Genomic DNA, 57,671 nt, shown 5'->3' with positions numbered 1-57,671 from the left:
AGGACATCCTCTGGGGTATATTGCTTCTGATATTTTTTCCCGTTACAAGCGTACTAAGGGATTTAATGTGTTACATCCGATGGGCTATGATTCATTTGGTTTGCCGGCTGAACAATACGCTATACAGACTGGCCAGCACCCTGCTATCACAACTGAAGCAAATATTAATCGGTATCGCGAACAGATGGATAATATTGGGTTTTCGTTTGACTGGTCGCGTGAGATACGTACTTCAGAGCCTGATTATTATAAGTGGACACAATGGATTTTTATGCAAGCCTTTAATGCTTGGTATGATAAGAATGAGGATCGCGCTCTGCCTATAGAACAACTGATTGCTCATTTTGAAACCAAAGGATCTCAAGGCGTTCATGCTGAGTCTGATGAAGATATACTTACCTTTACTGCCGAAGAATGGCTGTCGTTTACCGAGCAAGATCAGCAAAAAGAATTGCTAAAATATAGATTAGCCTTTTTAAGGGAGAGTACTGTTAATTGGTGTGCAGCTTTAGGCACCGTTTTGGCCAATGACGAAGTCATTAACGGACTCTCTGAAAGAGGAGGCTTTCCCGTGGAACAGAAAAAAATGATGCAATGGTCTATGCGGATTACCGCATATGCCGATCGCTTGCTTAGAGGCTTAGATACCATCGATTGGCCAGAACCTTTGATCGAGATGCAGCGCAACTGGATTGGGAAGTCGGTCGGAGCCTTAGTTAAGTTTCCAGTACCACAGCTTGATGAAAACATTGAGGTGTTTACAACACGAGTCGATACTATTTTTGGTGTTAGTTTTGTCGTGTTGGCACCAGAGCATGATTTGGTAGGTTCGCTTACCACCGATGCACAACGATCTGAAGTCGAAACTTACATCGAAAAAACTTCTAAAAAGTCCGAGTTAGATCGTATGGCAGATACAAAAACAGTTTCAGGTGCGTTTACTGGATCATATGCTAAGCATCCGATAACAGGTGATGATGTACAAATCTGGATTGCCGACTACGTATTAGCTGGTTATGGTACAGGGGCTGTCATGGCAGTTCCATCGGGCGATCAACGTGATTACGTATTTGCAAAACATTTTAATCTCCCGATAGTCGCTATTTCAGACAGTCAGCATATTGAAGAAGCTGCTGATCCCAACAAAGATGGCTTGTATATTAATTCAGGCTTTATTAATGGGATGAACTATGTAGAAGCTACTGATGCGCTTATTATTAAGCTTTCAGAGTTAGGCTTGGGTAGAGCGAAAGTGAATTTTCGTATGCGCGATGCTATCTTTGGACGGCAGCGTTATTGGGGAGAACCAGTTCCAGTTTTTTTTAAAGATGGTGTACCTTATTTAATTAAAGAAGAGGAACTACCTTTACTGCTTCCTGAGGTGGATAAATACCTGCCTACGGAATCGGGAGAACCGCCGTTAGCACGTGCTGAGGGGTGGAAGTATCAGGATCAATACGAATATGAATTGAGTACTATGCCGGGATGGGCAGGGTCTTCTTGGTATTGGTTTAGGTATATGGATCCTCAGAATAGAGCAGCTTTTGCATCAAAGGATGCGGTTGATTATTGGAAAGCTGTTGATTTGTATATAGGCGGTTCCGAGCATGCCACAGGTCACTTGTTATATTCTCGTTTCTGGAATAAGATTTTGAAGGATCTTGGTTTTCATAACGAGGAAGAACCATTTAAAAAGCTGATCAACCAAGGTATGATTCAGGGACGTTCCAGCTTTGTATACCGTCTATTGGATGAAGAAGGAAGAGGGACGAATACTTACGTCTCACTCGGGTTAAAGGATTCTTATAATACGATTCCATTGCACGTAGATGTAAATATCGTTCATAACGATATTCTGAATACGGATAAGTTTAAAGTTTCCCGTCCAGACTATGCTGAAGCTGAATTTATATTAGAAGACGGTAAATACATCTGCGGTACTGAGGTGGAGAAAATGTCAAAATCTAAGTTTAACGTTGTTAATCCAGATGATATCATAGCTCTTTATGGAGCAGATACTTTGCGCCTCTATGAGATGTTCTTAGGGCCGTTAGAGCAGGCTAAGCCTTGGAATACAAATGGTATAGAAGGAGTATACAAGTTTCTGAAAAAAGTTTGGAGACTCTTCCACGATGCAGAAGGTAATCTGAATGTCTCGGACGAGGAGCCGACTAAGGCAGAATACAAAGCGTTGCATAAAATTATTAAGAAAGCTGAAGATGATATCGAACGTTTTTCTTTTAATACCTCTGTGTCTGCTTTTATGATTTGTGTAAATGAATTGACAGATCTTAAATGTAATAAAAAGAACATCTTACAGGATTTTGTTATTGTGTTGTCTTCTTATGCGCCACATATCACTGAAGAATTATGGTCTTTATTAGGTAATGCAGCTGGATCAATTTCTTACGCCGCTTATCCAAAGTTTAATCCGGAGTATTTGATCGAGTCTGAATTTGCTTATCCAGTCTCCATCAATGGCAAGATGAAGATGAATTTGTCACTATCCCTCGATTTAGATCAAAAAGCGGTAGAGGACACCGTATTGTCCAATGCAGATGTCATGCGCTATTTGGATAGTAAAGCTGTTAAAAAGATGATTTTTGTCAAAGGCAAGATTATTAACATCGTTGTGTAATCGTGCTTATTAATCATATAAAGGGGGCAATAGTAAGTTGTCCCTTTTTTTGTTTCATTGTCATTTAGAAAGATAAGTGGGCAAAATAACAAATTTGGCCTATTTATTGATAGTAATAGATAGAAAACAAAATGAAAGGATAAAATATGATTAAAAAAAGAAAAGAAAAAAACACGAACCTACAGCACAATCCATTTATGTTTTATATGACAAATTGGGGATTTGTAGAAAGACCTGCCGAGAGAGAGGCTAAAAACAAGAAAAAACGTTAACATTAGATTAACTTTATTAAAGACTTTAACGTCACACATGCAATGCTTTCCATACGAAGCATTTTTTTTGTACCCATTGGATCAAAAAAAAGTCTGATGTTTATCAGACCTTTTATTTTTTATTGAATAGGAGCTGGAGCTTCTTCTTCGAATAAAGGAAATTCCTTTATGATATTATACCATGTGATTATTTTCTTTATATCAGAGGTATATACTCGGGATTCATCGTGTCCAGGAGCTACATTTCTGAAAAAATCTCTCAATGTCTCACCGTTAGATTTTGTGTCCGGAACGATTATTCCTTCAGCTTTAATTTTCTCAAGAACATCTAATAGACGAATTTCTTCTTCTTCACCATAGATTGTTATATCTTCTAAAGTAGCCATTTTTGTGGTGTTCAGATTGACTACAGATTTAATTTTTGCGCTATCTAGAGATTCTAGGATAAAACCACCTTTGTTTTGACCGATAAGCTTAAACAAACCTGGTTTACCTGTTACTGATACTAAAGCTCTTAAATTCATCTTTTTGGTTTAAAGGTTATTAATCTTCTATTATTTCAATAGCTAAAATACGGTCTCCTTGGCGGATATCATCTACTATATCTACATTTTCTATCACTTTACCGAAGCAAGTATGATTACGGTCTAGGTGAGCTGTGTTGTTACGGCTGTGACATACGAAAAACTGAGAACCGCCTGTGTTACGACCAGCGTGTGCCATTGATAATACACCACGGTCATGATATTGGTTTTCCCCTGTCAACTCACAGTCTATTTTGTAGCCAGGACCGCCTGTTCCAGGTATGCCTGAAGCTCCTTCTTTCGAGTTAGGACATCCCCCTTGAATAACGAAATCAGGGATCACACGGTGAAAAGCAAGTCCGTCGTAAAAACCAGATTTAGCCAACTTAATGAAATTTTCAACGGTATTAGGAGCGTCTGCTGTATAGAACTCTACAGTCATATCGCCTTTCTCTGTCTTGATAATTGCTTTACTCATTACTAAATAAATTTTGTTTTCGAGGTACAAAGATAGGCTTTTTTAGCTAAAGAATATACGTCTCAGTTTGATCCAGATGAGTTAAAGTTTGTTAAGTTGCTCCGTTTTTGTAATTTTAAGAAAATCAGTTATTTACTTTTAGAAATTATGAGTAAGCTTGTTATTCGTGAATGGGCAGAATCGGATCGCCCAAGAGAGAAATTGTTAGAACAGGGACGACGTGCCCTTACAGATGCGGAGTTATTGGCTATTCTTATTGGTTCTGGTTCGAGGGGGGAGACAGCTGTCGAGTTGTGTAGACGGATTCTAAACGATTCAAAAAATAGCCTTGGAGAATTATCCAAAATGGAAGTTTCGCAATTGTGTGGCTATAAAGGAATAGGCGAAGCCAAAGCTATTGCTATAGTTGCTGCCCTGGAATTAGGACGGCGGCGCAAAGGCGAGAACCAACAAGACGCAGCTATATTGAATAGTAGCAAGAAGGTTTATACTTATTTTAGGCCATATTTACAGGATCTACCACATGAGGAATTTTGGGTTATATACTTGAACACCGCCTGTAAGGTATTGAATGAGCAGTTGATTGGTAGGGGAGGTAATGATTTTACGCCGGTAGATGTACGAATTATACTGCGTTACGCCCTACAAAGTAATTCCAACTCTATTATTTTGATTCATAACCATCCGTCAGGCACATTGTCTCCCAGCCAGGCTGATAAAGTACTGACGCAAAAGATAAGCGAAGCAGCTCGTATAATGGATATTCGTGTCAATGATCATTTGATATTTACAGATAGCAGCTATTACAGCTTTAGGGATGAGGGGTTACTTTAACTAAAAACAGGGAGCTTATATTGAGCTCCCTGTTTTGGTTGTTGTTTTATATATTCTTAAATGAATTTTGCTGTTGCCTCAGCTAAATCAATGATCTTGTTTGAATATCCCCACTCATTATCGTACCATGATACGACTTTGGCAAAGTTATCATTTAATGAGATACCTGCTTTTGCATCAAATATAGAAGTGCGCGCGTCGCCCAAGAAATCTGTAGATACTACGTCATCTTCTGTATAGCCTAGTATACCTTTCAATTCGCCTTCAGAAGCTTCTTTCATTGCTGCTTTGATATCTTCGTAAGACGCTGCTTTATCTAATCGGACAGTTAAATCCACCACAGAAACGTCTGCCGTAGGTACGCGGAAAGACATACCTGTCAATTTACCTTTCAATTCAGGTAATACCAGGCCTACAGCTTTTGCTGCTCCAGTAGATGAAGGGATGATATTTTGGTATGCACCACGTCCACCTCTCCAGTCTTTTACTGAAGGACCATCTACGGTTTTTTGTGTAGCTGTTACTGCGTGTACAGTAGTCATAAGTCCTTCTACGATACCAAACTTGTCATTCAATACTTTGGCGATAGGAGCTAGACAGTTTGTTGTACAAGATGCATTAGAAACGATGTTTTGCTCTGCCTTCAATTCGTTATGATTTACACCCATTACGAAAGTAGGTGTGTCATCTTTCGCAGGAGCAGACATGATTACTTTTTTAGCACCAGCATCGATATGTTTTTGCGCAGTTTCTTGTGTTAAGAATAGGCCTGTAGATTCAATGATGATTTCGGCGCCTACTTCATTCCATTTTAAGTTTGCCGGATCTTTCTCCGCTGTAACACGGATTGTTTTTCCGTTAACAATTAGATTACCATCTTTTACTTCAACAGTGCCGTCAAATCTTCCGTGCGTTGAGTCATATTTTAACATGTAAGCCATGTAATCAGGCTCTACCAAGTCATTGATTCCGACAACTTCGATATCTTTGCGACCCACAGCAGCTCTGAATGCTAAACGACCGATACGGCCAAATCCGTTAATTCCAATTTTCATTTTTTTTCAATTTTTATTTATGTAATACTTTGTTAAATTTTGAATGGGCTCTTTGACGATTTTTTCGATGCCCAAATGATACTCATTTCCCAATTCAATCAACCACTCTTTATAGTTGTAAGCTACAGATCCCGTTAACGATATCGGCGAATCAGGATAGTTGTCTGCTAAGGGGAGAAGATAGGTTTTGATGTATAAATCCAACCCTCTCTTAATAATAGATGTCATATAAGGGTCGTTTTTGTTTTCCTGTATGAAGTCCGCAAAAGAGGTGAGAAATATATTTGGATTTGGGGTGTTGTATATTTTTTCTAAAATTGTCTTTCGATCAATATTGTGTCTTTCCAATAACTTTTCCCGGAATCCATTAGGCATAGCTTCAGTGAGGAAATCTTGCAATATCTGTTTACTTAGCCAGTTGGTAGAACCTTCGTCAGCCAGTATATAGCCTAAGCCATAATTGTTTTCTACAATCTTCTTTCCTGTGAAATAAGCGGCATTTGAGCCAGATCCGATGATTCCCACAATACCTTTCTCATCACCAAATGTAGCGATTGCAGCGGCATCAAGATCGTGTGAAGCCCTTACTCTGGCATTCTTAAAAAAAGAAGAAAATACCTGTACAATTTTTTCCTGACGATCTTTTGATGAGGCACCTGCCCCGAAAAAGAATATTTTACGAACTTTTTCCGCGTTGTAAAGTAGGTCAGTGTTTTTGTTTAAGAGTTGGTTGATGAAATTTTCATCCTGAATGTATGAATTTATTCCTGCAGTTCTAAATCCGTGAAGAACTTTACCTTTGTCGGTTAGGCGCCAATCGGCGTATCTTGATCCAGTGAAAATTATTAAAATCATGACTCTATTATTTGTTCATTATGTTAGCAATAGCTAGCAATTCTTCGTCCAGTTTGAATTCCTTTTTGCTTAAAGCTTCCTCAAGTGGTGTGGTCACAATTGCTGTTCCCCGTAAACCCACTGTAGCTCTGCTATTACCATTAAGAAGTTCTTTTACTGCTTTGAACCCCATTCGTGTTGCTAACACACGGTCAAAACTGCTGGGCGAACCGCCGCGTTGAAGATGCCCTAATATACTAACTTTGATGTCAAGATGATTGAATTTTTCTTTAACAATTTTTGCAACATTATAAGCACCACCGTTTTTATCTCCTTCTGCTATGATGACGATCATGGAACTTTTATTTCTGCTTTCAGCCAGCTCAAGTTCACCAAAAAGTTCGGTAATACCGCTGTCGACTTCTGGCATTAAGATGGCCTCTGCACCACCTCCTACACCAGCATTCAGTGCAATACATCCCGAATCCCGCCCCATTACTTCAACAAAAAATACCCGACTATGCGAAGATGCGGTGTCACGTATTTTGTCTATAGCCTCTATCACCGTATTGTTGGCCGTGTCGTATCCTAAGGTATAATCCGAACCATATAGGTCGTTGTCGATAGTTCCCGGAATACACATTACAGGGATATCAAATTCTTTAGAGAATAGATCCGCTCCAGTAAACGTGCCGTCACCACCGATAGCTACTAGCGCATCTATGCCTTGCGTACGGATGTTGTCGTAAGCCTGTTGACGCCCTTCCTTCGTTTTGAACTCTAGACAGCGAGCCGATTTTAAGACGGTTCCTCCTTTTTGTATAATAGAGCTTACTGAACGACGATTCATGTCGATAAATTCTGCGTCGATCATTCCTTGATATCCTCTGTAGATACCAGTAACCTGTATGTTCTCGTATATTGCGGTTCTTACAACAGCGCGAATAGCTGCATTCATTCCTGGTGCATCGCCACCTGAAGTAAAGACACCGATGTTCGTTATTTTTTTCAAATCAAACTAATTTTAGGCAATACGAATATAGTGTGTATTTCTTACACTATTAAATTTTTAACGCTTTTTTTTTGCTTCTTTTGTAATTTTTAAGCAATATTGCCTAATATTTAGCTGATTTGTTACTTAAAATAAAGAGTTTGTGCTTTCCTTTTTTACTGTAGACTGTCTGATCCTGACTTTTCACGAAGGACAATTAAAAGTTCTTCTTACCGAAAGAAATGAATACCCCTATAAAGATTGGTGGGCCGTTCCTGGTTATTTTGTGGACAAAGAAGAGGAGATGGAGGATGCTGTGAAAAGAATTTCGTACGAAAATACGGGCCTAAAAGATATTTATTTAGAGCAGTTGGCTGCATTTGCTGGAGTAAAGAGACACCCCGAGGGGCGTATACTTACTGTGGCTTTTATGGCGTTGGTACGTTACGAAGACGTAAAGAATAAGGTGAAGCCTGTCACAAACTATATGCGGCAAGCCAAATGGTTTGATGTGAATAATGTGCCTGATCTCGCATTTGACCATAAAGATATACTGCATATAGGATTGCATAAATTGAAAACGAACCTGACTTTCTCACTTACACCATTTGAACTTCTACCAGAAAAGTTTACTCTTACGCAGCTGCAACAGATCTATGAATCTATACTAGGAGAACCTTTAGACAAGCGGAACTTTCGCAAAAAAATGGGGAATTTAGGCTATCTGAAGGAACTTGATGAGTATCAAACCGGCGTATCTTATCGAGCGGCCCGTCTTTATAAAATCGATAAGAAAAAGTTTAATAAGCTTTTTACATAAACAAAATTCCCGAATTACAGCCCTCTTGTTTTGTCAGAGAATTGTTTTTTTTTACGATTCTTAAGAATTCCACTTCCTCTTTCTGTACTTTTGAACAAATTTTAATAAAAGTCAGAAGGTAAAAGTGAAAAATGGATAAGCGCAAAGAGGAAATCATTGATGTTGCTTTAAGAAGATTTTGTCATTATGGATTTAATAAAACCACAATGAACGAAATCGCTGAGGATATGAAAATTACCAAAGCAAATCTTTACTATTACTACCAAGATAAGTCAGCCTTAATTAGAGATGCTATAGGGCTGGTTGCGGATGAACTTTATGAAAAGGAATGGGATCTTATAGATAACTATAATGGAGATCTGATTCAGACCTTGTATAATATTGTGGATCTTCGGGCGACATATCTTAGTAAGTATTACATGCTTCATATCGATGAAAACTTGGAATGGATCAAAGGAGTTGAAATCACATCCGTAATCGATAATTTGTATAAGCGGGATATATCTGCCATTAAGGAGCTTTTTTTGAAAGCTGTTGAAATGGGAGGTGTTCATATCCGAGACATCGAAGAGGCAAGTGTTTCTTTTGTAGAGATCATGAAATCGGTAGGTATTATGCATAATGTACAAGACATCATGTCGGGAATTCCAAATAGAGATAATGTAGGTCATATATTAGAAAGTCAAAAGAGAGCTATCAGATTAATTTTTGAGGAAAGAATCGTTACAAATAACTAACTAAATGAAAAGGATACGAATTATTGCAGTTTTATTAGCAGGTGTATTCGCTGGTGCGTATGCAAATGCGCAGGAGGTTTTGACACTGCAACAAGCTATAAAGTATGCATTAGAAAATAAAGCAGATGCAAAAAAATCTGCCTTGGAACTTGAGAATGCACAATATCAAATTGATGAGGTACGAGCAGGAGGTTTACCACAGGTTAATGGACAGGGTAGTTTGACTTACAATCCCCTGATTCAAGAGAATGCTATTTCCATGACCCCAGAGGGCGGTCAACCGACGCTTATGTTTATGAAGTTTGGACAACCGTGGCAAGCCCAAGCTGTGGTGAGTGTTAACCAACAGATATTTAATCAAGCTTTATTCACAGGATTGAAAGCTGCAAAAACGACCAAGGAGTTCTATCAGATAAATAAGGAATTGACAGATGAACAATTGATCGAAAAAGTTGCAGGTTCTTATTATGATGTTTTTCAAAGTCATCTACAACTTCAAACAATTGATAATAATCTAAACAGCACGACTAAAACTAGAGATGTAATAAAGGGTTTAGTTGACGCTGGTTTGGGAAGAAAAATCGATCTTGACCGAATTAATGTTGCTGTAAATAATCTGAAAGCAAATAGACAGATAGTTATCAATGCATTAGAGTTAAAAGAAAATGCAATGAAATTTGCAATTGGGATGCCTATTCAAGAAAAGGTCAATATGCCCAAGGAGACCTTCGAGGTTAATCAAAATACAGTGATATTGGAAGATTATGATTTGTCCACACGAACTGAAATCAAGCTATTAGAAAAACAAACGCAATTATTGGAGTTAAATCGTGATTCTAAAAAAGCAGATTACTACCCTAATTTATCTTTGACTGGGAATCTAGGTTATATGGGAATTGGTGAGAAGTTGCCTTTTTTTGGTAATGCTGCAAGTAAGTCACCCTTCTCGGCTATCGGTTTAAATCTTTCTATTCCGATTTTTAACGGAGGATTGACTAAGGCAAAAATTAATCAGGCGACTATCCAGTTAAGACAAGCGGAGGTTGAACTAGAAAATACTAAACTAGCTTTAAGTTTGGCTAATGATAACGCTAGAGCTCAAATAAAAAATTCATTGTTAACCATTAATACGAATCGTTCGAATGTTGGGCTAGCCAAAGAAGTATTGTCCGACACAGAGAATAACTACAAAAATGGACTAGCTACATTGACAGAAGTGCTTGATGCTGAGAATGCATATGCTGATGCTCAGAATAATTTGAATACATCTTTGCTCAATTTCAAGATTGCAGAAATTCAGTTGATTAAAGCTAAGGGACAATTAAAATCATTAGTAAACGAAAAATAATCTAAATATATAATATGAAACGTGTTATAATAACCATAATAAGTATTGCAATTCTGTTGGCTGGTATTGTTTATTTGCTAAATAAGAATAAGAAAAATAATGAGGAGATAACTGCTGCCGCGGCTGTTACTAATGAGAAAGTTGCGGTACGTGTAGATACTGCACGTACACAAATGGTGGACTTAGCATACGTAGCAAATGGTAATTTCATGCCTAAGCAAGAGGTTACTGTATCGGCTGAAACTCCAGGCCGTGTGGTGAAAGTTTTAGTAAGTGAAGGGTCAAGAGTTAGTGCAGGTCAGACACTTGCTATCGTAGAAGGGGATAAGTTGAACGTAAATGTTGCAAATGCTCAAGCAAACTACGATAATGCGTTGCAAAATGTACAACGATTTGAAAGTGCTTTTAGTACTGGAGGAGTTACTCAACAGCAATTGGATCAGGCTAAGCTTCAATTCGAAAATGCTAAAAATAACTTGCGTAGTGCAAAATTAACTGCAGGAGATGTGACCATAAAAACTGCTGTTTCAGGTATTGTAAACTCGCGTAAGATCGAGCCAGGTACTTACGTGAACACCGGCGCCGCAGCTTTCGATATCGTAAATGTGAGCACGCTAAAGCTACGTGTAAATGTTGATGAGAAAAATGTAGCGACATTAGCTGTAGGGCAAACTGTCAACGTAGGAGTAAGTGTTTATCCCGATAAGACTTATACCGGTAAAATAATATTTATAGCACCCAAGTCGGACGGTAGTTTGAATTTCCCGGTAGAGATTGAAGTTTCTAACCCAAATAACGAATTGAGAGCAGGTATGTACGGAACCGCGCGGTTTGGTGATGCTGCTACTGCAAATGTCCTTGTGATACCACGTACAGCCTTCCTTGGTTCTGTAAGTGACAATAAAGTGTTTGTCGTTAAAAATGGTAAAGCAGTAGCTACAACAGTTAAATCAGGAAGAAGTTTCGGCGATTATATTGAAGTATTGGGAGGCCTAAATACAGGCGACCAAGTTATTATTTCTGGTCAAATCAATGTGTTTGATCAGGCACCAATCTCTATTATTAAATAAAATCTGAACAGGCGGTAAATAATATGAAGATTTCAGAAATTTCGATAAAAAGACCAAGTTTGATCATTGTGATGTTTATCATCTTGATCCTTGGTGGTATATTTTCCTATACCCGACTGGGGTATGAGCTTATTCCTAAGTTTGATATCAAAGTTATTTTGATTCAGACAGTATATCCAGGAGCGTCTCCAACAGAGGTGGAAAACACCGTTACCAAGAAGATTGAAGATGCTATTTCTTCACTTGAAATGGTTAAAAAAATTGAAGCTACATCCATGGAAAGTGTCTCAGTAGTAGCTGTGACATTAAATGATGAAGCCGATGTTAACTTTTTGCTCACGGATGCACAGCGTAAGATCAATTCCATTTTGAATGATTTGCCTGACGATGTCGATCCTCCGATCTTGAATAAATTCTCGTTGGACGATATGCCAATCATGAGTTTAGCAGTTACTTCTAGTTTATCTGAGAAGGAATTGTATGATTTATTAGACAAAAAAATACAGCCTGTTTTTGCTCGTATCAATGGTGTAGCTAAGGTTGATATGATCGGTGGTGAAGAGCGTGAGATACAGGTGAAGGTGGATCCGGAGAAACTAGAAGGTTACGGCTTGAGTATTTCGCAGATTCAACAGGTTATTGGTGCGTCCAATATGGATTTCCCTACCGGTAGTGTGCAATCCAGTGAAAAGCGTAATACTATTCGTCTAGCTGGTAAGGTTAGTTCGGTTGAAGAATTGCGTAATCTACCTATCACCACCCCTGCAGGAGTGACTATTTTTCTTCGTGATATTGCAGATATTCAAGATGGGGTAGCCGAGATCGAAAAAGTGGCAAGGTTAGATCGGAAAAACACGATCTTGATGCAGGTGTATAAGCAATCAGATGCGAATGCTGTAGCCGTGTCTAAGTTGGTTCAGGCGACAATATCAACAAAAGATAAAGAGGGCAATGTCATTAAGGGGATTGAAAAAGATTATGCGAAAGAAGGTATACAGGTTCTGGTTGCGAATGACTCCAGTGAGTATACTTTGGACTCGGCCAATCACGTAATGAAAGATTTAGTAGTAGCCGTCATATTGGTAGGTTTCATCATGCTATTCTTCTTGCATAGTTTGCGTAATGCGGCTATTACGATGGTAGCGATTCCTTTGTCTCTGGTGGCAACCTTTATTGGGTTTTACTTTATGGGTTACACCTTAAATTTGATGTCTTTATTGGGATTGTCTCTAGTGGTGGGTATTTTGGTCGATGATGCTATCGTTGTAATCGAGAATGTCCACCGCCATATGGAGATGGGTAAAAACAAGGTGCGTGCAGCATATGATGGTGCTGCAGAGATTGGATTTACCGTAACGGCGATTACGTTAGTAATTGTGGTTGTGTTTTTGCCAATAGCGATGTCTACAGGTTTGGTGGCTAATATTTTGGCTCAATTTTGTGTTACAGTTATCATTGCCACAGGACTATCTTTACTAGTTTCATTCACCGTAGTGCCTTGGTTGTATTCTCGCTTTGGTAGATTAGAACATATTAATTCAAGTTCTTTCTTTGGACGGATTATCTTAGGATTTGAAAGAGGTCTTTCCAAATTCACGCATTGGATCTCCGATATCTTAAAATGGTCTTTGCGAACCAGAGGTAATAAAATTATCACTTTGGTGATAGCTGTTACGTTATTCTTTGCCTCATTATCATTACCGATCTTAGGTTATATTGGAGGAGACTTTTTCCCTGCAAATGATAAAGGGGAGTTTATGATACAGCTAGAGTTAGAAAAAGATGCTTCATTAGAGACAACCAACCAGTTAACACAGCGCGCAGAAAATCTAATCGCGTCAAAACCTGAAGTGAAAAGATTGATTACCACAGTAGGACAGTCTAGTGATGGTGGTATGGGAGGTGTATCAGGATCTAGGTACAAATCAGAGATTCACGTGATCTTAAAAGACGAATATGTTGGGGTGTTAAATTCTAAAGTATATTCCGCAGAGTTAAAACGTGAATTAGAGAATGAATTAATTGGTGCAATTGTACGTACAGTCAATATGGGGCTTATGGGAGCTGAGCAGGCTCCGGTACACTTAACCGTGATTGGTACTTCGATGGAGGATGCTTTGGATTTTGCGAATAAAGCGGCTGATATTTTGAAGAAGATACCAGGGTCGTCTCAGGTTAGATTGTCTTCTGAAGCGGGTAACCCAGAAATTAATGTCAAAGTAGATCGTGATAAAATGACTTCCCTAGGGTTGAATGTAGCTACAGTAGGTAGTACGATGCAGGTTGCGTTCTCAGGAAATACCGATAATAAATTCCGCGCAGGCGACAACGAGTATGATATCAATATACAGTTTGATGATAAAGGAAGGGCTAGTATAGACGATGTGCGTAAGTTGAAGTTTATCAACAATCAAGGAGCTTCTGTTACTTTGGAACAGTTTGCGGACATTTCTTACGGTTCGGGCCCTACTTTGTTAGAGCGTCGTGACAAGACCCCGTCAGTGGCTGTCAAAGCACAGGTCATTGGACGTCCAGCAGGTACTGTATCCGAAGAATGGAAAAGAGAGTTTGATAAGTTAGAGAAGAAAACAGGTGTAGATACGATGTGGGGTGGTAATATGGAGAATCAAGAAGAAGGATTCGGTACATTAGGAGTTGCGTTGTTAGCTTCGATTATATTGGTTTATCTTGTAATGGTTGCCTTGTATGATAACTTTGCAACACCATTTGTAGTCTTGTTCTCGATACCGCTATCATTTATTGGAGCTTTATTATTGTTGGCACTGACGAATCAAACGTTAAATATTTTTACGATTCTAGGTATTATCATGTTGATTGGTTTGGTGGCGAAGAATGCAATTTTATTGGTGGATTTCGCAAATCATAAGAAGGCAGCTGGAGCGACTACACATGACGCCTTGGTTGCTGCAAACCATGCTCGTCTTCGTCCAATATTAATGACAACGATTGCCATGGTGTTTGGTATGATTCCTATTGCGATGGCGACAGGGGGTATTGCCGATACCAATAGAGGATTAGCCATTGTAATTATTGGAGGTCTATTGTCTTCAATGTTCTTGACACTGGTTGTAGTGCCAGTAGTCTATTCAATTTTTGATAGCTTACAAAGACGCTTTGGCAAAGGTCAAGATGTTAATTATAAAGAATTAATCGTGGCAGATTACGTGCCAAATGAAGATTATGTCGATGAGATGGATGTAAAGCATTAGTAGTCACTGGTTTCGTAGGTAGGGCGGGAGGATGTGAAGTCCTCCCGCTTTCCTTTTTTTAGCGGCTTAGAAGAAAAATGTGCCCTTTTTGCGAATAACCTAGGAAAAATGTTTGGATAAAGTTTTTAAATCTCTATATTTGCATCACCAAAACGAAATAGGCTATACCTAAAGAAGTGATGGTCGCTGCGCTCCTAGCTCAATTGGATAGAGCATCTGACTACGAATCAGAAGGTTAGGGGTTCGACTCCCTTGGTGCGCACATTAGTTAACTGAAAAGCCTAATTCTCTTAACGAATTAGGCTTTTATTTTTGTCACCAAAAATTACTCAACACTATGCTAAACCTTGTATTATTCGGTCCTCCAGGAGCAGGAAAGGGTACACAATCAGAAAAACTAATTAGTAAATATAATCTTGTGCATATCTCTACAGGAGATCTTTTTCGTGCACATATTAAAAATCAGACTGATTTAGGTAAACAAGTAAGTCAGATGATTGCAGAAGGAAATTTAGTTCCTGATTCTATCACGATTGCGATGTTAGAAGAGGAGATCAAAAAGAATCCAGAAGCAAAAGGATTTATCTTCGACGGTTTTCCACGTACAGTTGCACAAGCAGAAGCATTAGATCAATTTTTAGTAGATAATAATAGCGCTATATCTGGAGTTATAGCATTAGATGTTAATGAAGAAGAGTTAACACAACGTATCGCTAAGCGTCAGGAGATTTCTGGTCGTGCAGATGATGCTGCTGATAAGTTGAAAAAACGTATTGAAGAATATTTCGGAAAGACAATACATGTTCTGCCTTATTATGAGGCTCAGAATAAACTCTCTAAAGTAAATGGTATTGGTGATATCGATACTATTTTCTCGGAGTTATCTCAGGTGATCGATAGTTATATCGCTTAATTTTTTATAGATAATTTTATGGCTCAGGGTTCTAATTTTGTTGACTATGTAAAGGTGTGTTGTAGGTCAGGGCATGGAGGGGCTGGTTCTTCGCATTTGCATCGGGACAAATTCACGGCCAAGGGCGGCCCAGATGGTGGCGATGGTGGACGAGGGGGACATATTATCCTCAAAGGGTCGACGCAGCACTGGACGTTATTACACCTGAAGTTTAGAAAGCATATTATTGCCGAATCTGGTGGACCAGGTGGTTCTGCGCTAAGAACCGGTGCAAACGGAAACGACGAAGTTCTTGAAGTACCTTTGGGTACAGTTGCTAAAGATGCAGAGACAGGTGAAATCCTTTTTGAAATTACGGAGGAAGGAGAGACGAAAATTCTTACGGCAGGAGGAAAAGGTGGTTTGGGAAACTGGCATTTCAAGTCTTCTACACAACAGACACCGCGATTCTCCCAACCCGGACTACCAGGGATTGAACAATGGGTGATTCTCGAGCTTAAAGTTCTAGCAGATGTTGGTTTAGTTGGGTTTCCAAATGCAGGTAAATCTACGCTATTATCTGTTGTTTCGGCAGCGAAGCCTGAAATCGCAAATTATCCTTTTACGACACTAGTGCCTAATTTAGGTATCGTCGGTTATCGCGATAACAAATCTTTTGTTATGGCAGACATTCCTGGTATAATTGAAGGGGCATCAGAAGGGAAGGGTCTAGGAATTAGATTTCTAAGACATATCGAACGCAATTCTGTACTTCTGTTTATGGTTCCAGCAGATACCGATCGTACTATTGAAGAGGAATATAATATTCTTCTAAATGAATTGACTTCTTATAATGATGAACTTTTGGTGAAACCGAGATTATTGGCAATAACCAAGTCAGATATGTTGGATGAAGAATTGGAAGAAGAAATGAAGGCTCAATTGCCAAAAGATATCCCCTATATTTTTATATCTTCTGTAGCGAACAAGAATATTCTTCCTTTGAAGGATATGTTATGGAAAGCAATTAATGAAGGTTAAAAATAAAAGCTTAATAATGAGTTGTTTTTAGATAAGTTGATAAAAAAAGTAGATAAATATTTGCAAAAACAATCAAAATGCCTACTTTTGCAGCACTTCAAACAACGAAGGGTAATTCAAATAAAGAATTAAGATTCCGTAGCTCAGCTGGTAGAGCAATACACTTTTAATGTATGGGTCCTGGGTTCGAATCCCAGCGGGATCACAAAAAAGCAACTTCAAAAGAGTTGCTTTTTTTGTTTTTATCTCCTAGTAATTGAACCCTTGGGTTCGATTCTAGAATCAAGGTTATGTTTGGGACTTTTTTGTATCTAATAAAACTTTTCCCCAGTCATTTAAATTCCATAATACATCTACTAAACTTTGTCCAAGTGGTGTAAGAGAGTACTCCACTCGTGGGGGGAGCTCATTAAAAATTTTCTTGGTCAAAATTCCATCTTGCTCCATCTCTTTTAGATGCTGATTTAAGACTCTTCTATCTACTTTCGCGATTCCTCTTAACATTTCGCTAGGTCTTTTTTCACCTTCGTTTATACGCCATACTATTGGGATTTTCCATTTTCCACTGATGGCATTAACAGCAAATTCTAATGGACATATTTTTTCTTCTATAGCCTGTTGCTTTAATTTCATAAGAGTGACTTTTTTGCCCCATAGGGCTAATTATATGCGGTATTGTAGTTCTCAGAATACTTTCAAACCTTTGCAAAAATAACAAACAAAAATACAAAATATTCTTCCAGCGGAACGGTGCGGTGAGCAATGGATGTAATTTACATATTCCATTTCGATAAATGGCGCGGAGTTAATAACAATTAAAAATGAAATAGAGCCAACAAGCTCATGAAATAAAAAGGTTAATATGAAAAAATTAAAGCAACAAATTGACGAATTAAACGAAGCTCTTGCGAGTCAGCTTCCATCGAATATCGTTGAAGTTTTTGAACAATCGATTGAAGATTTGAAAAAGCAGAATATAGCAGAAACTAGCGCGCAACTTGGGCAGAAGTTTCCAAATTTTAGTTTGACTAATTGGAAAAATAAGACGATAGAATTAGATGGACTATTAAAAAGGGGGAAGGTAATTGTAGCTTTCTTTCGTGGTAGCTGGTGTCCTTATTGTAATCTTGAGTTACAAGCGCTGCAAGCTCGTTTAAAAGAGCTCGATGATAGAAAGGTGAGTCTTGTAGGAGTTTCTCCACAGTTATCTCATTATAATCAAGAATTAATGGGAAATCACAATCTTGAATTTGAATTACTGACAGATAAAGATAATAAGCTAGCCCAAATGCTCGGTATTTCTTTTCAACTCCAAGAATACGCAGTATCAGTATACAATAGCTTAGGTATAAACCTTTCTATGTTCAATGCGAATGAAAATAATGAATTACCTGTTCCTGCTGTGTTTGTAGTTGACACAGATTATAGTATTGTTTACAAATTTGTAGACAGTAATTACATGAATCGGTTAGATATAGAAGAACTTATTGAACAATTGTAATGAGCGAAACCAGAAGGGGGGCCAGGCGTGTAAATGACATTCCAGAGGATGTTCTGAATCGTTTAAATCGTGGTGAAATGGAAACCGCCAACCTGGTGGAATGGTTGGCCGTGGATAAGAAAGAACTACTCAGGCATATGCTTCAAGAAAGTAATCGTACCGAGTATCTAGAGCCTGTTTTACATAAGATAAATCAACTGAAGAAAGAAACTACAAATACAGTAAATGCGACGATAGGCTACGAGCTTTATCTACACGCAACGCAAAATAGCGATAGCCTTTTTCTTTCCCACTTATCCCAGCATCGATCCGATTTAGTTCGGTGTTGGGCCGCATATAGTATCGGGAAAAATAAAAATTTGAATATAGGCGAGATGCTTGTACAGATTCGCCCTTTTGCGGCCGATGGACATTTTGGAGTTCGTGAAATAAGTTGGATGGTCGTACGTGAGTCGATTATTGCCAATTTAAAAGAAAGCATTTCTCTTCTTTCAGAATGGATATTGGATCCTGATGATAATGTTAGGCGGTTTGCTAGCGAAGCGACGAGGCCATGTGGTGTCTGGAGCAAGCATATTGAGGAATTAAAACAGCAACCAGTCTTAGGGTTACCGATCTTGGATGTGTTAAAATCCGATCCATCGCGATATGTACAGGATAGTGTCGGAAATTGGCTCAATGACGCGAGTAAATCGAGTCCTCATTTTGTAAAAGAGGTGTGTGAACGTTGGGGTGCTCAAAGTAAATCAAAAGAGACCCATTACATTTTAAAGAAAGCACTAAGGACTTTAAATAAATAGTTAAAAAAAAAGACATAGACGGCTATCGTGAGTTTAGGTTAAATAAGGATTCTTAGGTATATAAACAAGACGATAGCCATTTTTCTTTAGTGAGTTGATTGTATCGTTGTCTGGTACTATTTTAAATATAATAGACACCAATGTTTGAGCCGGAAGAAATTTTATCTTTACTAAGAAATCCAGTATAGTCTTTTTCAATTTAATATGTAAGAATAGTTTTTTTTTATTTTTCATCGAGACATATTCAGCACCCTTGAACCAAAAGCTCGGGTTTATTGTTTTAAAAGCAACCAATCTTAAACCAAGGCCAGCAGCAAGCTTTTCAAACTCTCTTTCCGATACTTTATAAACAAAATTGCCGACTGGTTCGTAAGAGAACTGATTTTTCCATATTTTTCGTAAACTGTTAGGATATGTAGCCAAAAGATTGCTCAAGAAGAGCAGGAAAGGCATTTTTGAGACGGGATCCTGTGGTTCCATAATAACCACGGCAGATTGAGCAACACGGAGCATTTCATATACAGCCGTGTAAGGTCTTGGAAAGTGATGGTAGGATTCTTTACACAGCACATAATCAAAACTATTGTCTGCAAAGCTTAATTGTTCTGCATTTTCGGCTTTGCATTCCGAAATTATCCCTTCTCGTTGTGCAATATTAAGGAATTTTGTGTTTAAGTCTGTGGCAAGAGCTTGATTTTTAGAGTTTAATATGTACTCGGCGTCAAAACCATAAGCATCTCCTACAGTAAGCCATTCTTTGTCTTTTTTGTGCAATAGAGGAGATAAACATTCAAAAAAAATATCTTGAAGCCAATTTGCTAGGCTGTTTTTTTCTATATTTCTCCTTCTTTGATAGACTTCAATTTTAGAATCTTCCGAAGGGAACTGTTTGTCGTACCATTCATTGTGTCTGTTGTAGCTGTTTCTGTAGGACATATCATAATGCTTTATGATAATTACGCAGATAATTAACTAAACGTTTGGAGGAATTTGGATTTATTTGTAGAAATATATTTTTTTAATTTTACCCAACATCTTATAGAACCGTTACGTAATACTATTATAGTGTTAATTAGAAATTGGTCGCTAAATCGTATGAATGGATCTTTTTTTTAGTAAGGACAGCAAGCTAGTGAAAGGCTGTAAAGCCAATAAGCGCCAAGCCCAGGAAGTTTTATACAAGCTTTATTATGATGATATGCTGCGGTTATGTTTTAGGTATCTGAGGTCAGACGAGTTGGCTCAGGAAGCACTCAATTTAGGATTCCTAAAAGTGTTTCAGCATATTGGTACTTTCGATTCAAAGAAAGGAGAGTTAGGTGCTTGGATAAACACCATTATGGTAAGGTCATGTATAGATTTAGGACGAAAGGAAGCTCGATTTGACCATTTTGAAATTCAAGAAAACAATGAAGATGTCTTTATGGAGCCTACGGTTCTGGATAAGCTCTTTGCCGAGGATGTTTTAAAGCTTATCAGACTATTACCAGTTGCAACTCAAATTGTATTTAATCTTTCTGTCATTGATGGATACTCTCATAAGGAGATTGCCGAGCAATTAGAAATAAGTGAAGGAACATCTCGTTGGCATCTATCGGAAGCAAAGAAACAGTTGCGGATAATGTTGACAAATTCAATAATTGATAACCCTCTGAAAAATAAAAGATCATGAGAAAATCAGTGTGGTATCACAAATTATGGAGCGATAAGTTAAGCAAGATTCCTATCAAACAATCTTCCGGCGAGGCTTGGAAAGGAATGGAGGGAATATTAGACAAAAACTTGCCGACGGCTTCAGGACTTACAGGCCCTACGACATCATTCGTTAGGAGGATATTGAAAATTGTCGGATATCTGTCACCCGTTGTTGTTATCGTTGCGGTAACACTATTTGTTGGTAGCCCGGAAAGGAAGACTAGTCCTGTCATGAACGAAAAGATAGAAAGACGTATTTTAGATTCAATAGATAATCCTATTGACATTGAAGAAAAAGTGATTAAACAAGTGGTGGCTATAGATTCAATACTGTTCCAACCAAAGGGCAATAAGGGGGTGAATTCCATCGATTCTAAATCAATGATGATCAAATCTGATATAATTCTTGACCGAAAAGTCGGAATAGCAAGCAGCTCTATCCCTATTAAAGAACAAAATTTTGAGGTTTATGACAACGTAGAGGAAGGTTGTATTTCAAGAAAGGACAGCTCGCGTATCTTACATGATATAGGGATGCAGGTAAGCCGTCGAAGTGAACAATCAAAAGTAATCGATGAAAAGGTAGAGAAGAGAAGGCCGAAAAATATTCGAAATTGGGGTGACTTTACAATAGTACCGTATAGCTATGGTATTGAAGTAGGGACGAATTTAGGAAGACAGGGGGCTAATTTATCTGTTGGACTTTTTAGTGATTTCGTATTAAATGACAATTGGCTTATTAACCTAGGTATTCAAGTAAATAGTAAACAAAAAATTGAAGGAGAATTTAGTCATCCTAGTTTTTTTAGACCAGATTCTTTACGGTATTCCTTTACAGTTACAGATGAACGAAAGCTTTTTGTACTAGATGCACCGCTTAAGCTTGAGTATAAGGTTTCGGAGCTTGTCAGCTTGAATGCTGGTGTAATTGTTAATTTTCCAATAAGCCAGTCGTCCGCATTAACGCAATTAGGCCCTGTTGCTGACATACGTGATACTCTTTTTCGCAGTAATGAGATAAACTCAGCTTTGGCAAACACGAGCGTAAATCGGATAAATTTCGGTTTTTCAAGTGGAGTTAACGTTCATTTCAAGCGATTTGATCTAAGAGGAAGCTATCAAGTATTAACACCCTATCGCATTTATAACTTGCTTGGTTCATTTAATCATAAAAATAGATATTTTCGGGTAGGGCTAGCGTACAGGTTTAAGTGATTTTGAATCAGATTAATAGCTTTTTTTTGATGATTTAGTTTTAAATAAGAGTAGTAATTATTGGATTTATCTTTGCTAAATCATTGCAATTACAAATATTTTTTCTACCTTTGCATCACTTCAAACGAAGGATAATTCAAATAAAGAATTAGGATTCCGTAGCTCAGCTGGTAGAGCAATACACTTTTAATGTATGGGTCCTGGGTTCGAATCCCAGCGGGATCACAAAAAAAGCCTCAACGAAAGTTGAGGCTTTTTTTGTGCCCTTTAGGGTCGAAGCCAAGGGGTTTATTCAACGGAGGTTCAGGGATGTGTTCGGGGGTTGAGGGGCTGAACCAATCCCAGCGGGTATAAGTAATCCGGCAGTGACGGAAGGATCTCGAATTAGGATGTCCTTTTGCGTCGGCTGTTACATCAAGTGCGGCAACTGATGAATCAAATGAGCTGGATGATGAATCAACTGAGGTAGGAGATTAATCAAGCGGAGCGTTTGATAAAGCAGACGGGGCAGTCGATGAATGTATTTGGGGAAAATGAAAGTTTTCCGTACTTATAATGTGACATCAATATGAACCTGAATCAGAAAGGTATGAGTTGATAATTAAGTAGAATTACCTAAATTTGTGCCGCACGTTGATAAAAGTGTGTTTTGAATTGATATTCAACTCAATTGCTTGTTTTTGGAAGGTTTAGTATATGTCTGAATTAATTATTGATGAAGATTGGTTAACACAGCTTTCAGAAGGGACAAATGAAGCTTACCAAAGACTCTTTGCGACTTACTGGCCCCGTATTTATACTTTAGTACATATGCTGGTCAAATCCGACATCCAGGCGGAAGACCTTACTCAGGAAATTTTTATTAAAATCTGGAACAACAAGGAAGAACTGCCTAAAATACGTAATCTGGATGCTTACATCTATACAGTCGCTCGACATGCCAGTCTCGACTTTTTAAAGAAGCGCGTTCTGGTCACCGAGAATTTAGAAAATCTGATTGTCCATCTGAGGGATGATGCGCCGGGACCTGAACAGCAAATCTTGTTTAAAGATCTGGAAAATTGCTTGCAAAATGGGATAGATACATTGCCAGCTAATATTAGAGAAGTATTTATGCTTAGCCGCTATCACGGTCTCTCACACGAAGAGATAGCCGAACAGTTAGGTATTTCTGTCTACACCTCCAAAACCTATGTGGTTAGAGCCCTCAAAGCCTTGCGTCTATATATCCGTCATCATGCGCATGTACAGTCTATCTTGTTCGCCTTTTTAATTCTGAATCGCCTGTAAAAGACATGCCTGCCCCACAATTTCTTATCTAATACATGTGTTTTTATAAAAATTAATTTACTGATTAATAGTGTTTTGTGTGTTTTTATAAAAAAATCACTATTGTTTGGTATTCCCACCATCCCTTATTTCGTCATTATATTTTAGGGACCTTATACCTGATCATGAAACAAACAGAAAGAATTACCTTAGTGTACAACAAATATGTTCAAGAATCACTGACCGCAGAAGAACTTCTGGAGTGGATAGAGATTGTACAGAACCCTATGAATGCTACTTTTCTGGATCAACTTATGGTGCATACCCTAGTAGAACTAGAACCGGGAGAGCGTGGTCTAAATTGGCAACCAGCTTTTGACCGTTTCTCCAAAACAGTGGGGCTAGAGAGCAATAGTAGAACAACGAAGATTAAATCTTTCCGTTACTGGCCGTACGCAGCTGCCGTAGCTACACTATTTGTTTTATTTAGCGCTTATTTTATTTGGAAACAACCATCCGAACAACAGATTGTTGTGTCTGAATTTCAGAAAGAAGATGTTGCACCAGGTGGTTATGCTGCTATCCTGCGTTCGACCGATGGAACTGCACTAAACCTAAGTGAGCAAGGTGAATTGGTTGTACGACAGAGCGGTCTTGAAGATGGTGCAGGAAACTTACTAAGTACGGGGGATTCGGAAACTGTATGGCGTACTATAGAGGTGCCTAAAAAAGGACATTACAAACTTGTCTTATCAGACGGTACACAGGTATGGTTGAATGCAGCTTCATCACTGCGCTTTCCTCTTCATTTCGATGAAAAGAATCGTATCGTACACTTAGAGGGAGAGGCTTTCTTTGAAGTGACCGAGAATAAGAAAAAGCCGTTTATCGTACAGAGTCAAAATCATTCGGTCAGGGTACTGGGTACTAGTTTTAACGTTTCGGCCTATCCAGATGAACATACACAGACTACTTTATTGACGGGAGCTGTCGAGGTCAACACCGTAAACAGACTGATGAATTTGCAGCCAGGTATGCAGAGTGATGCATTTGGTGATCGATTAATAAGACGTACGGTCGATGTTGAATCTATCACAGCTTGGAAGGATAATCGTTTTGTGTTTGTTAAGGAGCCCTTGACTGATATCATGAAGAAACTTGAGCGCTGGTACGATGTTGAGTTCGTTATTGAAAAGGGATCCGAGGGGTTACTTAAAAAGACATTTTCGGGTTCTTTGACCCGCTACAGCAAGCTGTCCGAAACATTGGATTTATTCAGTTATACGGAATTGTTGAATTATTCCATTAAAGGAAGGATGGTCTATTTGAAAAAGTAGATGTAAGTATGAGCTTTTTAAACATTTAATTATATAACGTGAAAAAACGTTGATTAAAGCTACCTAAACAATTAACTAATAAAATGAAGTACAACCAAAAAAAAGAAAGATGGAATAAGAATCTTTCAAGCGCATTATGGGCGATGAAGACCAAGGTATTTCCAGTAGCGATGGCTTTTACTCTTGTTTCTTTTCAAGGTGACGCCCAAATTGTAAACATCCGAGAGAATCAGATCCGGATGGAAAAGTTAATCAAAGAAATACAAAAACAAACAGGGTACAACTTTCTGTACGACGATCAATTACTGGAACACCAAGGGGTAAAGAGTATTAGCATTGATGGACTTTCTGTCGCCAAGGCACTGGATATGGCTTTGGCTGGTACAGATATTACCTACGTCATCAAAGACAAGAGTATCGTACTGAAGAAGAAAAAAGTAGCAATATCTAGCTCGGCCGCTAACAATATCGTACAGGAGGCTGTGGTGAGCGGAGTGTTACGTAACGATCAGGGGAATACGATTGCGGGATCGACCATCCGTAATACCAGGACAGGAGCAGTGGTTACGACCAATACGGAAGGAAAGTTTTCAATAGCTGCAAAATCAGATGATGTACTGGAGTTTAGCTTTTTAGGTTATCAAAAAGGACAGTATAAAGTGAAAGAGGTGAATAAGCCAATAACGATGACGCTTTCTGTAGCGGTCAACGAATTGACAGATGTCGTGGTGGTAGGCTATGGTTCACAACAGAAAAAGGTAGTTACCGGTGCTATTAATACGATAAAAGGAGAGGAGCTTTCCAAGTCACCAGCGGTTAATATTTCGAATACATTGATGGGGAGAGCCCCAGGGTTAAGCTCGACTATGATCTCCGGAGCACCAGACCGTGATCGAGCAGCAATAAAGATCCGAGGTATGGGTGAGGCTTTGATTGTAATCGATGGAGTAGCACGTGAAGGACAAGGGCTGATCGGTATGGAGATGGATAAGCTGGATCCGAATGCAATAGAAAGTGTGACTGTACTGAAAGATGCATCTGCAGCAGTATATGGTACACGCGGTGCCAATGGAGTAATATTGATTACGACCAAGAAGGGATTTCGTGACCGTCTAGATATTAATTATGCAGGTCAGTTCGGTATACAACAGAGTACCAGATTACCTAAGTTTCTAGATTCGTACAATTATGCTTTGTTGAATAATGAAATGTACGACAATGATATTGCTGATCGAGGAAACTCACCGCGTAGAAAATATACAGCGGAGGAGTTACAGAAATTCTTAAACGGTTCGGATCCGGATCGATATCCAAATACAGACTGGTATGGCGATGTCTTGGATAAAACAGCTCTACTGCACAAACATAATGTGAATGTCGGTGGGGGAGGTAAGAATGCCCGGTACTTTTTGTCGGGATCTTTTACGGATCAGAACGGTTTGATGAAGACCTCTGAAATGAAACGCTATGGTATCGTGAGTAATACAGATTATGATGTGACACCGAATACCAATCTGTCGGTTTCGTTAAACTATATCACCGAGACTTCGGACAATCCAGCTTCTCACCCAGAGGATATTTTTGGACGTCTGGCTTCATTGGGTTCAGTCATGCCTTCCCATTTTTCGAATGGTCTATATGCCTACTCAGGTTATGCCGGTAATCCAATTACAGACGTTATGGCAGAGAGTGGTTACAAAAGAAATACACGTAATGTATTTACAGGAAGTTTTGGATTGACACAAAAGATTCCTTTTGTACCTGGACTATCTGCGGGTGCATTCGTTGCTGTAGATCGCAATAGTTCTTTTCAAAAATCATTCGCTATACCGTTTCCGCAGTATACGTTGGCTGATACGAAGGATGAATACACCTTGCAAAATGGAACTGAAAAAGCACGTATGGAGCAGTCCTACAATCAGAACAATAATGTCAATGTACAGCTGAAGCTGAATTACAAACGTCATTTTGGACAGCATAATATTGATGCAATGGCGCTATATGAACAAAATGAGTTCAAGAGCGATGTATTCTCGGCAGAGCGTAGCAATTTCCCGGTTTCTAGTTTGGATCAATTGTTTTTAGGAGATATCAAGACACAGAAAAACTTAGGTTCAGCGTCTGAGAATGCTAGGCGCAGTGTGGTCGGAAGAGTGCAGTATAACTATGATCAACGTTATGTCGTAGAAGGAAGTTTTCGTTATGATAGCTCTCCGTATTATCCCAAAGGTAAGCGCAATGGATTCTTCCCTGCATTGTCGGCTGCTTGGAACATTTCTGAAGAAGATTTCTTCAAAGAGCGTTTTGCTTTCGTGGACAATCTGAAGTTGAGAAGTTCTTTTGGCCGCTTAGGAAATGACGGAGGAAACCTGTATACCTACTTTTATAATTATGCACTTATTCCTGCAGGTTATGTATTCGGTACATCAGATAATATAAGTCCGCTAGCTCGCATCTCTAATCTGACTGTTCCAAACACAAATATCACTTGGGAGAAGGTGGACGCATTTGATGTTGGTATTGATGCGACACTTTGGAATGGTAAGTTGGGTTTTGAAGTCGATTACTACAATAAGAATAAATTTGATATCCTACGTTCTAGGAATTACGACGTACCATTGACATTCGGTATTAATCCAGCGTTACAAAATTTTGCCAAAGAGCGCTACTATGGTTATGAAGCATCCGTATCGCATCGCAATACGATCGGCAATGTACGGGTCAATGCACGTCTGAATATGACTTATACGAAGAGTACAGCTGTAGATTATGGTGAGAATGATGCGGTATTGCCAGGCTTGCGCCAAGAGGGATCCACAATTGGTATGTCGCGTATTTTGAAAGCGGATGGTATTTTCCGTAACCAAGAGGACGCTGACAAATGGGCAAAATACCTGAATAGCCCTAATGGTTCACCTATTACACCAAAGGCGGGGGATATCCGCTATGTAGATATGAATGGTGACGGAGTCGTGGAGTTATATAGTGGCAGTCCTGATCGTGCTTTTGAAGCGATTTATATCTATCCGCCGACAGTCTATGGTTTGAATCTAGGTGCTTCTTGGAAAGGTCTGTCTCTAGATGCTTTCTTTCAGGCATCCACAGATGTGTATATCAACTATAAGCCAGGTGACGATCTTGCCAACTTTTATGAGCTGCATCTTGATCGTTGGACACCAGAAAACTTAGACGCTTCGTATCCACGCCTATTGTCCAATCACGAGAACAACAAGTTGCCGTCTACATTTTATGTGAAGAATGGTAACTACTTGAAATTGCGTACAGCACAGGTCGCATATGATTTTCCAAAAGATTGGATCAAGCGAGCAGGCATTAAGTCTTTAGGTATTAATTTTCAAGGACAGAACCTGTTTACCATCAGTGCGAGTAAGCGCTTTGACCCAGAATCTACAGGAGCATCGGCCAACCTGTATCCACCACAAAGAATCTATACATTGGGTTTACGCGTAGGTATCTAACATTTTAAAGAATTGAAATCCATGAAAATTAAAAGACATATATTATCCTTGAGTACATTGGCCTTAGCGTTGGCTTTAAGCTCTTGTCAAAAAGACTTTTTAGATAGAAAACCCCTCAACCTATTGTCTGAAGAGGTGGTTTGGAAAGATCCTGAATTAATAAAATTATCGGTCAACGAATTTTACACCTTCCTGAAGACAGGATTCGATACCTATATCCCTGCTGCAAAGACCGATGATATACAGCTAGTCGGTAATGAGGAAAAGAAAATAACGAGCTTTCTTACAGGTGATTTTCTGAGCACTTCATTTCCAGAGCGTAATCTTTGGAAAGATAGCTACGCACAGATTCGAAAGTTAAATGTTTTCATTAACCGGGCTGCGGTGTCTACGGTTCTGAATGACACCGAACGTAATGTTTTGTTAGGGCAGGCCCGATTTATGCGTGCCTACGTCTATTTTAACTTGTTTGCTTCTTTTAAAGACGCTCCATTATTATTAAAGCATCAGTCTATCGAAGAGGCCGAAGACAAGCCAGCGAAAGTCAGCCATGAAGAAGGCTTACAATTTGTGATACAGGAATTAGATCTTGCAGCGAAGGAGTTACCAAGTACCTATGGTAAGGAAGATTGGGGACGTATCACGAAGGAAGCAGCAATAGCCTTTAAAAGTCGTGTATTGTTATGGGGAGCGAGCCCTTTGGTCAATACAGGAGACGTAGCAGCGAAGTGGAAACTAGCTGCGGATGCAGCACAGATTGTTATGGAATCCAAAGCCTTTGAATTAAAAAAGGATTATGCTGCTGTATTCGTCAATAAGAATATCATGGACAAACCTGAAGTGATTCTGGAGTTCCGATACAACGGGATCAAAGGAGAGAAGATGCATGCCTATGATCAAAATAATACACCTGCAGGCTATGGCGGTAAAGGTATCAACTGTCCTACGCAGGATATTGTCGATAGTTATGAAATGGTAAATGGTCTTCGTATAGAGGAAGCTGGGTCGGGTTATGACCCCTCTAATCCATACAAGAACCGTGACCCTCGTTTTGCAAAATCTATTCTTTTTAACGGTGCAGATTTTAAAGATCGGGCTGTAGAAACTTTTACTGGAGGTAAGGATTTGCTAAGAACCAATCCGACCCCTACGGGATACTATATCCGTAAGTTTATGGACGAAAAGTTTGACTTTAACAAGGACAAGAATGTAGGAAGTAGTACTAACTGGGTCATTATGCGTTACGGGGAGGTCCTGTTAAACTTTGCAGAGGCTGCGAATGAAGCAGATGGGCCAAGCATAGCGGTTTATGATGCAGTCAATGCAATTCGTAAGCGTGCAGGTATGCCAGCTATTCCGACAGGATTGAATAAAGAGCAGATGCGTGATCGTATTCGTCACGAGCGTCGTATAGAACTTGCTTTTGAAGACGACATCCGTTATCAAGATATAAAACGATGGAAGCAGGCGACGGATATCCTCAATAAATCCGTGAGAGGTGTCACGATTACGAAAGGCACAAATGGGACTATCTCTTATAAAGAAAAGAATGCTGGTTCACGTGCGTTTGAAGAGCGCAATTATTGGTTTCCTATTCCTTTGGTAGAAGTGGGGATAAATCCTAATCTGAAACCGCAGAATCCAGGTTGGTAGTTTTTTAGAATGGCACATAATTGATAATGAGATATAAAAATAAATTAGGAATCGCATTGGCGATATTAAGCTTACAAGCTACAGTTACCGTAGGGCAATCTGGCAAATGGGGAGGTTTGGTTAATCTTCCAACTAAGGTAGAGTCGGAAAAGAAAGAGCAATCTGACAAGAGTAAAAAAGATAAAATCAAGAAATTTGAAGAGCTAATTACTAGCGACGCAAAGAAATCAGTAGGACTTTTTAATACTTACAAAGTAGATGATAAGTATTATATGGAGATCCCTGATACATTGCTGAATCGGGATATGTTGGTCGTCACGCGTTTTACACAGACACCAGTAGGTTTAAAAGAGTTCCGTTCTCAATATGGCGGAGAGATGTTGAATGAGCAGCTTTGGCAATGGCAGCGTCGCGAGAATACAATATATATACGCGTACCGAGCTATGCCTATATAGCTACCGTAAATAGAGATATGGATGCTGCACTCGCTAATTCAAATGCTCTTCCGATATTAGCTGCTTTTGATATCAAAGCGTTCAATAATGCAGGCAAAAACGTAGTTATCGATGTAACCGATTTCTATAACGGTGAGATACCAGGTATGCCACTGCCTGAAAAATTAAAGAAGACTTATAAGATAGCAGGTATTGACGCGCAGAAGTCTTATATCGATACCATTAAGTCTTTCCCGGAGAATGTAGAGGTGCGGACGGTAAAGACCTTCAAATCACCAGTTCTCCCCGCAGATAATTCAGTGGGTACGATGACTTTTGGTTTGAATACCTCTATGGTCCTGTTGCCTAAGGTACCTATGCAAGCGCGTTATGAAAATGAACGGGTAGGGTATTTCTCTAATCGAAAGTTGGATTTTGGTGCGAATGATCAAAAAGTAACCCGTAATGCTTTTATACAACGTTACCGCCTTGAGCCTTCGGATGCGGAGGCCTATGCACGAGGCGAATTGGTCGAGCCGAAGAAACAGATTGTCTTCTACATCGATCCGGCAACCCCAAAAAAATGGGTGCCTTATCTTATAGCAGGGGTGAATGATTGGAATACAGCATTTGAAGCTGCGGGTTTTAAAAATGCTATCGTAGGTAAGGAAGCACCTACGCATGAAGAGGATCCAACATTTAGTACAGAAGACGCTCGCTATTCCGTGATCCGTTACTTTGCATCGGAGATAGAGAATGCTTACGGTCCGCGTATTTCAGACCCGCGCTCAGGTGAGATTGTAGAAAGTCATGTAGGCTGGTACCACAATGTCATGTCATTATTACGTAATTGGTTTTTTGTACAGACTGCTGCAATAAATGAGGGAGCACGCGGTGCAAAACTGTCTGATGAACAAATGGGACAATTGATCCGTTTTGTGTCTTCACATGAATTAGGACATAGTTTAGGACTATTGCATAACTTTGGTTCCAGCTATGCATTTGATGTAGATTCATTGCGTTCACCTTCGTTTACAGAGAAGTATGGTACAGCACCATCCATTATGGATTATGCACGTTTTAATTATGTGGCACAGCCTGGTGATGGAGTGAAAAACATTTATCCTAAAATTGGGGCGTACGATCGTTTTGCGATAGATTTCGGATATCGTTACCATGGTAACAGAACACCTGAGCAAGATCGCCTTTGGTGGGAAACAAAGATACAGGAGAAGGCTGGAGATCCGTTGTACTATTACGGCAAACAGGGATCTATGGATCCAAGGGCACAAAGTGAAGACCTAGGCAATGATGCCGTCAAAGCCGGTGAGTACGGAATTGCGAATCTAAAGTATATCCTTCCTAATTTGGAAAAATGGACATACGAGCAGAATGGTAGTCTGGAAGATACAAAGGAGCTGTATAAAGACTTGATCGGACAGTACCGTCGTTATATCAACCATGCTATAGCATATGTGGGAGCGATGACGGAGGACTACAAAACCAAGAGCGAAGCTGGGGCAGTATATACTTATGTCGCTAAAGAAAAGCAACGGGGAGCTGTCGCTTTTGTCAACAAACATGTCTTCGAGACACCATATTGGCTGTTGGATACCAATCTGATGAAGCGTATTGACTACGGCACTATGGTCAATAAAGTACAAGAGATGCAAAATCAGGTATTGACATCATTGTTAGAAACCTATGGTTTTGCCCGTATGATCGATAATGAATTTAAGAATGATACTAAAGCTTATACCGTCAAGGAGTTGTTGACAGATGTTTCCAATTCTATTTTTAACGGCGCTAAAGACGATATGTTCAAACGTGGATTACAACGTGCCTACGTCGATCGTCTTGGTGTGATGTTGAAATTGGATAAGCCTGTACAGGAGACCGCTTATGCGGCGGCGGGTCTTACGCCTTACAATCCAAATCTTTCGGATATGCGGATTTTGATCCTGAGTGAGTTAAATGACACCGAAATACGTATTAAGAAAATGGCAAAAGGAAGTAAAGGTTTCGAATCAGATCACTATACAGATTTGTTACGCCGTATTCAAGCTATCAAGAAGCTTAATTCATAACGCTAAAATTTTACCTTCTATAACATTAGAAACTCCTAATATGCTTTGCGCTTTTAGGAGTTTTTTGTAATATATTTATTGATTTGCTGTGCATGAAAATAAAAACGGTCACATATCTTACGATGTGTGACCGTTATGTATACACAGAAAATTTTTTCCTATTTTGAAGTATTCAGTCTACTAGCAGCAACTCGGTCTGTTAAAAACAATAATTTACCATTTGTGGGTGCTAACAACTGTGAAGGATACTCTTGAGGGTTACGCTCGCCTTCCAGTACCTCATACAATGCATCAGTTTTCTTTTCACCAAACGTAATCACAACAATATTCTTGGCTCTATTAATGAGCGGAGCAGTTAATGTGATACGATACATACTTTGAGGTTCTAGGTAATAGGCGTCCACCCACTTCTTGTCTTCAGCAAGCACAGCTGTGTGCGGAAATAAGGAGGCTGTGTGGCCATCGTCGCCCATGCCCAATAAAATCAGATCAAAAGCACCATTCTCACCTAAGACAGCCTTTATTTCCGCTTCGTATTGTGCAGCATGCTCTTCCGGTGATAATGTCTCGGAATACATCTTGTAGATATGATCCTTTGGAATTGGTACATGATTTAATAGTGTCTCAAAAGCCATTTTAGTATTACTACGTTCATCATCAAATGGTACCCAACGCTCGTCACCCCAAAATACAAAAACTTTTTCCCAATCTATCATCGTTTGATATTCTGCAGAGGCAAGTATTTTATGAAGCGCTATCGGAGATGAACCCCCAGTCAGTGCAACTGTGAATTTGCCATTTTCAGCTATAGCCTGTTTTGCAGTAGCAATGAATAACGTAGCAGCGGCTTCGGTAAGTTGTTGTGTATTATCAAATATCCGTATCAATTTTTCCAACTTTTAATGTATTATTAATGAAACTAAGAATTTTTATGGTGCGCATTTACAGCCCATACATGGCCATTTTGAGCAACCAAAGCTTCTGCATTTTCAGGACCCCAAGTACCGGAAGCATAGTTTGGGAAGTCGAGCGTATTTCTACTTTCCCATGCTTCTTGTATCGGTGTGATGACGTCCCAGGCCTCTTCGACCTGATCCGAACGCATGAATAATGTGGCATCACCATTCAGCGCATCAAGCAGTAATGTCTCGTAGGCCTCTGGCGATTGGGTTGAACAGGTATCGTAATCGAAAACCATCTCTGAAGGGTTTAATGCCATGGTCAAACCAGGGCGCTTGGTCATAAAACGTAGACGAATATCCATCTGTGGTTGGATATTAATCGTTAGTTTATTCGGCATTAGATTATCAACCTGACCATTAGAGAAGGTCGAGTGTGGAACAGGTTTAAACTGTATAGTGATAGAGGAGTGTTTCTCTTGCATACGTTTTCCGGTACGTAAGTAAAAAGGTACACCTTGCCAACGCCAATTATCCAAAAAGAACTTGACAGCAACAAAAGTTTCCGTGTTTGATTTTGGATTCACGCCCTCTTCTTCTCGGTACCCGGGTACTTTTTTTCCCTGTAACCAGCCTTCATCGTATTGACCTCTTACCGCATAACGTTGTACCTCTTCCGGTTTTATACGCCGTATTGCTCTTAATACATCAACTTTACGGTTACGTATCTCTTCAGATTTGAAGGAAGCTGGAGCTTCCATAGCCACCATACATAATATTTGCAAGAGGTGGTTTTGAACCATGTCTTTAAGTGCTCCGGCACTTTCGTAAAAACCGCCACGGTTTTCAACACCTACCTGCTCCGCTACTGTAATCTGTACGGAGTCGATAAAGTTTCTATTCCAAAGCGGTTCAAAAAGAGCATTTCCAAATCTGAAAGCAAGTATATTTTGAACAGTCTCTTTGCCCAAGTAATGGTCAATCCTGTAGATCTGTTTTTCTTGAAATGTTTGTCTTAATAATTTATTAAGTGCAACCGCTGTTTCTTTATCGTTTCCAAATGGTTTTTCGATAACAATACGGTCCTTTTCAGGATTACTAGCCAAGCCTGACTCATTGATGTGTAGCGTGGCTGCTTCAATAAAACGAGGAGCTACTGATAGATAAAATAATCTATTTGCACGTTCACCCCACAATTCATCCAAAGCATCCAATTGAGCAGCTAAATCTTTGTAGGAATTGATATCTTCGATATTCGATTGAAAATAGGAAATATTAGGATTGAATGTTTCCCACTTTTGTTGTTCCGGTGCCCCAGTCCGTGAAAATTCGGTCAATCCTTCTTGCAGATGTTGTCTGTAAGAGACATTGTCAAGTTCGGTACGACCTAGTCCGATGATTGCGAATTTTTCAGGCATCCAATCGTCCAAAAACAAATTGTAAAAAGCAGGTATCAATTTACGCTTCGCCAAATCTCCCGTTCCTCCGAAAATAACAATAATGGAAGGTCTGGCTTTTTTACTAGTTTTCATTGTAATATTAAAAATGTAATCAATTTTATCTTAGTCCCATTGTGTATGAAACGAACCCTCACGGTCGATACGTTCGTACGTATGCGCACCAAAGTAATCCCGCTGAGCTTGTATAATATTTGTAGGCATACGCTCCGAACGGTATGAATCGAAGTAAGCCAAAGCATTCATGTAAGCTGCAAATGGAATACCGCAGTCTACTGCATATTTGACAATTGTTCTTGTATTTGCTTGTTTTGAAGATACGTTTTGAGCTATAACGTCGTCCAAAAGGATGTTTCGTAATGAAGGATTGCGATCATACGCCTGTCTGAAGTCCTCCAAAGCAGCAGCACGGATGATACATCCTCCCCGCCATATTTTGGCCACCTGTTCTAAGTTCAGTCCGTAGTTATAGGTTTCTGAAGCGATGGTTAGCTGAGCTAGCCCTTGGGCATAGGTGTTTAACATGGCAAAATAGAAAGCATCTTTCAATTGATCGATTACTACGTCCTCATCTATATCCTTGGTGGTAGACTCCCACGGCAATTTTTGAGAAGCCTGTACCCGCTCAGGTTTGAATTTAGACATATCACGCATGGTGACTGCAGCATCAATAACTGGAATAGGAGCCTGTAAATCCATTGCGTTTTGTGAGGTCCATTTACCAGTACCTTTGGATTTAGCCCAGTCCGAAATCACATTAATCAGACGTTGACCGTCTTCGTCAAACTTGTTCAGTATTTCGCCTGTAATCTCGACTAGGAAAGACTGCAATTCGGTATTGTTCCAATTTGCAAACGTTTGTTGGATTTTAGTATCACTGATGCCAAAACCTCGTTTCATAAGATCATATGTCTCTGCAATCAATTGCATGATGCCATATTCAATCCCATTATGAACCATTTTTACATAATTTCCTGCAGAACCATTACCTAGATAAGCAACACAAGGCTCACCATTTACTTTTGCAGAAACAGCCTCAAATATAGGGCGTAGACGTTCATAAGCATTTTTATCACCTCCCGGCATTAAGCTAGGACCAAAACGAGCGCCTTTCTCGCCTCCCGAGATACCCATTCCGAAGAAGTGTATATTCTTTTGAGATAACTCTAAGAACCTGCGATCCGTGTCCGGAAAATAAGAGTTACCGCCGTCGATGATAATATCACCCTCTTCAAGATGAGGGAGTAGACTTGCTATAGCGCTATCAACAGGTTTACCAGCCGGAACCAAAAGCATGATTGCTCGTGGTCTGCGGATCAACTGCGTGAATTCATTCACCTGAGTCGTTGCTTTTACCCGATGGTTGTCATTAATTTCTTCTTGTAAGGATTGTACTTTAGCGGAGTCCAGGTCTAGTCCTGCTACAGCAAATTTGTTGTCGGCCATGTTTAGAAGGAGATTTCTTCCCATAACACCTAGACCAACTATACCAAAATCATATAATTCCATAAAATTTTTATCTGTTGATGCAGATTTTTATCGTTTCGGATCGTACTAACTTAGTGAGGGAGAATTTGCATCAGATAGCTCCCCCTAATTAATAATCAAAGATATAAATCTTTTCGTTGAAAACACCTGTTTTTTACTCCTTTCGGGCTGTGCAATCGACCATATATCATCGGGTTTATTAGAAGTAGATTATTGTCCCATATCGTCAAAACTATTTTTTAATGGTTTTGTCTCTTGATTTGGACAACATATGCTGTACATCTTTCCTATGTCAAAATTATGTTCCTGTTATAACTAATGGTTATATCCTATGGGTTTTATTCATTTTCTTTCCAGTTGTATGACACCGTACTTTGTAGAAAAATAGTAGATATATGAATAATGACGTGTTTTTTCGAAAGGATTTATTGAATAGGAGTTTGTCTATTCGAGAGCTTATTTTTATTGCTTTAGGTTTACTCTGTTTGGCATCTTTTATATCGCCGCCAACGGCATTACTGATCGGTATTGTCACGGCACAATGGTTGGGTAATCCTTTTCCTGATTTTACGCATAAACTTACCCACGTTTTATTACAGGTATCTGTTGTCGGACTGGGATTTGGGATGGATGTCGAGTCCGCTGCTACAGCGAGTAAGGATGGTTTCGTTCTGACGGTATTATCGTTGTTTGGTATTTTGATCCTTGGTTATTTCATAGGAAGGTTCCTGCGCGTAGATCGCAAAATATCTTTTTTAATTACCGTAGGTACAGCGATATGTGGGGGGAGTGCTATCGCAGCTATTTCTCCAGCGATAAAGGCAGAGGAAAAACAGATCAGTGTTGCATTAGCAACGATCTTTATCTTAAATTCTCTGGCACTCTTTATATTTCCGGTATTAGGGCATCTTTTTCATCTCTCCCAGAATCAGTTTGGATTATGGAGTGCCGTTGCCATTCAAGATACAAGCTCGGTGGTAGGAGCCGCTAGTAGATACGGTGAGAAGGCATTACAGATTGCGACGTCTGTAAAGTTGACTAGGGCATTGTGGATTATTCCTGTTGCATTCGGGAGTGACATAGTGTTTAGAAATAAAGGTGGAAAAATCAAAATACCTTATTTCATAGGTCTTTTCGTTTTAGCCATTCTGGCAAATACTTATATTCCGTTTGTACATACAGTAAGCCAAGACTTGGTCCGAGTATCAAAGAGTGGACTTACGGTCGTGTTATTTTTGATTGGCTCTGGTCTCTCCATAAAAATATTGAAGTCGGTAGGGGTGAGGCCATTTATATTAGGTATTTTCCTCTGGTTAGCTATTGCAATTCCTACATTGATTTTGATTCTGTCTTTTTTTAATTAAAATTTGATCTCAGCAGACAAGCTACGTATATTTAACAGGATAAATAAAAGCAATATAATAACGTTGTATGTCAAAAAGCAACCCTGTCATTTATTTCGAAATTCCGGTAACTGATTTAGGTCGTGCCGAAGATTTTTATAAACAAGTCCTTGGTTTCGTGTTTGAAAGAGAAGTTATCGATAGTTATGAAATGGCTCTTTTTCCTTTTAAAGATCATAAGGCAGGTATATCCGGTGCGCTTGCCAAAGGGGATGCTTATGTGCCAAGTAAACAGGGCGCCATTCTCTATTTTAAGACGGAAGATATAAATGATACGATTCGGAAAGCAGAAGAGCAGGGTGCAAATGTCCTGTATCCAAAGACAGCCAATGATAAATATGGTTTCTTCGTAGCCGAAATTGAAGACTCCGAAGGAAACAGAATTGCTTTACACCAAGATTTTTAACTTCTTATGGACTTTAAATCTGAAATAAATTCATCGACTACTTTTTCTGGGGTAGCCCAAGAAGTTATTAGACGTACCGCGGAATGTTGATCGTCGACTTTTTTCCATTCAAAAAATAGGTATTTCTTAAGTAGTTCGTCAATAATGTGTCGAGGTAAAATTGGAAAAATCTGATTGGTAGTCGAATGGGTCAAAAAAAAGTACCCCTCTTCTGTAGCGGCTTTTACAATTTTCATCGCCATACTATTGGCATGATCCGCCAATTCAAAGTAAAGCCCCTCACGGAATAATTCTAAGAACTGAATTCCTAATATTCTTCCCTTTGCTAATAAAGCACCTTTCTGTTTTAACGCATAATCAAAATCAGGATATAACGCAAGATCATTGAAAATCACAGCTTCACCCAATAAAGCCCCGTTTTTGGTCGCACCGATATAGAATACATCAGTCAATCGACTGATGTCAACCATTGTTAAATCATTATCAGAAGCCATGAGTGCATTACCTATTCTTGCACCATCTAGGAATAAAAGGAGCCCCTGTTGTCGGCAATAGTTTGACAATGCTTCTAATTCATCTTTATAATATATTGTTCCGATCTCTGTGGAATTGGAAATATAAACTAATCTCGGTTTAACAACATGAGGTCTTAAAGTATGACTTTCGATGATGCCTTTGATATCATCTGGTCTCAGCTTGCCATCCGCTGTTGCTACTGTAATAACCCGGTGCCCAGTTGCTTCGATAGCTCCGGCTTCATGGGCAAAAATATGACCCGAAATTGCACTAATGACTGCTTCATGAGACTTCAATAAACAGGATAAAACCAACAGGTTAGTTTGCGTGCCGCCAGATAAAAAATAGACTTCCGCATGAGGATTATTAATCTCTTTTTTGAGAATTTCTTTAGCCTCTAAACTATATGCATCATCTCCGTAGCCGAGTTGTTGTACAAAGTTGGTCGTGACAAGTTTATTTAAAATATTTGGGTGTGCTCCTTCTGAATAGTCGTTCTTAAAGTTATACATGTTAAAATAGTGCTTTGACCAGGTAATCACAAATATAGAAAGATAGCTTAACAGTCGGCTAGTCCAGAATAAAAATATTAACTACGGTAGAGTTAAGAATCTTTTATAATGATCCCAATACGCTTCTGGGAGGGTCGACGTTGTTTTTAACCAAAATTGCTCTCTGATCTTAGTTTTAGCTTCTTGACCTTCATTTTCGATGTTGCCTTTTAGTAATAAGTATAGTTCAAAAAAAAGTCGTAAAAACTGCTCGTCGGTTTTAGCACATTTCAAGTTGACACAATCGCCGTACACATAATATATAACAACTTCTCCCGAAGGGATGTGGTAGCCCAAGCGGTCACCGATAGCATCCCAACCGAAGAATATATAATCTTCATATACTTCTGGTTCTGGATCAAAGGTGATATCAAAAATGTTTAACTGAGAAACATCAAAGTTGTAAATAAGATTTAATATTTCATTCCCATAATCTTTATAGCTAGAATTTAAGTCTGAAATTTTTGCATCACTTAAGACGCCATATAATGATTCCGTGTCAAATCTATCCTGAAGATTTGAAATTTGAGGTTGGTTTGCTCTGATGTTAAGTACAAATTCTTTTGCAGTCATAGGTGTAAATTTATCGCTGTGTCCGATCTCTTTTATTTTTTAAATTTTCCCCAATACAAAAGTGACTATTATTTTAAGTCTAATTTACGGGAACCCGTATTTTGCTCTTTCGAAATTGAAATATTTTAATTTCATGCAGTCGTCTAAGTTAATTTCAAGAATAATTTGTTTTCTGCCTGATCGTACCATTCAGATCGTAGTAGGCTGAAAACGGCACTGTCTCTCCGGGAGCGATCTGCTTTGTACATATTGCTTCGGAGCACCCCCTCAAAGGTGCAGCCTAGACTCAATATGGCTTGTATACTACGTTTGTTTTCATTGTCAGCTTTAAATTGTACACGTTCCATGTGGAGTGTGTCAAAAGCAAATTTTAACAACAGATATTTAGCATGTTTGTTTAAACCCGTTCCCTGAAATTTCTTCCCATACCATGTATAGCCGATGGAACATACCTTTTGATGCAGATCTATTTCGTACAATCGGGTAGAACCCGCGGTTTCCATTTGTTGTTTGTCAAAAACGACAAAGGCATGTTCTTGTCCCTCTTTCTTCTTACGCAACGTATTGGCGATGTAAGCAGCCATTTTTAGCTTGCTTGTAGGTTGCTCTAATGAAAATTTCCAAATTTCAGGTTCGAGATCAGCAAAATGAGCCAGATCATCGAGGTGAATGTCGGAAAGCGTGTGTAATGCAATTCTTTCATTTTCGAGGATATAGCTTTCTTTTAGCGATGGTTTATTGGACTCCGTTTTCATGTCTGCTGCTGCCGTTATATTAGTCTTTTTTTAAGTCCTTGAGTAGACCTCTGCCAAAATAGAAGATGAGGATAGCTCCAAGTGCTAGACATACAGTTAAAATAATCCGGCCGTAGTTTCCCTTTTCTGTAGGAGTGCTTTTGGAGACCACTTCTACTTTGTCAAGCTTGGCAAGAGGTAGCTCAGGTTGTAGATTGAGCTCGATTTTTGATAAATCGTAGCTCGGTACGGTCCAGTTGCTGTCGGTCATTAAGTTGTATTCCTTTTTGGTGTCCATTTCAGCAACTAGTATTATTGGACTTTGATAAAATAAGATACTATCTATCTGCAGTGGAGGGTTGTCTTCGTTGTCTATCTTGATAGAGAAAGTCTCCGGATAAAGCTGATTGAGTACATACATTCCACCTATGTTGGTCTGAAGTTGAAATTGCTCACTTGAAAATTGATTACTTTTTCTATTCCGCTGAGGTAGAGCGTCATTCTTATGGTCTATTGAGGTGTTGGCGATGCGGTAATATTGTTTTGGCGAACCTACATAGATCTGTAGATAATCTATTGGTGTATTTGATTTTTTAGAAACAGTTATAACCGTTTCCTTTTCCGATCTATTATTAACCAACTGATACGAAATGTCCTTTATTTTTTCTAACTGTTGCTTGTTCTGACTTGTTTTTAGCTCTCCAATTGTTAATATACGAATAGGAGCAGAGGTCTTATTATCCAGTACTATCCGGATGTATCGGTAGTCTACTAATGGAAACTGTATCTGTTTATTAGTGTATGTCTGCTCGCTATTACTTAGTTCAGTAAGTATCGCATTATTAACTATACCAAACCAGTTTTGCATATCTTCACTACCTTCTATACTATATTTTTTCTGTGTCGTGGCATTAGCAATTTGAAGGACATAATTGTTGATTTTTTTCTTAGACTCATTGTTGAGTAGAAAAGTCTCCGTACTATCCCCCGTATTTTTGCTGTGCTTGAATTGCAGGGCTGAAAAAAGCGGAATTGGGTTTTCCTGTGATTTTAAAATAAAAGGTATTTCTGTTCCATCTTTGTCTTTCAAACGGAGCATGCCTGAATTGTTGACCATATGTGCGCGAAACTCTTGAGGCACAGAGATCCTATTATAGCCGTTTTCTTTTGCAGAGACCTTTACTTTTAATTGTTGAGCCCAAGTAGCTTGGGCTATGAAAAAAAGCGAAAAAGCGAAAGAAAATAGAAATTTATAGCTGTTCTTCATGGTTGTCAACGACTAGTTTTTTAATTTTTTGATATACAAAAGAGATAGTAAGAATTAAGGCTCCTAACAGGATGAAAGCTATTATCTTACCCGTTTCAGAGACATCTCTGATGTCATAAATGAATAGCTTAAGAATCGTGATCCCCAGTAAAGTCAAGGCGATAACCCGTGCCGTCTTGAGGTTCTTTTTAATACCGTATATCAGGAATGCAAAAGATAAGAGGCCCCATAGTATTGGAAATATAACTTTAAGGACAAACTCCCTAGTGGTGTAATAGTCATCAAAATTTATCGCTTGAAACAAAAAGATAATATTGACTTCGACACTGCATAGGTATACGATAAAGAATGCGAGGAACCAAGCTGTGTAAGCCTTTCGTTGTTCTGTAGTATCGGTGTGGAGAAAGTGTTTTTTCAGATATAACCACACTTGAATCAATAATGTCGCAATTGAAATATAATGTAGATTAAATGCAAATGGAAAAGCACCGTCATAATAAATAAATGTATTATACTTTTCAATAATTGGAATCTTGTAAGCAACAATAATATAGAAAATAGCATTGCCGACGATCAGCACCTCGGACAGCTTTTCCGTTAGTTTGGTTGTGTTCTTACCATAATATAATAACATTGTGGTGAATATCATGTGATATAGATACAGGAAGAAATAGACGGTACCTGTATTGTCAAAGTAATAACTTGATTGATAGCCTATCTCGATAAGAGGTAGTATATAAGCCAATACAAGCGCTACAGCAAATATTACCTTTCTATAAACGACTTGATTAAATTTAATGTTTAGAATGGAATAGTTATAAGAATAGGTTTTTAGTAGCTTGTAGCTTCCGATAAAAGAAGCAATAAGCATTATTCCTGTTATGAATTCAGTATTTAAGGCTAATCTGTGTGCCACGTCCTCTTCTACATAGGCAATTAAGTCTTGGAGCAAACTCAGTACTGCTAACCACTGTACGATAATGGAACCCAATAAGAAGCCTTTTAATTGAGACTTTTGGGTTAACCATAGTAAAAGCACGGCCTCGCATGCCCAAAATATGGTGACATAGTTCCCTTCAAATTGTACAGGGATAGTAACAGTAGCTAATGTAAGTGCCAGTCCTATCAAGACATAGATTATGTTTTTGTCAAAGCGATATTTTTTGAAGATGACGAAAGCAAAAGTCATATTGAATGCTGCCAGTGAAAGTGTGAAAAGCCCCATGTAGTTAGGTGCATACTCCTGCATAATATGATAACCAATAGCATAAAATGCCGTCGTATTCGATATTACAGCGGCGACTTCATAATTAACAAATCTGTTTTTATAAACGATGTTGTTGATCACAAAGGCAAGCGTGAAAATCAAATAAAGGGTAATACAGTAAAGCAATCCGTGCAATAGGACGGTGTCCGATGGGCTAGCTAAGGTCATGTACCAACTTGCCACAATAATAAGAGTCAATAGGAAAGCCGTAAAATTAACAATAAACCATCGCTTGAAATAGGATATTGTCAACATTCCTATGTTTAGCATGACGATATATGTTAGTAGAACATGGTAGTTACCCTGTCCTGTGCTAACCATAAATGGGACGGCAAAACCACCTATTATAGACATGACAGCAAGCTCTTGTCTATCATAAGCAAGCGACACAAAAACACTGAATAGGGTAATGACTATCATAATGATAAATGCCGTCGTTTGACTAAAAAGAGCGTAGTCATGAAAAGCAATACCAATGGTGAAATAAAATACAGCTATGGCTCCTGCTACCAACACAGAACTAAAAGCTTTAAATTTAGCACGTAAGCGATGAGCTACTCCTAAAAGAATTCCTCCGGCCAAGATTCCTATGCCAACACGGGCGGGTTCATTGATCCACTCTTTGTCGATAGCGTACTTGACAAAAAAACTAATCCCCAACACGAGTATGACAATGCCGATTTTATTGATGAGATTTTCACCAATAAACTTTTCAATGTCTGGGTTTTTCTGTTTGAATTGTTCAAACCAAGATAACTTCTCTTCTTTGATTTCAGGTTGAGGAATAAAAGCTTCTTGGAGGGAGGGCTGTTCAAATGTTATGTACTCCGGAATAGGTGGAGGTCCTGATGGTCGTTCTTTGGGGAGATCGATAGGGAGAACCTCTTCTTTTATTACTGGTTTTATTGGCAATGGCTCTATATCGTCTTTTACAATAGAAGTTGTATTGTTTGTGCCCTCTAGATTATTTCTTAAGGCTTTTAGCTGATCAAAGGTATAAGAAAGACCTTCTCTCAAACTTTTGATCTCTTCCTTCTGTTTATTTATTAAATAAGCTAGAACTACAAAACCCAATATAATTAGTAGTATTTCCATAGTTTAAGTTTTCAATTAGATCTTTAATATTAAAACTTAAGACAAGATACAAAAACTTGTGAATGACTGATTGCTTGCCAGAGAATTTTTTCAGAAACCTTTTTTATCGTTTTCGAGACGACAGGATACAAATACTACCATATATTGTTTCAAAAGTACTTTCATCAAGGAAGCTCGATTTGGTATCTTTGCAATCAGAAAATAACAAAAAGATGAAAGCAATACAAGTCGCGATAATTAGTGATATACATGCCAACCTTATTGCTTTAGAGCACGTTCTAACCGATATTCGTCTAAAAGGAATTACACAAGTTTATTGTTTAGGTGATTTAGTAGATTTTGCACCGTGGGGTAATGAAGTTATTTCACTTTTTAAACAAACAGGTATTCCATGTCTATTGGGCAATCACGACGAACGTATTGCTTTCAATTACCCAGTGGTGCCTTTGGTCCATCATGATGCGGTCGAGACAGCAAATCGTGACATTGCTATTGATTTTTCAAGGCGTACGATATCTCCAGAAAATAAGAAGTGGCTTTCAAACCTTCCTTTCGAATTGGTGCTGACTTTTAAAGTTGATGATGTATTCAGGCGAGTTCTGCTTGTCCATGCAACACCTAGCAGTAATGAAGAATATCTATTTGAAGGAGACGATAAACAGCCTATTGTATTAGAGCTAGTAAGGCAAAATATGGATGCGATAGTTATGGGGCATACACATCATTCTTACATACAAACGAAATCAGATATACTTTTTGTCAACTGTGGATCGGTCGGGCGTAGCAAAGAAGCCGATAGAAAAGCGACGTATGCTATTTTGACCATTTCTGCTAATAGTATAAAGTCAGAAGTACATAAAGTAGAATACCCAATAGACACCGTTGCTAAGGCTATTTACGACAGCGAGATCCCTGATTTCTATGCTGATTTTTTATTGAAGTCATGAGTTTTTGTCGCATATCTCTTTTTTTAGCTTCAGATAATTTTCTTTGTTGTCATCTTCACCCAGTAGAAAGCCCCATGGCTTTAATTCAAAGATACGGTCAAAGACCATCTTACAGATTGCAAGGATAGGAATGGCCAAAAACATACCGGAGATTCCCCATAGTAATTCGCCAAAGAAGATAGCCATCATAGCGACCATAGAGTTTACCTGTACCTTAGAGCCAACGATTTTAGGGACAACGAAATTGCTATCTATAAAATGGATCACAACCAACGCTATTAAAACTAAGATAACATGCATGAAGGAAGACGTTGCAAAGGTAATCAAGGCAATAATCAACATCGATAAGAAGATTCCGACGTAGGGGAGGACGTTAAAGAAACCTGTGAATATGGCTAGCATGAGGCTATATTTTACGCCAATCGCTGTAAGCGCGATGAAGGTCATCGTCGCTACGATAATCATTTGCAAAAATAAACCAATGAGATAGCGCTTCACTACGTACTGTACTTGGGAGACGATGTCTAGGACGATGTTGTGATGACTATCGTGATTAAGCAATAGGAGAAAACGTACGATATGCCTACGATATACTAAGATGAAAAAGGTATATAAAAATGTAAATACAAGTAAGATAAATGTAGAGGACATCGACAGAAGTGCTACTCCTAGGATTGCCGTACCCCGACTCACCGATTTTGTCAATGTATCGGAAAGGTATTCCATTTGTTCTGAATAGTTGATGTGTAGATTTTGGGAAATCCAATCTTGAAAAACTTCCATTCCTTGGACTACCTGTCGTTCAAAGGCAGGCCAATCTTCTTTTAAACTGGTCATTTGTGAGCCTAATAGTACAACAACTCCGATGAGTAAAGTGAAGAAAAGTAGCAACGAGACAAGAGAAGCCAGGATTCTTGGTATTCTTAATTTTCTTTCCATCCAAGATCCAAGCGGGGTCAGTAATAGAGCAAAAAGACTTCCTAAAATAAAAGGGACAATGATAGCCTGGCCGACACGTGCTATGTATACGATTGCAATAATACTGATTAATGTACAGGCTAATTTGATGTAAAAAGGAAGAGTTAAGAATTTTGTCATATTTAAAAGTCGCAAAATATTTTTGAATTACAAATCATAAATCAAAGAGCTCATGTATACGTTGAGTATTTAAGAAACATAACTCTCTCTTTAGACAGGCATGTTATGATTTACCGTTTGTGTATCCCTACTAGATTTAGTTAATTTGCATTCTTAAAATTTATATATCTATGAAGCAGTTCCGTTTTATTATTTTTTTATTAGCTAGTTTATTTTTTATTGCTTGTCAATCTGCTAGTCCAGATAAATTTTTTGGACAAGTGGTACTCAACACCAATCTGATTGCCGATTTCGACCCGACGACATTTGGCAAACGTCTTCAACAAGAGACCGTCGAATTTCCAGATATTCCATCCAGTAAGAAGAATGGGGATGAAGCCCAACAAATTGTCGCAATGAAAATAATGTCTGTTGAAAAAGCAATCAAGGATATCAAAGATTTAAATGTATCGGATGAAGATGCGAAAGTCTTACAGCAACAATCAGTCAAATTGTTTGAAACAGTACTCCCGGTTTATAAGAATGAATACACCGCTTATGCAAAGCTATGTGACACAAAAGGTTCTGATCAAGAAAAACAATCATTGCTGCAAAAAGTTGAGAAGGATCATTTAACAGGTGTAGACGAATTGTTTGAGAGCGTATATAGCTTAGGCAAAGCATATGCCGAAAAGCATCAGTTAAACGTTAGCTGGGGCAATTAATATGACACATGAGACCAAGTTATACCGGGACTCAAGAAAGTCCTTAAAGCTTTTGATAACTGCTGCTGGTATTTGTATCCTCCTTATTGGAATATTCCTTCATAGTGTTGGACTGTTTGATGGGCTAATTCGAATAAAATCAGCAGTATTCGCAGGAGCAATTCTATTAATTATGCTATTTTTATTTTTTAAAGCACTAGTGGAATTGAAGGATAAATCGGCACGAATAGTGTTAAATTCGGCGCATTTTGTAGGAAAGACTACGCCTTTATCCCAAAAGTTTGGTATCGGAGATTGGGATGATGTATCAAATATCGGTTTGCATAAGGTTGGGGGAGATACCTTAGTCGTAGTCACGATAAATAACCCATCAAAGTATGCCGATAGGCTTCCTAAGGCTCTTTGGAATATGGCATATAATGAACAGACAAATGAATTGAACGTTATGCATAGCTCTTCCGAGATAGATGTCAATCCCGATGGCCTTTTTGAGTTGTTCACTTCATATTGGCAAAAATCGAAAGTTTAAAAGGATTATTGAAACTTTTACCCCTCATAAAATACAGTTTTTTCTATTCTGTGCCAGTTATGAGGGGTATTCGAGTACTTCTACTAACGAAGAAATTCAGCGTACCAATGTCCAGAAGATTTGATAATACGTTGCTGTGTTTCAAAGTCCACATGTACTAGTCCAAATCGGGGATGATAACCTTCTGCCCATTCAAAGTTATCTAAGAATGTCCATACGAAATAACCCTTCACATTCACTCCCTCGCTTTTAGCTCGAAATACCTGTTCGATGACCCGTTGTATATACTGCGTCCTTTGCGGATCATCGACTTTACCATCCACTACGAGATCTTTAAAAGCCGCCCCACTTTCAGTAATAATAAGTGGAGGTATATTAGAATAGGTGTCGAATTTCTTTAAAATATGATACATAGATTCGGGATAGATTTCCCAATTCATAGTCGTGGTCTCTACTTTACGCTTTTTAGCACTTACAATTTTGGCCCTTAAAAAGGGGACAAATAACGAATGGCGTATAATCTCTCTTGTATAATTTTGTACACCAATAAAATCCATATCAAATTTTAAATTAGCATCATCGTCCTGTTTCATATAACGTTCGATTCGATTTAAAACTTTGATCTCCTGTGTAGGATATCCCATTCCCAATAGCGGCTCAATAAAAAAACGATTAAGTAACACATCGGCTTTTCTTGCAGCAATGATGTCTCTTTCTTTGAGGGAGAATGGCTCCACGTGCGAGCAGGAAAATGTCGTGCCAACATGACTATCACGCTGCAATGATTTAACGACTCTTGCTCCATGTGCCTGAGCTAATGCAGCATGGTGTGCGGCTGCTAGAAAGTTGTCTAAGCCTTTTTTACCCGGAGCATGCACCCCAAAGAAATAACCTGCAGCAGTAAATACGGTAGGTTCATTTAGAATTATCCAATTTTTTACCCGGTCACCAAAATGCTCGATGCAAATGGCAACATACTGACCAAACCAATCTTTTATATCACGGTTTGTCCAACCTCCTTTTTTTTCAAGTGCATCCGGAAGGTCCCAGTGATATAGTGTGATCCATGGAATGATTCCTAGGCTTAGGGAATAGTCGATGAGTCTGTTGTAGAAATCAATGCCAGATTGGTTCACTTTTCCCATCCCGTCAGGTTGTATTCTGCTCCAGGCAATAGAAAATCTATAGTTAGGAATATGCATGCCCTGCATTAATTTTAGGTCATCTTCATATCGGTAGTAGAAATCACAGGCAAAGTTGCCATTTTGGTTGCGTGCAATTTTATTCTTTCTTTGGACAAAGATATCCCAAATAGAAGGACCTTTGTCATCATGATTATGAGCTCCTTCTATCTGATAAGCCGCTGTCGAAACACCCCAAATAAAATTTTTTCCAAAAGAATTTTTAGTCATTAACATCTATTTCGATTTATTCAATTAGCTCTTTTGTGATCTGAGAGGCGAATAAAAAGAGTTGAATCGCGCTAAAAATAGGCGAGAGACGATGTTCTGAAAAAAGTAGATTAGCGTTTTCATGGTCAAGTATGTTAATTGATCCTGTCTCCAGATAATATTTACATAAATCTACTGGTTTTCTGTGAATTATATATTAAGGAAAGGTTAATTTTATACGAGAAAAGAAAAACGGTTATAAGATTTCTATTCCTAGTTTCGCCAAAGCTTTAGTGCTAGGTGTTTCTTTGGAGTTCTCTGTTATTAAGGTATGCATGTCCTCTGTTTGAGCGACGAAGTAGGGAGATTCGCTATTTATTTTATCAGAAGTACATAGCCCCACCGTTTTGACACTGTGTCGCATCATAGCGAGCTTTAGTTCTGCATCATCTAGATCCTTACAGGAAAGATTATTTGGGGCAATACTGCATATACCCAAAAAATAGATATCCACCTTAAATTTAGCAACACCTTGCAACGTCTCATTTCCATAGGTGGCAAAAGAAGTTTTATTAAGCTTTCCTCCTAAAAAAATTAGCTCAGCTGATGGGTGGTCTTCAATAGCGTTGGCTACAGGAAAACTATTTGTAATAATAGTAACTTTTAAGTCAGTCGGTAAAATTTTAGCCAATTCAAGAACAGACGTACCTCCATCAAAAAATAATACCTGTCCACTCTTTATTAAGGAGACTGCCTTTTGGGCTATTATTTTCTTTTGATCAATATCTGTATTCTCTCGATCTCGATAATGATGAGGAATACGGGATACGGATAGCGCGCCCCCACGCACAGCCCGTAATAAGCCTTTGTTGTCAAGCTCTTTGATATCTCGTCTTATTGTATCCTCCGAAACAGCTAGTTTTTTAGATAGCGATTGAAAGGAAGAAGAGCCATTCGTAATGGTTTCTTCTATAATGATACTATGACGATCCTCTTTTAACATACAGCAAACCTACATAAATTCGCCTTTACACGCAATTAATTGCATCATAATGTAAAAGCGAATTTTGTAGCTTTTCTCATCCATTTAGATTCTTTTATAGAGGAAATATAATAAAAAAGCATTAATTCTATATTTTGCTATTGTTTGCAATGTTTTGCTTTTTATTTCTATATTTTGCTATATTTGATTAAAATTAAATGATATGCAGAATAGAAAATCAATTGCGTTAGACATGGATGGGGTTTTAGCCGACAATTTGGTACACTACCTCAATTATTATCATCGGGAGACCGGAGTACAGCTTACCGAAGCAGATGTATTGGGATTACCAGAGGGAGAGTGTGTGCCAGATAAAACAGCAGTGATGCGTTACATAGAATCTGAGGGTTTTTTCAGAACATTGCCTGTATCAAAAGATGCACAGGAGGTCGTAAAAGAACTGCACAGTAGATACGATGTTTTTGTCGTGTCTGCAGCGATGGAATTCCCTTGGAGCTTACGCGAAAAAAGAGACTGGTTGGACGAATATTTTCCATTTATATCGTGGCATAATATTGTCTTTTGCGGGTATAAGCACATTATTAATACCGACTACCTGATTGATGACCACGTTAAGAATTTATTAACTTTTCAAGGCAAAGGGTTAATGTTCAATACATTTCATAATATCAACGAACAGAGGTTCGAACGTGTACAAGACTGGAAGGATGTGTATAGGTACTTTATGGAAAAGTAGAGTGTGTAAGGAAATTCCATGTAGTGAACGGCAAAATTTCCTTTCAGAAAATTTGATGTACGCAAAACTATAGATTAGCTATATTCAGGGATTTTATAGTGATAAATAATAGCGATATTTGAGCATATTCGATTTAAGATGAGGTATTTATTAAGCTTGTTTTTGTTTTTCCAGTTTACACTTGGGTACACACAGCACGAGCAGATTGTTGAATCCATAGATTTAGGGAGCCATCTTTCCCCTTTGGTGAGCATCAAGAAATCTGGTAAGACCTATTATTACCATCCAACGGCTAATCTTTGGATAGATGAAGTCGACGAGCATGCAGCGGATTTGTTTGTCGTAATCAAGGATGGTAAATATGGGTTACTACAGGAAAGTGGTAAGCTTTTGATTCCCATTGAGTACGATACAATAACACTTGAAACCCGTTACGAAGGACAGTGGTATGATGGAATAGATTATGATTATAAATTTGCTGTTCTGAAACGTAACGGTAAGGTTGCAGTAGCAGATGAACACGGAAAGATTATCGTTCCCTTCGATTACGATGACGCCAAAGCAGTAAATAAATCCGTTGTTGCAGTTTCCCGGAATGGCCTTTGGGGATGGGTTTCGGCCACAACAGGAGAATTATTGCAAGAACCAAAATTTGAATACGTAACGAATTTCTACAGTGATGACTTTGTCGAAGTCAGAGATGGGGAAAAGGCCGGATTGGCCCGTTCAGACGGACAACTGATTATCCCTGTCCAGTACGACGAATATATGCGGATTCTATACTATGGAAAAGACGTTCGTTTTGAAGCAAATATTGCCGATAATTCCTATGTTTTTGATACCACTGGAAGCGTCATTATCTCGGGACACGAGCTTTACCAAGCTATTACTGGATCCAATTTTTTGGTTTTTAAAGAGAAGGATCACCTCGGGATTATAGACCCATTGTCCAATAAAGTGATTGTTCAGCCCTCATTGGACTATATTGGCAGTTTCAATCGTGACCTTGCCATCGCTAAAAGAAAAGATAAATATGGTGTAGTAACTATTCACGGAGATATCCTTCTAGATTTTGAATACGATGAAATCAGTTTTTTAACTGCAGCCGGGAGATATGCCAGCGAATTTGTTCCTACTGTGTCTTTGGCCGCTAACGGATTAGGAGGGGAGAGAGACGAAAATATGAAGGCTCGAATGCGGTATGATGCAGAGATGAACGAGAAAGCCTATGTAATAGCAGTAGCAAAAAACGGACTAAAAGGAGTTTTTAGTTGGGAGGGACAACCTATTCTGCCTATAGGAAAATATGATGGTATAGATCGACGCTATTGCAATGGAAAAAGCTTCTATCACGTAGAAAGTAAAGGTAAAATGGGAATCACCGATGACAAAGGAAGAGAAATCTTGCCTGCAATCTATTCTTTGGATGGTTCTTACCAATTTTCTAAAAGAGCAATCGAACATGAATATCCGCTGCTAGATCGCTATATCTCCTTTTCAAATGGAAAGAAGGAGGGTGGTTATCGTGAGGAGATTGGGTTATTTGACTTAAAGCTGGAGAAAATAGTCATTCCAATAGCAGAACAAAATATCGATATAGTCAGCAGCGATCGCATACTGATCCGTAAGAGTCTTGAAAACTATGAATCCGCATTTTATTCTTACGATATAAAGCAAGATAGGATGGATACACTGCCTGATAATATTGAACAGTGCCATCTGTTGTCGGATCGTTTTTGGCTATTAGAGATGAAAAATAAACAGCATAGACTCATAGATTTTGATAACAAACTGATTTATGAAAATCCAGATTGGAATACCAATCCATCTTATTATTTACTTCGGTTTCCCGAGTACGACAAAAAGAACTATGGTGAGTTTTTTTACGGTCTGAAGAAAATATACGGTAAAGAAGGGAATCTGTTTATCAACGATAAAGGAGAAGAAAAGCGCTTTGAAGGAGTAGATCAGGTGGATGCTTTCTACGAAGGAATCGCTTTAGCCGCAAAATTGGGACAAGTGAAGGGAGAAGAAAGAAAAAAACATAAGTATGGAATGATTGATAGGGAAGGACGTGTAGTACTACCATTCGAGTTCGATAATGTGTACGCAGCCAGTTCCGATGGACGTGTTTTACATGTTCAGAAAGGCGAATATCATGGTTTGGTGAGACGGGATGGTACCATACTGCTGGAGCCTGTTTTTGATGATATAAGTTTTAGCTCTAGTTATCCTACGGTCATGATTGTAAAAGACGGAAAATCGGGAATGGCCGATACCAATGGAAAGATAATAATGGCAGCTGATTACGATGTAATCCGAAGAAACTATCAGGCGAAGGACAAAACTTGGCCTGTCATGGTAAAGCAGGGGGGATGGTATTATCTGATAGACGAAAATGGGCATAAAGCCCCGATTAAGGCTAAAGAAAAAGAATAAGCAAAGGCGGCTATTTTAAGGCCGCCTTTGTTTTTAATCCGTTCCTCCTCCTAAGGAACGGTATAAATCGATAATGCTATTTAATTTTTCCTGTTCGAGGTTATTACGCTCCAGATCATTTTGGAGTTTTGCATTCTGCGCGCTGATGACTTCGAGATAGGTCGCCATACCACTTTTGTAAAGTAATAAGGCATCGTTTGTCGCTTTATCCAAGGCAGCACCTCTTTCCAGTGTAAGTGTTAATCGGTCTGAGCTGCCCTTATAGTTTGCTAGACCGTCAGATACTTCTGCTACTGCTAGCAGCGTCGCTTTTTGAAATTGTATAGCTGCCTTTTCTTGTTCTATCACAGCTGTTTCGTAGGCCGTTTTCAATTCCTTTTTCTGGAATAAGGGTTGTGCTAGATTTGCAGCTAGATTTTTTGTAATTGAACCCGGTAAGTCGAACCAGTTTTTAAATAAGAAGGAGTTCAACCCTGCCTGAGCCGAAAGACTTAGCGAAGGATACATTGCTGTTTTTGCAAGTCCCGTCTTCGCGTTGAGTGCAATCACTTCATACTCTGCTGCCTTTAGATCTGGACGTCGACTCAATAAATGTGCAGGTACACCAGTATTGAAAAATACCTGCGGAGTAAGCGCTCCTAATTGCGTCGTACGCTGGACAGGATCCGGGTACATACCACATAGAATCAATAATGCATTTTCTTGAATGCGAATAGACTGTAATGATAAGGGGACGATCAGTTCTGCCGTTTTCTTCTGCGCCTCCGATTGCTCTATAGCGAGCGAGTTGACTTGGCCCGATTGATATTGAAGACGGGTGATACGTAGCATATCCTCGCTCAGTTTTACGTTTTCCTGTGCGATTTTCAACTTTTCGTCCAATGCCACCAAGCGATAATATGCCTGGGCGACCTGAGCGATAATACGGGTCCGTAACGCCGTGTAATTTTCCTTTTGACCGAAGTATGCTGCTCTTGCCTGTTCTTTATACAATTGGGATTTGCCCCAGATATCGGCCTCCCAGGATACGGTTATCCCAGCATTATAGTCATCTATGAATTTACTGCTTGTAAACTGACTACTCATAGCACCATTTAGGCTATTGTTGGAAGGCCATCCTCTACTACCACTGAGATTCAATGCGGCTGTAGGAAGCATCGATAGTTTGGCTTGTTTTAGGAGTAAGTCAAGCTGGTCGATGCTTTTGAGCGCAATTTGCAAATCGTGATTATTGTCGAGAGCCTTATCAATTAATGTGATGAGTAAAGGATCTTGGAAAAATGCTTTCCAGGGCAACTGTATACTATCAGCTGTCAGCGTGAGTTCCGTACGATAGTTGTCCGGCAAATCCAGTTCCGGTCGTTTATATTGCTGAGTCACAGAGCAGGAACTCACAAACATAATGGTTGCGATTGCGCTATATAATATTTTCATTGTGTTCCTTTGTATTATGATTTAATATTTACCTCGTATTGTGTTTTCTTCCCAGATGCCTTTTCCTGTAGATATTGGAATAGGGCATATAGAATAGGTATAATAAAGACCCCTAGTATTACGCCGCTCAGCATTCCTAATGCAGCACTGATACTGATGGAAATATTTCCGGTAGCCATACCTCCAGATGAAGCCATCAATGGGATCATACCTGCTATAAAAGCTAATGAGGTCATGACGATAGGGCGCAAACGCGATTGTGCACCAACGACAGCGGCATCTATGATTGATAACCCTGATTTTCTCCTTTGTACCGCATATTCTACAATCAGGATGGCGTTTTTAGCGAGTAGACCTACAAGCATAATTAGACTCACCTGGACGAAGATATTATTGTCCAAACCTATCGCCCGTATCCCTAAGAATGCACCAATGACACCAGTAGGTATGGATAGAATCACCGCAAGTGGCAATAGGTAACTTTCGTATTGTGCCGAAAGAATCAGGTAAACAAAGAATATACATAAACTGAGTATGATAATAGTTTGATTACCGGCTGACTTCTCTTCTAGACTAAGTCCCGTCCACTCATAACTATAATCCGATGGCAACCTATTGAGGATAGGCTCTATACGGCTCATCAGTTCACCGTTACTAACCCCAGGCTGTGGCGACACATTTATGGTCAAAGCGCTGTATAGGTTGTATCTGTTCACCGCTTCAGGTCCATATACCTTGTTGAGCGTTATTAAGGTGTTGACAGGTACCATCTCGCCTTTAAGGCTTCTGACGAATATGGTATTGAAAGCGTCCTGGTCCATACGAAATACACCATCGGATTTAACACTGACTCTATAAAACTTTCCGAAACGCGTAAAATCTGCGGACTGATCTCCCGAAAAATAAGCCTGTATGGTGTTTAATAAACCTGCAACACTTACATGCATTTGTTTGGCCTTATCTTCATCTATTTCCAACTCGAGTTGGGGATAGTCTGTGCGGAACATCGTATACGCGTAAGCCACACCAGGAGTCGTCATCAACTGACCTATCAGCTCATCTGCTTTGTTTTTTAAAACCTGAGGGTCACGGCCTACACGGTCTTGTAAAGCGATTTCGGCATCGTTTGTGATCCCATAACCTTCTACAGGTGGCATTCTAAAAGTAAGGATGCTGCCTTCCTTTACCTGCATCAATTGTTGCGATATGGATTCCGTGATGACATTAATGTCTTTTACCGCACCACGTTCTTTTTGAGGCTTGAGCTTAATGAACCCCATACCGTATCCCGAGCCTGCACTACCACTCAGTAGGTTGAATCCAGTGATTGATGTGTTCTCCTGTATCGCCTCATTGCCTTTCAGCATGTCGTTGATTTGCTCGGCTACTTCGGTTGTTTTAGTTAAGCCCGTACCTGGAGGCATGGTCAGGGAGTACATCAATAGACCGTCGTCTTCCATTGGTACAAAACTCTTTGGAGTACTCATCAAAAGGTACCCTGCTAGTCCAATAGTGCCTAGGATTATCCCGGTAGCCAGCGCTTTTTTACGGAATAAGAGTTTTATTCCTGAGACATACTTTCCGGTCAGGTTTTCAAAACCAGCATTAAAAGCCGTCGTAAAGCGTTTGACAAAACCCTTTTTTTCATGACCATGATCCTCGCCGTGAGTGTTCTTTAGAAACAAGGCACACAGGGCAGGAGTAAGGGTCAGTGCATTGACCGCCGATATAATAATCGCGATTGCCAACGTATACGCAAATTGCTTATAGAATAACCCTGCGGATCCGGACATAAAGCCGATTGGGACGAATACGGCAGACATGACCAAAGTGATGGAAATAACGGCTCCGGTAATTTCACCCATAGCTCCATAAGTCGCATCTCTTGGACTAAGGTTGGTACCTTCCATCTTACCATGCACGGCCTCTACGACCACAATAGCGTCATCGACCACGATTCCGATGGCCAGCACCAGCGCGAATAGCGTCAATACGTTGATGGTAAAACCAAAAACTAAAAGGAAGAAGAAGGTACCTATGATCGCGACAGGAACTGCAATAGCCGGAATGATGGTCGAACGTAAATCCTGTAAGAATAGGAACACAATGATAAATACCAATATAAAGGCTTCAATCAGTGTTGCTTTTACCTGTCCTGTGGCCTCATCGAGCCGTTCTTTTGAACTGATTACCTTAGAGTACTTGACTCCCGGAGGAAATGATTTAGACAGCTTTTCTACTTCTTTATTGATGCCGATTTCAATCTCATTGGCATTAGAGCCTGTGGCCTGCATAATAGCGACAGATACCGCGTTTTTTCCATTGGTAGTGTTGTCTCCACTATAGGATATGGAACCGAATTCAACCCGGGCCACGTCGCTAAGGCGTACCAGGTTTGATTCTTCATTTTTGACAATAATGTCTTCGTATTGCTCTGGTAGGTTTTTCTTGCCTTTATAGCGGATTACATATTCCAATGCAGCATCCGATTCTACCCCGATTTTACCTGGAGCAGCTTCCAGACTCTGATCCGCAATAGCGGCAGAGATGTCTGCTGGTTCAAGGGCATGTGCGGCCATCTTCTGTGGATCTAGCCAGATACGCATAGAATAATCTTTCATACCATACACTTCTGCCTTTCCCACACCTTTTACCCGCTTTATCTGGGGCAGAAGGTTGATGTTAGCATAGTTTTGTAAGAAGGTCTCATCATAGCGTGAATTGTCTTCCGTGTACAGATTAAATAACAATACCATACTGTTTTGTTGCTTCGATGTAGTGAGCCCCATGCGGACTACCTCCTGAGGTAGGATAGGTGTCGCCTGTTGTACACGGTTCTGCACGTTGACTGCTGCCTGATCCGGATTTACCCCTTGTTTAAATACGATAGTGATAGAGAATGAACCATCATTACTAGCGGTAGACCGCATGTATTCCATATCCTCCACACCATTTATCTGTTCTTCTAGGGGGGTGACTACAGAACGGATTACCGTCTCACTGTTACCTCCAGGGAATGAACCCCACACAGATACTGTCGGCGGAGCGATATCCGGAAATCGGGTGATAGCCAATCGGCTAAGACCTAGGATTCCTAAAATCACAATGATTACAGAGATTACCGTCGCGAGTACCGGACGGTCTATAAATTTCTTTAGCATGATATACTTGTATTAGCTTGTGCTTATTGCATTGGAACTGCAACTAAAAATGAGAGACTTTTTTTATGCTGCTAATCTTTCTTTACCCAACAGCATTTCTTCCATTTGCCTAGGTGTTTTGTAACCTAAAGCCGAATGTGTTCTTTTAGTGTTATAAAAACCTTCTATATATCCGAACACCTCTAATTTAGCCGAGTGCTGATCCATAAACCTTCTATGGTAGACCATCTCTGCCTTTAAAGATTTGAAGAAACTCTCCGCTACGGCATTATCCCAACAGTTCGCTTTCCTACTCATACTCTGGATTATGTTATTATCGCTGAGTATCGATTTAAATT

Annotated in this window: 47 protein-coding genes and 3 tRNA genes (1 of these 50 running past the window's edge); 29 read left to right on the top strand and 21 right to left on the bottom strand. The window is 39.2% G+C overall.

Annotation, left to right across the window (positions count from 1 at the left end; all coding sequences use genetic code 11):
* Both leuS and B5X76_RS22350 read left to right on the top strand, forming a co-directional pair.
* Positions 1–2,638, top strand: the 3' portion of a protein-coding gene (gene leuS / locus B5X76_RS04670) for a leucine--tRNA ligase (protein ID WP_079641705.1). 146 nt of this gene lie to the left of the window's left edge; only the last 2,638 of its 2,784 coding nucleotides appear in the window; its start codon lies off the left edge, out of view; the stop codon is at positions 2,636–2,638.
* Between the two features lie 146 nt (positions 2,639–2,784).
* Positions 2,785–2,910 carry a hypothetical protein gene (locus tag B5X76_RS22350; RefSeq protein ID WP_262507900.1) on the top strand — a complete coding sequence of 42 codons (126 nt, stop codon included), beginning with the start codon at positions 2,785–2,787 and terminating at the stop codon, positions 2,908–2,910.
* A gap of 119 nt (positions 2,911–3,029) precedes the next feature.
* On the opposite strand, the gene B5X76_RS04665 is transcribed toward B5X76_RS22350, so the two are convergent.
* Complete coding sequence (locus tag B5X76_RS04665; protein WP_079641703.1) at positions 3,030–3,434, bottom strand: DUF5606 family protein; 405 nt, start codon at positions 3,432–3,434, stop codon at positions 3,030–3,032.
* Positions 3,435–3,453: 19 nt separating this feature from the next.
* On the bottom strand, positions 3,454–3,912 hold the full coding sequence (locus B5X76_RS04660; RefSeq protein WP_079641702.1) for a peptidylprolyl isomerase: 459 nt from the start codon (positions 3,910–3,912) through the stop codon (positions 3,454–3,456).
* A 147-nt stretch (positions 3,913–4,059) separates the two neighbouring features.
* Here B5X76_RS04660 and radC point away from each other — a divergent pair, with 147 nt between their 5' ends.
* Positions 4,060–4,746 (top strand): RadC family protein, encoded by a 687-nt coding sequence (radC, locus tag B5X76_RS04655; protein ID WP_079641700.1) that lies wholly within the window; start codon positions 4,060–4,062, stop codon positions 4,744–4,746.
* Between the two features lie 56 nt (positions 4,747–4,802).
* Here the strand turns inward: radC and gap are convergent, their stop codons facing one another.
* Genes gap through pfkA form a run of 3 tightly spaced genes read right to left on the bottom strand, consistent with a single transcriptional unit; the run spans position 4,803 to position 7,647 of the window.
* Positions 4,803–5,801 carry a type I glyceraldehyde-3-phosphate dehydrogenase gene (gene gap / locus B5X76_RS04650; RefSeq protein WP_079641698.1) on the bottom strand — a complete coding sequence of 333 codons (999 nt, stop codon included), beginning with the start codon at positions 5,799–5,801 and terminating at the stop codon, positions 4,803–4,805.
* 6 nt (positions 5,802–5,807) lie between these two features.
* Positions 5,808–6,656, bottom strand: a complete 849-nt coding sequence (locus B5X76_RS04645; protein ID WP_079641695.1) for a hypothetical protein — start codon at positions 6,654–6,656, stop codon at positions 5,808–5,810.
* Positions 6,657–6,663: 7 nt separating this feature from the next.
* A complete protein-coding gene (pfkA, locus tag B5X76_RS04640; RefSeq protein ID WP_079641693.1) occupies positions 6,664–7,647 on the bottom strand; it encodes a 6-phosphofructokinase in 984 nt (327 codons plus the stop codon).
* 142 nt (positions 7,648–7,789) lie between these two features.
* Here pfkA and B5X76_RS04635 point away from each other — a divergent pair, with 142 nt between their 5' ends.
* From B5X76_RS04635 to B5X76_RS04595, 9 genes are all read left to right on the top strand, one after another.
* Positions 7,790–8,446 carry an NUDIX hydrolase gene (locus B5X76_RS04635; protein WP_079641691.1) on the top strand — a complete coding sequence of 219 codons (657 nt, stop codon included), beginning with the start codon at positions 7,790–7,792 and terminating at the stop codon, positions 8,444–8,446.
* Between the two features lie 131 nt (positions 8,447–8,577).
* Complete coding sequence (locus tag B5X76_RS04630) at positions 8,578–9,183, top strand: TetR/AcrR family transcriptional regulator (protein ID WP_079641689.1); 606 nt, start codon at positions 8,578–8,580, stop codon at positions 9,181–9,183.
* Between the two features lie 4 nt (positions 9,184–9,187).
* Positions 9,188–10,531 (top strand): TolC family protein, encoded by a 1,344-nt coding sequence (locus B5X76_RS04625; protein WP_079641687.1) that lies wholly within the window; start codon positions 9,188–9,190, stop codon positions 10,529–10,531.
* Positions 10,532–10,545: 14 nt separating this feature from the next.
* Positions 10,546–11,601, top strand: a complete 1,056-nt coding sequence (locus tag B5X76_RS04620; protein WP_079641686.1) for an efflux RND transporter periplasmic adaptor subunit — start codon at positions 10,546–10,548, stop codon at positions 11,599–11,601.
* 23 nt (positions 11,602–11,624) lie between these two features.
* Complete coding sequence (locus B5X76_RS04615; RefSeq protein ID WP_079641685.1) at positions 11,625–14,831, top strand: efflux RND transporter permease subunit; 3,207 nt, start codon at positions 11,625–11,627, stop codon at positions 14,829–14,831.
* A gap of 188 nt (positions 14,832–15,019) precedes the next feature.
* Positions 15,020–15,093 (top strand) — tRNA-Arg (locus B5X76_RS04610).
* 75 nt (positions 15,094–15,168) lie between these two features.
* Positions 15,169–15,744 (top strand): adenylate kinase, encoded by a 576-nt coding sequence (locus B5X76_RS04605; RefSeq protein WP_079641684.1) that lies wholly within the window; start codon positions 15,169–15,171, stop codon positions 15,742–15,744.
* Between the two features lie 18 nt (positions 15,745–15,762).
* Positions 15,763–16,764 (top strand): GTPase ObgE, encoded by a 1,002-nt coding sequence (gene obgE / locus B5X76_RS04600; protein ID WP_079641682.1) that lies wholly within the window; start codon positions 15,763–15,765, stop codon positions 16,762–16,764.
* Between the two features lie 132 nt (positions 16,765–16,896).
* Positions 16,897–16,969 (top strand) — tRNA-Lys (locus B5X76_RS04595).
* An 83-nt stretch (positions 16,970–17,052) separates the two neighbouring features.
* Here the strand turns inward: B5X76_RS04595 and B5X76_RS04590 are convergent.
* A complete protein-coding gene (locus tag B5X76_RS04590) occupies positions 17,053–17,397 on the bottom strand; it encodes a winged helix-turn-helix transcriptional regulator (protein WP_079641680.1) in 345 nt (114 codons plus the stop codon).
* Positions 17,398–17,626: 229 nt separating this feature from the next.
* On the opposite strand from B5X76_RS04590, the gene B5X76_RS04585 reads away from it, so the two are divergent.
* Both B5X76_RS04585 and B5X76_RS04580 read left to right on the top strand, forming a co-directional pair.
* Positions 17,627–18,265: a peroxiredoxin-like family protein gene (locus B5X76_RS04585; RefSeq protein ID WP_079641678.1), complete on the top strand. Its 639-nt coding sequence runs from the start codon at positions 17,627–17,629 to the stop codon at positions 18,263–18,265.
* Positions 18,265–19,065 (top strand): DNA alkylation repair protein, encoded by an 801-nt coding sequence (locus B5X76_RS04580; RefSeq protein WP_079641676.1) that lies wholly within the window; start codon positions 18,265–18,267, stop codon positions 19,063–19,065. Before B5X76_RS04585 ends, B5X76_RS04580 begins: the two co-directional genes overlap by 1 nt.
* A gap of 33 nt (positions 19,066–19,098) precedes the next feature.
* On the opposite strand, the gene B5X76_RS04575 is transcribed toward B5X76_RS04580, so the two are convergent.
* Positions 19,099–20,001: a class I SAM-dependent methyltransferase gene (locus tag B5X76_RS04575; RefSeq protein ID WP_079641674.1), complete on the bottom strand. Its 903-nt coding sequence runs from the start codon at positions 19,999–20,001 to the stop codon at positions 19,099–19,101.
* 163 nt (positions 20,002–20,164) lie between these two features.
* Here B5X76_RS04575 and B5X76_RS04570 point away from each other — a divergent pair, with 163 nt between their 5' ends.
* The 8 genes from B5X76_RS04570 (at position 20,165) to B5X76_RS04535 (ending at position 32,235) form a co-directional block, all read left to right on the top strand.
* Positions 20,165–20,737 carry an RNA polymerase sigma factor gene (locus tag B5X76_RS04570; protein WP_079641672.1) on the top strand — a complete coding sequence of 191 codons (573 nt, stop codon included), beginning with the start codon at positions 20,165–20,167 and terminating at the stop codon, positions 20,735–20,737.
* Positions 20,734–21,975, top strand: coding sequence for a hypothetical protein (locus tag B5X76_RS04565; protein ID WP_079641670.1), 1,242 nt, complete (start codon positions 20,734–20,736; stop codon positions 21,973–21,975). The genes B5X76_RS04570 and B5X76_RS04565 overlap by 4 nt, the downstream gene beginning before the upstream one ends.
* 152 nt (positions 21,976–22,127) lie before the next feature.
* Positions 22,128–22,200, top strand: a tRNA-Lys gene (locus B5X76_RS04560).
* 471 nt (positions 22,201–22,671) lie between these two features.
* Positions 22,672–23,265 carry an RNA polymerase sigma factor gene (locus B5X76_RS04555; protein ID WP_079641668.1) on the top strand — a complete coding sequence of 198 codons (594 nt, stop codon included), beginning with the start codon at positions 22,672–22,674 and terminating at the stop codon, positions 23,263–23,265.
* Positions 23,266–23,429: 164 nt separating this feature from the next.
* A complete protein-coding gene (locus B5X76_RS04550) occupies positions 23,430–24,581 on the top strand; it encodes a FecR family protein (RefSeq protein ID WP_079641666.1) in 1,152 nt (383 codons plus the stop codon).
* 83 nt (positions 24,582–24,664) lie between these two features.
* Positions 24,665–28,060, top strand: coding sequence for a TonB-dependent receptor (locus tag B5X76_RS04545; protein ID WP_079641665.1), 3,396 nt, complete (start codon positions 24,665–24,667; stop codon positions 28,058–28,060).
* Between the two features lie 21 nt (positions 28,061–28,081).
* A complete protein-coding gene (locus B5X76_RS04540; RefSeq protein WP_079641663.1) occupies positions 28,082–29,713 on the top strand; it encodes a RagB/SusD family nutrient uptake outer membrane protein in 1,632 nt (543 codons plus the stop codon).
* Positions 29,714–29,739: 26 nt separating this feature from the next.
* Positions 29,740–32,235: a zinc-dependent metalloprotease gene (locus B5X76_RS04535; protein ID WP_079641661.1), complete on the top strand. Its 2,496-nt coding sequence runs from the start codon at positions 29,740–29,742 to the stop codon at positions 32,233–32,235.
* A 158-nt stretch (positions 32,236–32,393) separates the two neighbouring features.
* On the opposite strand, the gene pgl is transcribed toward B5X76_RS04535, so the two are convergent.
* Genes pgl through gndA form a run of 3 tightly spaced genes read right to left on the bottom strand, consistent with a single transcriptional unit; the run spans position 32,394 to position 36,100 of the window.
* Complete coding sequence (pgl, locus tag B5X76_RS04530; protein WP_245800944.1) at positions 32,394–33,131, bottom strand: 6-phosphogluconolactonase; 738 nt, start codon at positions 33,129–33,131, stop codon at positions 32,394–32,396.
* 23 nt (positions 33,132–33,154) lie between these two features.
* Complete coding sequence (zwf, locus tag B5X76_RS04525; RefSeq protein ID WP_079641660.1) at positions 33,155–34,666, bottom strand: glucose-6-phosphate dehydrogenase; 1,512 nt, start codon at positions 34,664–34,666, stop codon at positions 33,155–33,157.
* 30 nt (positions 34,667–34,696) lie between these two features.
* Positions 34,697–36,100 (bottom strand): NADP-dependent phosphogluconate dehydrogenase, encoded by a 1,404-nt coding sequence (gene gndA, locus B5X76_RS04520; RefSeq protein ID WP_079641658.1) that lies wholly within the window; start codon positions 36,098–36,100, stop codon positions 34,697–34,699.
* Between the two features lie 374 nt (positions 36,101–36,474).
* On the opposite strand from gndA, the gene B5X76_RS04515 reads away from it, so the two are divergent.
* The gene (locus B5X76_RS04515) at positions 36,475–37,443 is read left to right on the top strand and encodes a YeiH family protein (protein ID WP_079641656.1); all 969 of its coding nucleotides are present in this window, start codon (positions 36,475–36,477) and stop codon (positions 37,441–37,443) included.
* A gap of 67 nt (positions 37,444–37,510) precedes the next feature.
* Positions 37,511–37,888: a VOC family protein gene (locus B5X76_RS04510; RefSeq protein ID WP_079641654.1), complete on the top strand. Its 378-nt coding sequence runs from the start codon at positions 37,511–37,513 to the stop codon at positions 37,886–37,888.
* On the opposite strand, the gene B5X76_RS04505 is transcribed toward B5X76_RS04510, so the two are convergent.
* From B5X76_RS04505 to B5X76_RS04485, 5 genes are all read right to left on the bottom strand, one after another.
* Positions 37,885–38,916, bottom strand: a complete 1,032-nt coding sequence (locus B5X76_RS04505; RefSeq protein ID WP_079641652.1) for a threonine aldolase family protein — start codon at positions 38,914–38,916, stop codon at positions 37,885–37,887. The genes B5X76_RS04510 and B5X76_RS04505 overlap by 4 nt on opposite strands.
* Before the next feature lie 81 nt (positions 38,917–38,997).
* A complete protein-coding gene (locus tag B5X76_RS04500; protein WP_079641650.1) occupies positions 38,998–39,528 on the bottom strand; it encodes a hypothetical protein in 531 nt (176 codons plus the stop codon).
* A gap of 143 nt (positions 39,529–39,671) precedes the next feature.
* Positions 39,672–40,283 (bottom strand): GNAT family N-acetyltransferase, encoded by a 612-nt coding sequence (locus tag B5X76_RS04495; RefSeq protein ID WP_079641648.1) that lies wholly within the window; start codon positions 40,281–40,283, stop codon positions 39,672–39,674.
* A 19-nt stretch (positions 40,284–40,302) separates the two neighbouring features.
* Positions 40,303–41,529 carry a DUF3999 family protein gene (locus B5X76_RS04490; RefSeq protein WP_079641646.1) on the bottom strand — a complete coding sequence of 409 codons (1,227 nt, stop codon included), beginning with the start codon at positions 41,527–41,529 and terminating at the stop codon, positions 40,303–40,305.
* Positions 41,513–43,891: a DUF2339 domain-containing protein gene (locus B5X76_RS04485; RefSeq protein ID WP_079641644.1), complete on the bottom strand. Its 2,379-nt coding sequence runs from the start codon at positions 43,889–43,891 to the stop codon at positions 41,513–41,515. The genes B5X76_RS04490 and B5X76_RS04485 overlap by 17 nt, the downstream gene beginning before the upstream one ends.
* Positions 43,892–44,103: 212 nt before the next feature.
* Between B5X76_RS04485 and B5X76_RS04480 the strand changes: the two genes are divergently transcribed.
* On the top strand, positions 44,104–44,838 hold the full coding sequence (locus B5X76_RS04480; RefSeq protein ID WP_079641642.1) for a metallophosphoesterase family protein: 735 nt from the start codon (positions 44,104–44,106) through the stop codon (positions 44,836–44,838).
* On the opposite strand, the gene B5X76_RS04475 is transcribed toward B5X76_RS04480, so the two are convergent.
* A complete protein-coding gene (locus tag B5X76_RS04475; protein WP_079641640.1) occupies positions 44,833–45,936 on the bottom strand; it encodes an AI-2E family transporter in 1,104 nt (367 codons plus the stop codon). The genes B5X76_RS04480 and B5X76_RS04475 overlap by 6 nt on opposite strands.
* 170 nt (positions 45,937–46,106) lie before the next feature.
* Here B5X76_RS04475 and B5X76_RS04470 point away from each other — a divergent pair, with 170 nt between their 5' ends.
* Both B5X76_RS04470 and B5X76_RS04465 read left to right on the top strand, forming a co-directional pair.
* A complete protein-coding gene (locus tag B5X76_RS04470) occupies positions 46,107–46,640 on the top strand; it encodes a hypothetical protein (protein ID WP_079641638.1) in 534 nt (177 codons plus the stop codon).
* 1 nt (position 46,641) lies between these two features.
* Positions 46,642–47,169 (top strand): STM3941 family protein, encoded by a 528-nt coding sequence (locus B5X76_RS04465; RefSeq protein ID WP_079641636.1) that lies wholly within the window; start codon positions 46,642–46,644, stop codon positions 47,167–47,169.
* 83 nt (positions 47,170–47,252) lie between these two features.
* Here the strand turns inward: B5X76_RS04465 and B5X76_RS04460 are convergent, their stop codons facing one another.
* Together B5X76_RS04460 and B5X76_RS04455 are read right to left on the bottom strand one after the other, a co-directional pair.
* Entirely contained in the window at positions 47,253–48,587 is a 1,335-nt protein-coding gene (locus B5X76_RS04460) for a GH1 family beta-glucosidase (RefSeq protein ID WP_079641634.1), read from the bottom strand.
* A gap of 229 nt (positions 48,588–48,816) precedes the next feature.
* Complete coding sequence (locus B5X76_RS04455) at positions 48,817–49,563, bottom strand: DeoR/GlpR family DNA-binding transcription regulator (protein WP_079641632.1); 747 nt, start codon at positions 49,561–49,563, stop codon at positions 48,817–48,819.
* A gap of 202 nt (positions 49,564–49,765) precedes the next feature.
* Between B5X76_RS04455 and B5X76_RS04450 the strand changes: the two genes are divergently transcribed.
* On the top strand, positions 49,766–50,299 hold the full coding sequence (locus B5X76_RS04450) for a 5' nucleotidase, NT5C type (protein ID WP_079641630.1): 534 nt from the start codon (positions 49,766–49,768) through the stop codon (positions 50,297–50,299).
* A gap of 138 nt (positions 50,300–50,437) precedes the next feature.
* A complete protein-coding gene (locus B5X76_RS04445; protein WP_079641628.1) occupies positions 50,438–52,738 on the top strand; it encodes a WG repeat-containing protein in 2,301 nt (766 codons plus the stop codon).
* 33 nt (positions 52,739–52,771) lie between these two features.
* Here the strand turns inward: B5X76_RS04445 and B5X76_RS04440 are convergent, their stop codons facing one another.
* The 3 genes from B5X76_RS04440 to B5X76_RS04430 all read right to left on the bottom strand — a co-directional run.
* Positions 52,772–54,172 carry an efflux transporter outer membrane subunit gene (locus B5X76_RS04440; RefSeq protein WP_176140991.1) on the bottom strand — a complete coding sequence of 467 codons (1,401 nt, stop codon included), beginning with the start codon at positions 54,170–54,172 and terminating at the stop codon, positions 52,772–52,774.
* A gap of 14 nt (positions 54,173–54,186) precedes the next feature.
* The gene (locus B5X76_RS04435; RefSeq protein WP_079641624.1) at positions 54,187–57,333 is read right to left on the bottom strand and encodes an efflux RND transporter permease subunit; all 3,147 of its coding nucleotides are present in this window, start codon (positions 57,331–57,333) and stop codon (positions 54,187–54,189) included.
* Positions 57,334–57,396: 63 nt separating this feature from the next.
* On the bottom strand, positions 57,397–57,671 hold a 275-nt coding region (locus B5X76_RS04430), incomplete at its 5' end, for an IS3 family transposase (protein WP_139375209.1).

The organism is Sphingobacterium nematocida (assembly GCF_900168125.1).
In the GTDB taxonomy this organism is placed as follows: Bacteria; Bacteroidota; Bacteroidia; order Sphingobacteriales; family Sphingobacteriaceae; genus Sphingobacterium; species Sphingobacterium nematocida.
Note: the sequence above shows the minus strand (reverse complement) of the source record. Positions and strands in the feature narration are given on the sequence as shown.

Bases quoted from the DNA above. Each gene is read 5' to 3' on its own strand.
- B5X76_RS22350 (WP_262507900.1), top strand. From the start codon at position 2,785: ATGATTAAAAAAAGAAAAGAAAAAAACACGAACCTACAGCACAATCCA.
- B5X76_RS04665 (WP_079641703.1), bottom strand. From the start codon at position 3,434: ATGAATTTAAGAGCTTTAGTATCAGTAACAGGTAAACCAGGTTTGTTT.
- B5X76_RS04660 (WP_079641702.1), bottom strand. From the start codon at position 3,912: ATGAGTAAAGCAATTATCAAGACAGAGAAAGGCGATATGACTGTAGAG.
- radC (WP_079641700.1), top strand. From the start codon at position 4,060: ATGAGTAAGCTTGTTATTCGTGAATGGGCAGAATCGGATCGCCCAAGA.
- gap (WP_079641698.1), bottom strand. From the start codon at position 5,801: ATGAAAATTGGAATTAACGGATTTGGCCGTATCGGTCGTTTAGCATTC.
- B5X76_RS04645 (WP_079641695.1), bottom strand. From the start codon at position 6,656: ATGATTTTAATAATTTTCACTGGATCAAGATACGCCGATTGGCGCCTA.
- B5X76_RS04630 (WP_079641689.1), top strand. From the start codon at position 8,578: ATGGATAAGCGCAAAGAGGAAATCATTGATGTTGCTTTAAGAAGATTT.
- B5X76_RS04625 (WP_079641687.1), top strand. From the start codon at position 9,188: ATGAAAAGGATACGAATTATTGCAGTTTTATTAGCAGGTGTATTCGCT.
- B5X76_RS04620 (WP_079641686.1), top strand. From the start codon at position 10,546: ATGAAACGTGTTATAATAACCATAATAAGTATTGCAATTCTGTTGGCT.
- B5X76_RS04615 (WP_079641685.1), top strand. From the start codon at position 11,625: ATGAAGATTTCAGAAATTTCGATAAAAAGACCAAGTTTGATCATTGTG.
- B5X76_RS04605 (WP_079641684.1), top strand. From the start codon at position 15,169: ATGCTAAACCTTGTATTATTCGGTCCTCCAGGAGCAGGAAAGGGTACA.
- obgE (WP_079641682.1), top strand. From the start codon at position 15,763: ATGGCTCAGGGTTCTAATTTTGTTGACTATGTAAAGGTGTGTTGTAGG.
- B5X76_RS04590 (WP_079641680.1), bottom strand. From the start codon at position 17,397: ATGAAATTAAAGCAACAGGCTATAGAAGAAAAAATATGTCCATTAGAA.
- B5X76_RS04585 (WP_079641678.1), top strand. From the start codon at position 17,627: ATGAAAAAATTAAAGCAACAAATTGACGAATTAAACGAAGCTCTTGCG.
- B5X76_RS04580 (WP_079641676.1), top strand. From the start codon at position 18,265: ATGAGCGAAACCAGAAGGGGGGCCAGGCGTGTAAATGACATTCCAGAG.
- B5X76_RS04575 (WP_079641674.1), bottom strand. From the start codon at position 20,001: ATGTCCTACAGAAACAGCTACAACAGACACAATGAATGGTACGACAAA.
- B5X76_RS04570 (WP_079641672.1), top strand. From the start codon at position 20,165: ATGGATCTTTTTTTTAGTAAGGACAGCAAGCTAGTGAAAGGCTGTAAA.
- B5X76_RS04565 (WP_079641670.1), top strand. From the start codon at position 20,734: ATGAGAAAATCAGTGTGGTATCACAAATTATGGAGCGATAAGTTAAGC.
- B5X76_RS04555 (WP_079641668.1), top strand. From the start codon at position 22,672: ATGTCTGAATTAATTATTGATGAAGATTGGTTAACACAGCTTTCAGAA.
- B5X76_RS04550 (WP_079641666.1), top strand. From the start codon at position 23,430: ATGAAACAAACAGAAAGAATTACCTTAGTGTACAACAAATATGTTCAA.
- B5X76_RS04545 (WP_079641665.1), top strand. From the start codon at position 24,665: ATGAAGTACAACCAAAAAAAAGAAAGATGGAATAAGAATCTTTCAAGC.
- B5X76_RS04540 (WP_079641663.1), top strand. From the start codon at position 28,082: ATGAAAATTAAAAGACATATATTATCCTTGAGTACATTGGCCTTAGCG.
- B5X76_RS04535 (WP_079641661.1), top strand. From the start codon at position 29,740: ATGAGATATAAAAATAAATTAGGAATCGCATTGGCGATATTAAGCTTA.
- zwf (WP_079641660.1), bottom strand. From the start codon at position 34,666: ATGAAAACTAGTAAAAAAGCCAGACCTTCCATTATTGTTATTTTCGGA.
- gndA (WP_079641658.1), bottom strand. From the start codon at position 36,100: ATGGAATTATATGATTTTGGTATAGTTGGTCTAGGTGTTATGGGAAGA.
- B5X76_RS04515 (WP_079641656.1), top strand. From the start codon at position 36,475: ATGAATAATGACGTGTTTTTTCGAAAGGATTTATTGAATAGGAGTTTG.
- B5X76_RS04510 (WP_079641654.1), top strand. From the start codon at position 37,511: ATGTCAAAAAGCAACCCTGTCATTTATTTCGAAATTCCGGTAACTGAT.
- B5X76_RS04505 (WP_079641652.1), bottom strand. From the start codon at position 38,916: ATGTATAACTTTAAGAACGACTATTCAGAAGGAGCACACCCAAATATT.
- B5X76_RS04500 (WP_079641650.1), bottom strand. From the start codon at position 39,528: ATGACTGCAAAAGAATTTGTACTTAACATCAGAGCAAACCAACCTCAA.
- B5X76_RS04495 (WP_079641648.1), bottom strand. From the start codon at position 40,283: ATGAAAACGGAGTCCAATAAACCATCGCTAAAAGAAAGCTATATCCTC.
- B5X76_RS04490 (WP_079641646.1), bottom strand. From the start codon at position 41,529: ATGAAGAACAGCTATAAATTTCTATTTTCTTTCGCTTTTTCGCTTTTT.
- B5X76_RS04485 (WP_079641644.1), bottom strand. From the start codon at position 43,891: ATGGAAATACTACTAATTATATTGGGTTTTGTAGTTCTAGCTTATTTA.
- B5X76_RS04480 (WP_079641642.1), top strand. From the start codon at position 44,104: ATGAAAGCAATACAAGTCGCGATAATTAGTGATATACATGCCAACCTT.
- B5X76_RS04475 (WP_079641640.1), bottom strand. From the start codon at position 45,936: ATGACAAAATTCTTAACTCTTCCTTTTTACATCAAATTAGCCTGTACA.
- B5X76_RS04470 (WP_079641638.1), top strand. From the start codon at position 46,107: ATGAAGCAGTTCCGTTTTATTATTTTTTTATTAGCTAGTTTATTTTTT.
- B5X76_RS04465 (WP_079641636.1), top strand. From the start codon at position 46,642: ATGACACATGAGACCAAGTTATACCGGGACTCAAGAAAGTCCTTAAAG.
- B5X76_RS04460 (WP_079641634.1), bottom strand. From the start codon at position 48,587: ATGTTAATGACTAAAAATTCTTTTGGAAAAAATTTTATTTGGGGTGTT.
- B5X76_RS04455 (WP_079641632.1), bottom strand. From the start codon at position 49,563: ATGTTAAAAGAGGATCGTCATAGTATCATTATAGAAGAAACCATTACG.
- B5X76_RS04450 (WP_079641630.1), top strand. From the start codon at position 49,766: ATGCAGAATAGAAAATCAATTGCGTTAGACATGGATGGGGTTTTAGCC.
- B5X76_RS04445 (WP_079641628.1), top strand. From the start codon at position 50,438: ATGAGGTATTTATTAAGCTTGTTTTTGTTTTTCCAGTTTACACTTGGG.
- B5X76_RS04440 (WP_176140991.1), bottom strand. From the start codon at position 54,172: ATGAAAATATTATATAGCGCAATCGCAACCATTATGTTTGTGAGTTCC.
- B5X76_RS04435 (WP_079641624.1), bottom strand. From the start codon at position 57,333: ATGCTAAAGAAATTTATAGACCGTCCGGTACTCGCGACGGTAATCTCT.